Annotated in this window: 55 protein-coding genes and 1 pseudogene (1 of these 56 running past the window's edge); 18 read left to right on the top strand and 38 right to left on the bottom strand. The window is 35.5% G+C overall.

Going from position 1 to position 57,671, the window contains the following annotated elements:
• From COL05_RS10845 to COL05_RS10830, 4 genes are all read left to right on the top strand, one after another.
• Nucleotides 1–187 carry the final stretch of a TIGR01777 family oxidoreductase gene (locus tag COL05_RS10845; protein WP_098668612.1) on the top strand. It extends 719 nt beyond the left edge of the window, so only the last 187 of its 906 coding nucleotides appear in the window; the start codon falls outside the window, past its left edge; its stop codon occupies nt 185–187.
• A gap of 139 nt (nt 188–326) precedes the next feature.
• Nucleotides 327–1,457 (top strand): amidohydrolase, encoded by a 1,131-nt coding sequence (locus tag COL05_RS10840; protein WP_098668611.1) that lies wholly within the window; start codon nt 327–329, stop codon nt 1,455–1,457.
• Nucleotides 1,458–1,698: 241 nt separating this feature from the next.
• Complete coding sequence (locus COL05_RS10835; protein ID WP_000914736.1) at nt 1,699–2,256, top strand: GNAT family N-acetyltransferase; 558 nt, start codon at nt 1,699–1,701, stop codon at nt 2,254–2,256.
• A gap of 110 nt (nt 2,257–2,366) precedes the next feature.
• Entirely contained in the window at nt 2,367–2,486 is a 120-nt protein-coding gene (locus COL05_RS10830; protein WP_098668610.1) for a YfhE family protein, read from the top strand.
• 362 nt (nt 2,487–2,848) lie between these two features.
• Here the strand turns inward: COL05_RS10830 and COL05_RS10825 are convergent, their stop codons facing one another.
• From COL05_RS10825 to nagE, 11 genes are all read right to left on the bottom strand, one after another.
• Nucleotides 2,849–4,015, bottom strand: coding sequence for a diglucosyl diacylglycerol synthase (locus COL05_RS10825; RefSeq protein ID WP_098668609.1), 1,167 nt, complete (start codon nt 4,013–4,015; stop codon nt 2,849–2,851).
• A gap of 412 nt (nt 4,016–4,427) precedes the next feature.
• The gene (gene pflA, locus COL05_RS10820) at nt 4,428–5,159 is read right to left on the bottom strand and encodes a pyruvate formate-lyase-activating protein (protein ID WP_098668608.1); all 732 of its coding nucleotides are present in this window, start codon (nt 5,157–5,159) and stop codon (nt 4,428–4,430) included.
• Nucleotides 5,160–5,230: 71 nt separating this feature from the next.
• Nucleotides 5,231–7,480: a formate C-acetyltransferase gene (gene pflB, locus COL05_RS10815; RefSeq protein ID WP_098668607.1), complete on the bottom strand. Its 2,250-nt coding sequence runs from the start codon at nt 7,478–7,480 to the stop codon at nt 5,231–5,233.
• A 338-nt stretch (nt 7,481–7,818) separates the two neighbouring features.
• Nucleotides 7,819–9,366, bottom strand: a complete 1,548-nt coding sequence (locus COL05_RS10810; RefSeq protein WP_142337427.1) for a glycosyltransferase family 2 protein — start codon at nt 9,364–9,366, stop codon at nt 7,819–7,821.
• Nucleotides 9,359–10,324 carry an NAD-dependent epimerase/dehydratase family protein gene (locus tag COL05_RS10805; protein ID WP_098668605.1) on the bottom strand — a complete coding sequence of 322 codons (966 nt, stop codon included), beginning with the start codon at nt 10,322–10,324 and terminating at the stop codon, nt 9,359–9,361. Before COL05_RS10805 ends, COL05_RS10810 begins: the two co-directional genes overlap by 8 nt.
• A complete protein-coding gene (locus COL05_RS10800; protein ID WP_098668604.1) occupies nt 10,321–11,562 on the bottom strand; it encodes a nucleotide sugar dehydrogenase in 1,242 nt (413 codons plus the stop codon). The genes COL05_RS10805 and COL05_RS10800 overlap by 4 nt, the downstream gene beginning before the upstream one ends.
• A complete protein-coding gene (locus COL05_RS10795) occupies nt 11,555–13,099 on the bottom strand; it encodes a glycosyltransferase family 2 protein (protein WP_098668603.1) in 1,545 nt (514 codons plus the stop codon). Before COL05_RS10795 ends, COL05_RS10800 begins: the two co-directional genes overlap by 8 nt.
• A 13-nt stretch (nt 13,100–13,112) precedes the next feature.
• Entirely contained in the window at nt 13,113–13,307 is a 195-nt protein-coding gene (locus tag COL05_RS10790; protein WP_000899469.1) for an LSm family protein, read from the bottom strand.
• 16 nt (nt 13,308–13,323) lie between these two features.
• The gene (locus COL05_RS10785; RefSeq protein WP_046953685.1) at nt 13,324–13,725 is read right to left on the bottom strand and encodes an LSm family protein; all 402 of its coding nucleotides are present in this window, start codon (nt 13,723–13,725) and stop codon (nt 13,324–13,326) included.
• Between the two features lie 155 nt (nt 13,726–13,880).
• The gene (locus COL05_RS10780; RefSeq protein WP_098668602.1) at nt 13,881–15,125 is read right to left on the bottom strand and encodes a serine hydrolase domain-containing protein; all 1,245 of its coding nucleotides are present in this window, start codon (nt 15,123–15,125) and stop codon (nt 13,881–13,883) included.
• 253 nt (nt 15,126–15,378) lie between these two features.
• Nucleotides 15,379–16,881, bottom strand: a complete 1,503-nt coding sequence (nagE, locus tag COL05_RS10775; protein ID WP_098668601.1) for an N-acetylglucosamine-specific PTS transporter subunit IIBC — start codon at nt 16,879–16,881, stop codon at nt 15,379–15,381.
• A gap of 326 nt (nt 16,882–17,207) precedes the next feature.
• Here nagE and glsA point away from each other — a divergent pair, with 326 nt between their 5' ends.
• On the top strand, nt 17,208–18,137 hold the full coding sequence (glsA, locus tag COL05_RS10770) for a glutaminase A (RefSeq protein ID WP_001149853.1): 930 nt from the start codon (nt 17,208–17,210) through the stop codon (nt 18,135–18,137).
• Between the two features lie 174 nt (nt 18,138–18,311).
• Complete coding sequence (locus COL05_RS10760; protein WP_000766602.1) at nt 18,312–18,653, top strand: DUF3969 family protein; 342 nt, start codon at nt 18,312–18,314, stop codon at nt 18,651–18,653.
• Nucleotides 18,654–18,675: 22 nt separating this feature from the next.
• Here COL05_RS10760 and COL05_RS31285 read toward each other — a convergent pair whose 3' ends face one another.
• Both COL05_RS31285 and COL05_RS10750 read right to left on the bottom strand, forming a co-directional pair.
• Nucleotides 18,676–18,834: a hypothetical protein gene (locus COL05_RS31285; RefSeq protein WP_000532411.1), complete on the bottom strand. Its 159-nt coding sequence runs from the start codon at nt 18,832–18,834 to the stop codon at nt 18,676–18,678.
• Between the two features lie 115 nt (nt 18,835–18,949).
• Nucleotides 18,950–19,561 (bottom strand): manganese efflux pump, encoded by a 612-nt coding sequence (locus COL05_RS10750; protein WP_098668600.1) that lies wholly within the window; start codon nt 19,559–19,561, stop codon nt 18,950–18,952.
• Nucleotides 19,562–19,690: 129 nt separating this feature from the next.
• Between COL05_RS10750 and COL05_RS10745 the strand changes: the two genes are divergently transcribed.
• Nucleotides 19,691–20,344 carry a helix-turn-helix domain-containing protein gene (locus COL05_RS10745; protein ID WP_098668599.1) on the top strand — a complete coding sequence of 218 codons (654 nt, stop codon included), beginning with the start codon at nt 19,691–19,693 and terminating at the stop codon, nt 20,342–20,344.
• A gap of 99 nt (nt 20,345–20,443) precedes the next feature.
• On the opposite strand, the gene COL05_RS10740 is transcribed toward COL05_RS10745, so the two are convergent.
• The 3 genes from COL05_RS10740 to COL05_RS10730 all read right to left on the bottom strand — a co-directional run bounded on the left by COL05_RS10740 (nt 20,444) and on the right by COL05_RS10730 (nt 23,589).
• The gene (locus COL05_RS10740) at nt 20,444–21,718 is read right to left on the bottom strand and encodes an acetylornithine deacetylase (RefSeq protein WP_098668598.1); all 1,275 of its coding nucleotides are present in this window, start codon (nt 21,716–21,718) and stop codon (nt 20,444–20,446) included.
• 95 nt (nt 21,719–21,813) lie between these two features.
• Nucleotides 21,814–23,235 carry an amino acid permease gene (locus COL05_RS10735; protein WP_098668597.1) on the bottom strand — a complete coding sequence of 474 codons (1,422 nt, stop codon included), beginning with the start codon at nt 23,233–23,235 and terminating at the stop codon, nt 21,814–21,816.
• Between the two features lie 99 nt (nt 23,236–23,334).
• Nucleotides 23,335–23,589 (bottom strand): biotin/lipoyl attachment domain-containing protein, encoded by a 255-nt coding sequence (locus COL05_RS10730; protein WP_000859494.1) that lies wholly within the window; start codon nt 23,587–23,589, stop codon nt 23,335–23,337.
• 274 nt (nt 23,590–23,863) lie between these two features.
• On the opposite strand from COL05_RS10730, the gene COL05_RS10725 reads away from it, so the two are divergent.
• The gene (locus COL05_RS10725) at nt 23,864–25,267 is read left to right on the top strand and encodes a sigma-54 interaction domain-containing protein (protein ID WP_098668596.1); all 1,404 of its coding nucleotides are present in this window, start codon (nt 23,864–23,866) and stop codon (nt 25,265–25,267) included.
• Between the two features lie 149 nt (nt 25,268–25,416).
• Nucleotides 25,417–25,623, top strand: coding sequence for a hypothetical protein (locus COL05_RS10720; RefSeq protein WP_098668595.1), 207 nt, complete (start codon nt 25,417–25,419; stop codon nt 25,621–25,623).
• 39 nt (nt 25,624–25,662) lie between these two features.
• On the opposite strand, the gene truA is transcribed toward COL05_RS10720, so the two are convergent.
• From truA to COL05_RS10690, 6 genes are all read right to left on the bottom strand, one after another.
• A complete protein-coding gene (gene truA / locus COL05_RS10715) occupies nt 25,663–26,400 on the bottom strand; it encodes a tRNA pseudouridine(38-40) synthase TruA (protein ID WP_098668620.1) in 738 nt (245 codons plus the stop codon).
• 56 nt (nt 26,401–26,456) lie between these two features.
• Nucleotides 26,457–27,836: a 23S rRNA (uracil(1939)-C(5))-methyltransferase RlmD gene (gene rlmD / locus COL05_RS10710; protein ID WP_042513296.1), complete on the bottom strand. Its 1,380-nt coding sequence runs from the start codon at nt 27,834–27,836 to the stop codon at nt 26,457–26,459.
• 10 nt (nt 27,837–27,846) lie between these two features.
• Nucleotides 27,847–28,710, bottom strand: coding sequence for a DNA-3-methyladenine glycosylase family protein (locus tag COL05_RS10705; protein WP_098668594.1), 864 nt, complete (start codon nt 28,708–28,710; stop codon nt 27,847–27,849).
• A 59-nt stretch (nt 28,711–28,769) separates the two neighbouring features.
• Nucleotides 28,770–29,552, bottom strand: coding sequence for a delta-lactam-biosynthetic de-N-acetylase (pdaA, locus tag COL05_RS10700; RefSeq protein ID WP_098320112.1), 783 nt, complete (start codon nt 29,550–29,552; stop codon nt 28,770–28,772).
• Nucleotides 29,553–29,678: 126 nt separating this feature from the next.
• Entirely contained in the window at nt 29,679–31,199 is a 1,521-nt protein-coding gene (gene fumA, locus COL05_RS10695) for a class I fumarate hydratase (protein ID WP_098668593.1), read from the bottom strand.
• 206 nt (nt 31,200–31,405) lie between these two features.
• A complete protein-coding gene (locus COL05_RS10690) occupies nt 31,406–31,588 on the bottom strand; it encodes an SE1561 family protein (protein ID WP_000513558.1) in 183 nt (60 codons plus the stop codon).
• Between the two features lie 212 nt (nt 31,589–31,800).
• On the opposite strand from COL05_RS10690, the gene yfkAB reads away from it, so the two are divergent.
• Complete coding sequence (gene yfkAB, locus COL05_RS10685; protein WP_098668592.1) at nt 31,801–32,928, top strand: radical SAM/CxCxxxxC motif protein YfkAB; 1,128 nt, start codon at nt 31,801–31,803, stop codon at nt 32,926–32,928.
• A 34-nt stretch (nt 32,929–32,962) separates the two neighbouring features.
• Here yfkAB and COL05_RS10680 read toward each other — a convergent pair whose 3' ends face one another.
• A complete protein-coding gene (locus tag COL05_RS10680) occupies nt 32,963–33,760 on the bottom strand; it encodes a YfkD famly protein (RefSeq protein WP_001992424.1) in 798 nt (265 codons plus the stop codon).
• Nucleotides 33,761–33,841: 81 nt separating this feature from the next.
• The gene (cax, locus tag COL05_RS10675; RefSeq protein WP_000482144.1) at nt 33,842–34,897 is read right to left on the bottom strand and encodes a calcium/proton exchanger; all 1,056 of its coding nucleotides are present in this window, start codon (nt 34,895–34,897) and stop codon (nt 33,842–33,844) included.
• Nucleotides 34,898–35,072: 175 nt separating this feature from the next.
• Here cax and COL05_RS10670 point away from each other — a divergent pair, with 175 nt between their 5' ends.
• The 3 genes from COL05_RS10670 (at nt 35,073) to COL05_RS10660 (ending at nt 36,325) form a co-directional block, all read left to right on the top strand.
• Nucleotides 35,073–35,489 (top strand): pyridoxamine 5'-phosphate oxidase family protein, encoded by a 417-nt coding sequence (locus COL05_RS10670; RefSeq protein WP_098668591.1) that lies wholly within the window; start codon nt 35,073–35,075, stop codon nt 35,487–35,489.
• 154 nt (nt 35,490–35,643) lie between these two features.
• On the top strand, nt 35,644–35,790 hold the full coding sequence (locus COL05_RS10665) for a BH0509 family protein (protein WP_000817786.1): 147 nt from the start codon (nt 35,644–35,646) through the stop codon (nt 35,788–35,790).
• 106 nt (nt 35,791–35,896) lie between these two features.
• Complete coding sequence (locus COL05_RS10660) at nt 35,897–36,325, top strand: EamA family transporter (protein ID WP_000100306.1); 429 nt, start codon at nt 35,897–35,899, stop codon at nt 36,323–36,325.
• Between the two features lie 8 nt (nt 36,326–36,333).
• On the opposite strand, the gene COL05_RS10655 is transcribed toward COL05_RS10660, so the two are convergent.
• On the bottom strand, nt 36,334–36,930 hold the full coding sequence (locus tag COL05_RS10655) for a DedA family protein (RefSeq protein ID WP_098668590.1): 597 nt from the start codon (nt 36,928–36,930) through the stop codon (nt 36,334–36,336).
• A gap of 474 nt (nt 36,931–37,404) precedes the next feature.
• On the opposite strand from COL05_RS10655, the gene COL05_RS10650 reads away from it, so the two are divergent.
• Nucleotides 37,405–40,167, top strand: a complete 2,763-nt coding sequence (locus tag COL05_RS10650) for a tetratricopeptide repeat protein (RefSeq protein WP_098668589.1) — start codon at nt 37,405–37,407, stop codon at nt 40,165–40,167.
• Between the two features lie 37 nt (nt 40,168–40,204).
• Here the strand turns inward: COL05_RS10650 and lepB are convergent, their stop codons facing one another.
• The 3 genes from lepB to COL05_RS10635 form a co-directional block, all read right to left on the bottom strand.
• Nucleotides 40,205–40,741 carry a signal peptidase I gene (gene lepB / locus COL05_RS10645; RefSeq protein ID WP_098668588.1) on the bottom strand — a complete coding sequence of 179 codons (537 nt, stop codon included), beginning with the start codon at nt 40,739–40,741 and terminating at the stop codon, nt 40,205–40,207.
• A gap of 255 nt (nt 40,742–40,996) precedes the next feature.
• Entirely contained in the window at nt 40,997–41,677 is a 681-nt protein-coding gene (locus COL05_RS10640) for a lysoplasmalogenase (RefSeq protein ID WP_098668587.1), read from the bottom strand.
• A gap of 150 nt (nt 41,678–41,827) precedes the next feature.
• A complete protein-coding gene (locus COL05_RS10635; protein ID WP_098668586.1) occupies nt 41,828–42,748 on the bottom strand; it encodes a DMT family transporter in 921 nt (306 codons plus the stop codon).
• A gap of 270 nt (nt 42,749–43,018) precedes the next feature.
• On the opposite strand from COL05_RS10635, the gene COL05_RS10630 reads away from it, so the two are divergent.
• Nucleotides 43,019–44,944, top strand: coding sequence for a heavy metal translocating P-type ATPase (locus COL05_RS10630; RefSeq protein ID WP_098668585.1), 1,926 nt, complete (start codon nt 43,019–43,021; stop codon nt 44,942–44,944).
• Between the two features lie 184 nt (nt 44,945–45,128).
• Here the strand turns inward: COL05_RS10630 and COL05_RS10620 are convergent, their stop codons facing one another.
• Genes COL05_RS10620 through COL05_RS10610 form a run of 3 tightly spaced genes read right to left on the bottom strand, consistent with a single transcriptional unit; the run spans nt 45,129 to nt 47,038 of the window.
• Nucleotides 45,129–45,998, bottom strand: a complete 870-nt coding sequence (locus COL05_RS10620; RefSeq protein ID WP_098668584.1) for a YihY/virulence factor BrkB family protein — start codon at nt 45,996–45,998, stop codon at nt 45,129–45,131.
• Nucleotides 45,999–46,004: 6 nt separating this feature from the next.
• Nucleotides 46,005–46,520: a DUF4075 domain-containing protein gene (locus COL05_RS10615; RefSeq protein ID WP_001085393.1), complete on the bottom strand. Its 516-nt coding sequence runs from the start codon at nt 46,518–46,520 to the stop codon at nt 46,005–46,007.
• A gap of 53 nt (nt 46,521–46,573) precedes the next feature.
• A complete protein-coding gene (locus tag COL05_RS10610) occupies nt 46,574–47,038 on the bottom strand; it encodes a low molecular weight protein-tyrosine-phosphatase (RefSeq protein ID WP_000250910.1) in 465 nt (154 codons plus the stop codon).
• A 174-nt stretch (nt 47,039–47,212) separates the two neighbouring features.
• Between COL05_RS10610 and COL05_RS10605 the strand changes: the two genes are divergently transcribed.
• Nucleotides 47,213–47,437: a DUF1128 domain-containing protein gene (locus tag COL05_RS10605; RefSeq protein WP_000366197.1), complete on the top strand. Its 225-nt coding sequence runs from the start codon at nt 47,213–47,215 to the stop codon at nt 47,435–47,437.
• 189 nt (nt 47,438–47,626) lie between these two features.
• On the top strand, nt 47,627–50,293 hold the full coding sequence (locus tag COL05_RS10600) for a cation-translocating P-type ATPase (protein WP_098668583.1): 2,667 nt from the start codon (nt 47,627–47,629) through the stop codon (nt 50,291–50,293).
• A gap of 35 nt (nt 50,294–50,328) precedes the next feature.
• Here COL05_RS10600 and COL05_RS10595 read toward each other — a convergent pair whose 3' ends face one another.
• From COL05_RS10595 to COL05_RS10565, 7 genes are all read right to left on the bottom strand, one after another.
• On the bottom strand, nt 50,329–51,411 hold the full coding sequence (locus COL05_RS10595) for a toxic anion resistance protein (protein ID WP_001064413.1): 1,083 nt from the start codon (nt 51,409–51,411) through the stop codon (nt 50,329–50,331).
• 18 nt (nt 51,412–51,429) lie between these two features.
• Nucleotides 51,430–53,061, bottom strand: coding sequence for a YceG family protein (locus COL05_RS10590; RefSeq protein WP_098668582.1), 1,632 nt, complete (start codon nt 53,059–53,061; stop codon nt 51,430–51,432).
• A 107-nt stretch (nt 53,062–53,168) separates the two neighbouring features.
• Nucleotides 53,169–53,960: a TerC family protein gene (locus tag COL05_RS10585; RefSeq protein ID WP_000025694.1), complete on the bottom strand. Its 792-nt coding sequence runs from the start codon at nt 53,958–53,960 to the stop codon at nt 53,169–53,171.
• A 72-nt stretch (nt 53,961–54,032) separates the two neighbouring features.
• Entirely contained in the window at nt 54,033–54,611 is a 579-nt protein-coding gene (locus COL05_RS10580; RefSeq protein ID WP_001007533.1) for a TerD family protein, read from the bottom strand.
• A gap of 79 nt (nt 54,612–54,690) precedes the next feature.
• On the bottom strand, nt 54,691–55,275 hold the full coding sequence (locus COL05_RS10575; protein ID WP_000146726.1) for a TerD family protein: 585 nt from the start codon (nt 55,273–55,275) through the stop codon (nt 54,691–54,693).
• A 23-nt stretch (nt 55,276–55,298) separates the two neighbouring features.
• Nucleotides 55,299–55,895, bottom strand: a complete 597-nt coding sequence (locus COL05_RS10570) for a TerD family protein (protein ID WP_001121592.1) — start codon at nt 55,893–55,895, stop codon at nt 55,299–55,301.
• Nucleotides 55,896–56,023: 128 nt separating this feature from the next.
• Nucleotides 56,024–56,902 (bottom strand): ROK family protein, encoded by an 879-nt coding sequence (locus COL05_RS10565; protein WP_098668580.1) that lies wholly within the window; start codon nt 56,900–56,902, stop codon nt 56,024–56,026.
• A 201-nt stretch (nt 56,903–57,103) separates the two neighbouring features.
• Between COL05_RS10565 and COL05_RS31820 the strand changes: the two are divergent.
• Nucleotides 57,104–57,671, top strand: a pseudogene (locus tag COL05_RS31820) (cell wall anchor protein); the annotation flags it as partial.

The raw sequence follows: 57,671 nt of genomic DNA, 5'->3' as shown, positions 1-57,671 counted from the left end.
TATAATGAAAAAACCTCATTGGTTACCTGTCCCTTCCTTTATGCTTCACGCTTTACTTGGTGAGATGAGCATACTTGTATTAGAAGGACAACATGTATTACCTAGTAAAGCAATTGAGCATGGGTATCAATACACATTTCCGGCAGTAGACCATGCATTACAAAATATACTTTCGCATACAATGTAGTACTTCTAAAACACAGTTTTACAGGGGCCCTTTCAAAACTTTTATTTTCTAGAATCCGGAGCATTATTACACAAATAATCTTTCAGTTACTTTCCCCTAAATTCCATTAACATTATAAAGTAACAGAAATGAGGTACCTATGAAAATATTGCTCAAACAAGCCATTGTCTATCCTATTACATCCCAAAAATTTCAAGGGGATGTACTCGTTATAGGAGAACGAATTGCCGAGGTCAAGCCTACCATTCAATCTACTCAAGATATGACAGTTATAGACGCGCGTGCTCTTCATCTTTTACCCGGATTTATTGATGTCCATACTCATCTTGGTCTCTATGATGAAGGCACTGGTTGGGCTGGCAATGATGCAAATGAAACATCTGAAGTTTCAACACCACATATCCGTTCTTTGGACGGAATCCACCCTTTTGATATTGCATTTCAAGATGCTGTACAAAATGGCATCACAACTGTTCACGTTATGCCAGGAAGTCAAAACATTATTGGTGGTACGACTTGTGTAATAAAAACAGCTGGAACTTGTATTGATCATATGATTATTCAAGAACCTGCAGGCTTAAAGATTGCCTTTGGAGAAAATCCTAAAAAGGTCCATAGTAATGGAACAAAAGAATCCATAACACGTATGGGAATTATGGGATTACTTCGGGAATCATTCTATGAAGCACAGCACTACGGGCATGAAGCTGATTTTCGAATGCTTCCTATCTTAAAAGCATTACGTCGCGAAATACCCGTACGTATCCACGCTCACCGAGCAGATGATATTAGTTCTGCTCTACGCTTTGCAACAGAATTTAATCTCGATTTACGTATTGAACATTGTACAGAAGGACACTTTATTGTTGAAGAACTTTCGAAACACAATTTGAAGGTTTCAGTTGGCCCCACGCTTACACGCCGTTCTAAAATAGAACTCAAAAACAAAACATGGGATACTTACCATATATTATCCAAAAATGGAGTGGAAGTTTCCATCACAACAGATCACCCTTATACACCCATTCAATATTTAAATGTTTGTGCTGCTGTCGCGGTAAGGGAAGGATTAGACGAAAAAACTGCACTAGAAGGAATCACTATTTTTCCAGCACGAAATTTACGTTTAGAGGATAGAATTGGAAGCATTGAGGTTGGAAAAGACGCTGATCTCGTGTTATGGACCCATCATCCTTTCCATTATTTAGCCAAGCCTGTACTAACCATGATTGATGGAAAAATAATTTACAAAAAAAATAAAAAAAACTAGTTTATTTTTTTGACTAGATAAAGTATTATACGATTATAAACTGAATGAAACCATAATCAATTTGTGTCGTGATTATCATTTTCAAATTGATGAATGGGGAAGGCAAATGGTGCGCCACCAGCGTTAGAAACTGGTTCTAGTGGGTTCGATTCCCACCCCGAAATTTTTTAAAGATTGATATAAAAATTTCGAGGGTGGGGTGTTTTTTCGTCATGCTACCCTCGTGTGAGGAGGAGTTAGTATGTTAAAAAAACGCGACTTACACGACAGCCACGTTCTATACGAGTTAATGGTGGATCCAGCTGTCTTCCCTTTTGTGCGTCAAAAGGCTTATTCTTATGAGGAATATTTATTTTTAACGAAACAAACGATTGAAGCTGAAGAGCGTGGGGAATTAATTTCACGCACAATTTTAGATGAATGGGGTAACCCTATCGGAACAATTACTTTATTTGATGTGCAAGAAAAAGCCGGATTCCTTGGAACATGGCTTGGCAAACCATATCATGGAAAAGGTTATAATAAATTGGCAAAAGATTCATTTTTTAGTGAACTTTTCTATGAATTAGATATTGAAACGATCTTTATGCGTATTCGCAAAATAAATATTCGTTCTATTAAAGCTGCAGAAAAATTACAATACGTAAATCTAGCAAACGAAACAAGAAAAGCCGTTTATGATGAAATTAACGCGAATGAAGAAGTATATAACTTATATGAAATTCCAAAAGATCAATATACACTTGCTACAATGCGAGATACAACGTTCCAAGATGCTCATCACTTAAAAGAAGCATAATCTAAATTTTTAGAAAAGATAATTAACCATTAACATTTTGACCTATACGTATATCACCCGATGTCTTTGGAAACGATAGATAGTGACTTTAGGACACGAGGTGATTTGTAATGGATAGAAAGAAACGTGACAAAGTAAAAAATGCTTTATCTAGTACACAAGAAGTTCTCTACCAACGAGAGTTTCGTAAAGCAGATCGCGCAGCGGGTTATCGCTCGAAAAGTATTTAAAGTGAGAATGAATAATTAGAAGTTCTCCCCCCTAATTATTCATTCTCATTACATATTTTTCTACGTGATAGAGTAGAAAAAAGGTTCCTTATAAATAAGGAACCTTTTTTATGTGGATAACGTTATCCACATAATTGATAGAATTGTGAATAAATTACACAAACCCTTCACAAGTTTGTATGTTGTAACGCATAGAAAATGTTAGAATTGTGGATATTTTTCTAAAAATTGTGGACAATGTGGATATAGTTGTTAATATTCCGACTTTACTGTTTAATGAAAGCGCAATCTCCATGTGGATAAGTCTTTCTCTCAGAACACAATAAAAAACCCTCTTTAAATATTCCAAAGAGGGTTTCATATTAAGTAAATGATTGTGCAAGAGCAGGTGATTTAATAGGTATATGATTCGGCTTTACATGATTTTCTGCCAAAATTGTATCCACAATATGGCCAGCTGGCTCCGGACGATAAATGCTTTTCATCGCTTCTTTCATTTGAAGAAGCTTCATATCATCTTGTAATAACGCCTCTGTCTTTGCAAAAACCTCACTATCATCACGAATGACAACTGCCGCTCCTTTTCTTTCAAAGTACATCGCATTTTCATTTTCTTGCCCTGGAACAGGTTTATATAAAATGACAGGTACTTGCAATGCTGCCGCTTCACTTAGCGTGATACCGCCTGGCTTCGTAATCATACAAGAAGTAACACGGAATAATTCATCAATATTTTCAACATAACCGAATACTTTTAATGCATCAGGATTGTTTTCCTGTAATCCTAATAAATCCTGTTTTAATGCTTCATTTTTCCCACAAACAACAACTACTTGTAAATCAGGTACTGACATAAATGATTGGCATAGTTCTTTTACACTCCCTAATACCCCATGAGCACCTGCTACAATTAGTAAAATCTTTTTATTCTTACATAACTGATATTTATTATATATAATGTCTGGATTGATCTTTAACTCAAAACTATTACGAATCGGAATTCCAGTTTCAACAATTTGCTCCGCAGGCACACCAATATCAACCATAACTTTTTTCACATGATCAGTTGCTACAAAATAACGATCTACTTCCCGATGAATCCATATTTTGTGCACACAAAAATCTGTTAATACGTTATACACAGGAATTGAAATACCTGTTTGCTTTTTCAATTCTGGTACAGCTATAATCGGAAAGGTATTAATAACAATATCCGGTTTCTCTGCTTGTAAAAGTAATTTCAAACGTTTTCTTCCAAAATTCGCATACCAAGATGCTATTTTTTTATCATAAATTTTTTCTACACCATAATAAAACAAGCGGTATAATTCTTTTCCTATTGTATAACTTTTTAAATATAAATATTTTGTAATATCAGTTATAACTGGATGTGATTCTCCGAACAAATCGCATACAATTACATCTTTAATTCCTTTTTGGCGAAATGTTTGTTCTAATGTTTTCGCTACTTGCACATGACCGTTACCGTAATGTGCAGTTAATATTAAAACCTTGGGGTTTTTTATCAAACAAATCCACTCCTAGCTTATTGTTTCTCCATATTGCATATACGACAATAGGAAAAACATTTTCCTTAAAAATTACATAAACAGACTCTAATATTTCTCTTTCAGCTATGTACCTGTCGTGGATATGCAAAGCATATAAGATTGACCCCTTAATCCTATCTGTGCTCATATCTTTACATTATACTTTCCTATAAGAGCTTTCGCAATAACTTACAAATGTTCTCTATTTCATGATACTCACTCTTTTACTTCTTAATTCTTTTTACTATTTTGATTTCCCTTTACAATTATGTAAATTTCTCCACTTATTCCTTACAAAAATATGGATATTCTATTTTCAGTATACTCTTTTCTTTATATATACTCTAGGTTTTATTGTACAGAAAGAAAAAAGTCTAATCCAATATTTGGATTAGACTGCTTGTAAAATATGTCTTGCTTCTTCTACATTTTTTTCAGTAGGTGGTTCTACATTCGCTAGTGGATACTTATGCCCAAGTGCTTCCCATTTATATACACCAAGCTTATGGTATGGTAACACTTCAACTTTCTGAACATTAGACAGGCTTTGAATAAAACTAGATAGTTTTTGTAGATCCTCTTCATTATCAGTAATACCAGGAACTAATACGTGTCGTACCCAAATCGGTTTATTTTTATCCGATAAGTAACGAGCAAATTGTAAAATATGTTCATTTGGTTTTCCTGTTAATTTACGATGTTTCTTTGAATCAATATGTTTCAAATCTAATAAAACTAAATCTGTGTACTCCATTAAAATATCTAGCTTATTTTGGAATTCTGGTTCTTCAGAATAACAACCACCCGAAGAGTCAATTGTTGTATGAATTCCAACTTCCTTACATTTCTTAAATAATTCAATTAAAAAATCTAGCTGTAATAATGGTTCCCCACCACTAACTGTTATACCGCCTCCGGAAGCTTCAATAAAAGGAAGGTAACATGTCACATCCTGCATTACTTCTTCGACTGTTATTTCTTTTCCTTTACCAATCTCCCACGTATCAGCATTATGACAATATTGACAACGTAATAAACACCCTTGTGTAAATATGACATAACGAATTCCTGGGCCATCAACAGTACCACAAGACTCTACAGAATGAATTCTTCCTTTTACCATGTTATACTTCCTCCTTTATTGAAACAGCCTCCCTCTGCTATTTATAAAATACAGAGGGACACTTTTTTCACTTACATGCTTTCATGCATTGTACGGTTAATTACATCGATTTGTTGTTCACGAGTTAATTTAATAAAGTTTACAGCGTAACCAGATACGCGAATTGTTAATTGTGGATATTTTTCAGGATGTTCCATTGCATCCATTAATGTTTCACGGTTAAATACGTTAATATTTAAGTGATGTCCTTCTTTTACTGCATAACCATCAAGCATTGATACTAAGTTACGTACTTGTACATCATCTTCTTTACCAAGTGCTTTTGGAATAATAGAGAATGTATTAGAAATACCATCTTGCGCATCTTCATATGGTAATTTAGCTACAGATAATAATGAAGCTAATGCACCTTTTGTATCACGTCCATGCATTGGGTTCGCACCTGGTGCAAATGGTTCTCCAGTACGGCGACCATCTGGAGTGTTACCAGTTTTCTTACCGTATACAACGTTAGATGTGATTGTTAAGATTGACATTGTATGAACAGAATTTCTATATGTTTTATGTTTACGAAGTTTATTCATAAATGTTTTTACAAGATTTACAGCGATTTCATCTACACGATCATCATTGTTACCGTATTTAGGGAAATCTCCTTCGATTTCAAAGTCAACTGCGATTCCGTTTTCATCGCGAATTGGTTTTACTTTTGCGTGTTTAATTGCACTTAAAGAGTCTGCTACTACAGATAGACCCGCGATACCTGTTGCCATTGTACGAAGAACATTTGTATCATGAAGTGCCATTTCAATACGTTCGTAGCTATATTTATCATGCATGTAATGAATAACATTTAATGTGTTTAAATACAGGCCTGCTAACCATTCCATTGTCATATCAAACTTATGCATAACTTCTTCATAATCTAATACTTCAGAAGTAATCGGTGCGTACTCAGGACCAACTTGTGCTTTAGATTTTTCATCTTTACCACCGTTAATCGCATATAGTAATGCTTTTGCTAAGTTTGCACGTGCGCCGAAGAATTGCATTTGTTTACCAATTCTCATTGCAGATACACAGCAAGCAATTCCGTAGTCATCGCCGTAGTCAGCACGCATAATGTCATCATTTTCATATTGAATTGCTGATGTTTTAATAGACATTTTCGCACAGTAGTTTTTAAAGTTTTGTGGTAATTGTTTAGACCAAAGAACTGTTAAGTTTGGTTCTGGAGCTGGTCCTAAATTATCTAATGTATGCAAGAAACGGAATGAGTTCTTTGTTACTAATGGACGACCATCTAATGCCATACCACCGATAGACTCAGTTACCCAAGTTGGGTCACCAGAGAATAATTCATTATAATCAGGTGTTCTTGCAAATTTCACAAGACGTAATTTCATAATGAAGTGATCCACAATTTCTTGTACTTCTTCTTCTGTTAAAGTACCATTTGCTAAATCTCTTTCAATATAAATATCTAAGAATGTAGAAGTACGTCCAAGACTCATTGCAGCTCCGTTTTGCTCTTTAATTGCTGCAAGATATGCAAAGTATAACCATTGGAATGCTTCTTGCGTGTTTGTTGCTGGCTTAGAAATATCAAAACCATGAGAAGCAGCCATTTGTTTTAACTCTTGAAGTGCACGCATTTGCTCAGATAACTCTTCGCGTAAACGCATTGTCTCTTCGCTCATTACACCGCCAGTTAAATTTAAATCAGATTTTTTCGCTTCAATTAAATGATCTACCCCATATAACGCTACACGACGGTAGTCACCGATAATACGTCCACGTCCGTATGCATCTGGAAGGCCAGTAATAACACCTGATTTACGAGCAGCTCTCATTTCTGGTGTATAAGCATCGAACACACCTTGGTTATGAGTTTTTCTCCAATCTCTAAAAATACGACTAAGTTCTTTATCCATTTCATATCCGTAAGATTCACAAGCTTGTTCCGCCATACGAATACCACCATATGGTTGTAAAGAACGTTTAAATGGTTTATCAGTTTGGAAACCGACTACTTTTTCAATATCTTTATTTAAATATCCTGGTTCATGTGATGTAATAGAAGAAACGATTTTTGTATCCATATCAAGAACGCCACCGTTTTCACGTTCTTTTGTTGTTAAATCCATTACTTGATCCCAAAGTTGTTTCGTTGCTTCAGTTGCTCCCGCTAAGAAAGATTCATCTCCTTCGTAAACGTTTACATTATTTAAAATGAAATCGCGAACATCAATCTCTGCTTTCCATTTTTCACCTTTAAAGTTTTCCCATGCGTTTTTAACATTTTCTAATACTTGAGTCATCCTAATCTCCTCCATTTTTGATTAGTACAGGACTAAGATTTTTTATATAACAGCTTACACACTTAGAATACTACTTTTTTACGAAAGTGAACGAAACAGTTGTGACATGTTTGTGAAATGTTGAGCAAACTACTATATGTATAGTGTTAACTTCACTTAAAAGTCTTTATAATTAACCCTTTCCTTAATTGTATTTTTTTGGTATTATTATATACGAGTCCTATTTTGTAATATAAGAACAATACCCATTGTAGAGCTGTAATACTCTTATCTCCTAATCTGTTATAGTTTTTATAACAGAACAAAAAAGTGTACATATGTTGTACACTTTTTTGTTACTACTCTAAAACATCTCTTTTTCTATTCCCATCATAGAATCCGCCACGATTACCTTCTAATACAATTAATTGCTCTAATCCTTCTATATGATCACCTATAATTCGCAAAACAGCTGGGGGATGACCTATTTTTGCAAAATGTTCACTGGGACGAATACGGTTCATCTGATCGACCTCTACACGACTTACACATGCAATTTCGAAGCCTAACAGAATCGCTTTCACTTGAGCTACACAAGGTGATAGTAAAGATCTATAACCGATTTCTTTCAAGCATTTACGGCTAAACGCATTCGGTACAGCAATAAGAGAACCTACCCCTAAATCTTTTCTATCACAAGCTAAATTTAACGCATATTTAAACGCAGTTACAAGATGAAGCGGTACTCTTAAATCTAAATAATGATTTAAATCATTTAATGCGACATCCATTCCATCTGCAATAGCTTTTGCGAAAGGATATAGTTCCCTAGCCGGGATAACAAAATCACCGTCTATAAACAACACAATTTCCCCTTTTGCAAAGTAAGTTCCAAGTGAACGCCCTACATCGTTTCCAAGTGCTTCTTTATATATAATTGTTGTTGCTCCCTTTTCTTTTGCAATCGTTGCGGTTTGATCAGACGAGCCATTTACTACAACGATAATTTCAACAGGTTCAATTTTTCGAAGTTCATCTATAACATTTCCAATTGTTTTCTCTTCATCTTGTACAGGAATAATGACTGATAATTGCTTTCCTTTATACAATTTAGATGTAACGCCCCATCCTTGATAAAGATCTTCGAAATCTAAAGTATGATAGACACTATCTCTTTTCCTATTTCCATCATAATATCCGCCGCGTTCATCGCTACCTACTATTCGCTCCGCTACAGCTTCTATATGATCACCTATCATCCGTTTTTCAGATTGCGAAAGACCTGTGCCATACGAAGCATGCTCGGTCGGCCGAAATTTATTCGGTGTAATAACGTCAATTGCACAATGCCGACTAATTCTCCATTCGCTTTGAACTAGGCGTAAATGAGCGACAATAGGATTAACAAAGCTTTCATATCCAATACTTTGAACGACTTCTTTCGTCAATGCATGAGGTACATCTAATAAGGAATCAATTTTTAATTCTTCACGCTCTAACATTGCATTTAATATTTGGCGCCATACTGTAATAGAATTGGGTTTTTGCCTTTTTAAAAATAGTGCATCCAAATTATTTAAAACGACGTCGGCCTGACCATGTAAAATCGGATTCAGGAATAATTGTAATTTTGAAGTTTGAATAGCAAAATCACCATCTATAAATAGTAATACATCACCTATCGCGTGTTTTGCGCCAACCGCACGGCCAACATCGTTCCCTAGTAGCTCCGTATGCTTGATTACTTTACACCCTAAACGATCAGCAACCTCTTCTGTACCATCGTTACAACCGTTTGCTACTACAATAATCTCTAATGGATTTAATCCTTTTGCCGATTGGATAACATCTGAAATCGTTTCAGCTTCATTACATACAGGTATAATAACCGATAGTGATTTAGCCATTATTTTCTTCACGGAACCACTTAATAGTTTCTTTCAATCCTTCTTCCCACGTTACTTCTGCTTGAAACTGAACAAGTTCTCTTAATTTCGCAACATCCGGTCTTCTATTTGGAATTTCTTCAAAGCCATGTGGGTATACCTCTTCGAAAGGAACTTGGACAATTTTCGAAGAAGATTTCGTTAGTTTTTTAATTACTTCTGCTACTTCTTTTATACTCTTTTCATTCTCAGAACCTATGTTAATAATTTCACCATTTACCTTTTCATCCATCGCTCGAATCGTTGCCTCTACCGCATCACTTACATACGTAAAACAACGTGTCTGCTCTCCATCTCCATATACGAGAATGTCTTCTCCTTGCAAAGCCGCACTAATAAATCGCGGGATTACCCCTGCATACGGACCATCTTTCGCTCTTGGACCATAAATATTAAAATAACGAACAATCGTTACCGGTAAACCTTCTAATGCGTATCCTAAACATAATGTTTCTTCTAATGTTTTGCACACTGCATAACTCCAGCGTATTTTAGAAGTTGCCCCGTATAATCGATCTCCCTCTTCAGAGAAGGGTGGCTTTGCCTTACCATATACTTCTGAAGTAGAAGCAAAGACTACTTTTTTCTTTTCTTTTAGCGCTGCTTGTAAAATGTTTCTCGTTCCATCAAAATTTGTTTCAATAAGCTCGATACTCTTTTCCATTGTCGTTTTCACGCCTAAAATTGCTGCTAAATGAAACACTACATCATGTTGGTTTACTAATTCATAAATAGAATTTTTATCTAAAACACTTATTGGAATAACTCGAATTTCTTTCATTAACTCATCATGATATTTATTTTTCCCTTTATAGAAGTTATCAACGATCGTAACTCCATACCCTCTTTTCACCAACTCTTCAGCTAAATGTGAACCAATAAACCCTGCTCCACCTGTAATTAAACATTTCTTACTCATACACTCACCTTCTTTATAATTCCACGTGTATCTATTACTCGCTTCATTCCTTTAAAAAGCTTCCAATCGATATTAGAGTGATCCGTTAAAATTAAAATACAACCCGCTTGTTTAACGACTTGTTCATCCAAAGAAACAGATTGGTACACCTTATCTTCAAACTTTGCAGAAGAAATATATGGATCGTGATATTCGATTTCATATCCTTCTTTTAGTAACAATTCAATAATTGGTAAAGCCGGTGATTCTCTCAAATCATTTACATCTTTCTTATACGCAATTCCTACAATTAAAACTGATGCAGGTGATTGCACCATGCCTTTTACTTTCCGGACTATTTTCTTTGGCATTTCTTCATTAATTACATGTGCCGCTTCAATTAATTGACTAATTTCCCCATTCCTTTTTATTCTCCATTGGAAATATAAAGGATCGACTGGAATACAATGTCCTCCTATTCCTGGTCCTGGCCAATATGGGGTAAATCCAAACGGTTTTGTAGATGCGGCTTCAAGCGCCTCATAAAAATCAATTCCTAAACTTTCACATAGTGTGTTTAACTCATTTACTAAGGAAATATTGACTAGGCGCTGAATATTTTCAAATAACTTACACATTTCCGCTACTTTCGGAGAACTAACTGGAACCACTACATCAAATGTAGTGCTATACAACTCCTGAACTTTTTGTTTACACTTTTCTGTTTGTCCACTAATAACTTTTGGAATCGTTTGAACAGAATAGTGACTATTAGCCGGATCAATTCTCTCAGGGGAATATCCGATATAGAAATCTTCTCCTACCTTTTTCCCTGTTTGAGAAATAATAGGAATGATAACTTCCTCGAGTGTACCTGGATATGTGGAGCTTTCAAAAATGAAGGTTTGTCCTTTTTGAAGGTTTTGTTGTATATAATGTGAGGCTGAAATGAGGGCACTTAAGTCTGGTTCTCTTTGTTCATTAATTGGAGTCGGGACAGTAACAATAACATAATCACTATTTTGAAAATCAGCAATGCCTTGATCCGGTGTGTTCACCATTAATTTTTTTTTCATCAATAAACTTTGTAACTCTTTAGAAGAAACATCCGGAATATAACTTTCTCCTTTTATAATTGATTCTATTTTTCTAATATCTTTATCTAACCCAAGTACTGTATGCCCTCTCTCTGCAAAATGGACTGCTAAAGGAAGGCCAACATACCCTAAGCCAATAATAGCTACTTTACTACTATTCATTTGTATTCTCTTCTTCCCTTCTCAATTGTTGAATGATATCTCTATCTCTATCTCCATCCGTAAAGCCACCGCGTTCGTCCGTACATTGTAATAAATACGCAATCGCCTCAATTTGATCACCGAAAATACGATCAAATGCTGAAATACGCCCATTTACAAATTCGTGTTGCTCTGGACGTACTCGATTTGTTTTTATAACATCTACTAACTCTACTGGTGTAATAGAGAATCCTTCTAAAATAGCTTTCATCTGAGCTAATGGAGGAATCACAAGAGAATCATAACCAATTTTCTCTATTACTTTTTTATGGATAGCGTGTGGTACTGCTGTTAATGAGTTATTCCATAAATCTGGTCGCTTCGCTATCAAATTCACAAAATATTTTCCCATGCTAATTGGATCTGCTGGATGAAACATATCTAATAAACACTGTAAATCATTTAATGCCACATCACTTCCATCTTCAATAGCGCGCAAAAATAGAATTAAATTTGTTGCCGGAATAACAAAATCACTATCAACAAATAAACAAATATCTGCCGTAGCATACATGGCCCCTATCGCCCGTGCTACATTATGCCCAAGCGCTTCCTCCAACTCAACAACAATAACATTCTCTAGCTTTACTTGTTTAATGGTCTTTACGGCAGCTCCATTCGCAACAACTATAATTTCATCTACACCTGCTTTTTTCACTTCTTGTATAACAGACCTTATAGTTGTTTTCTCTTCTGATACTGGGATAATGGCACTATATTTCGCTTTTTTCTTTTGTAATACAACTGGTTTATACTTTCCTACAAACTCCCTATCTTTATTGCCCTCTGAAAAACCACCGCGATTACCGTATGTTTCGATTACGTATTGTAAAGCTCGCAAATGATCACCCATAATACGACTAGTCGCTTTCGGATAAGGAGAGCCAGGTGATGTACCCGTATGGACAGGACGAACTTTATTTGTGTAAATGACATCAACTGAAGCCATATCAGAAATATCTACTCCTCTAGACATCGCCATCGCTTGAAATAGTGCTGGGTCCGCTAAATTCCACCACCCTAGTTTTTCAATCACTTCACGACTTATCGCATGTGGTATCGCAATTAAAGATCCTACAACAAACTCTTTTTTGTTCAAATAACGGTTTAACATATATTTTCCAACCGTCGTATAATGCGGTCTCATCTTCAAATAAACGGACCATGTTAAATTATTTAAAACAATCTCATGTCCTTGCTCTATTCCTTTAATAAAATTGTATAATTCTTCACTTTTCATGACGATATCGCCATCTAAAAATAAAACAATTTCACCTTTTGCTTCTCTAGCACCAATTGCCCGTCCCACATCATTACCAAGAGAATATCTATAATAAATCACACGACAATTATGCTGTAGCGCTATTTCTTTCGTACCATCTGTCGATCCATTATCTACTATGATAATTTCATATGGTTCCAACTTCCTTACTTCTACTAAAACTTTTGATAAAGTACTTGCTTCATTATGCACTGGAATCACAACTGACACTCTCATACTTGTATCACTCTTACCCTTCCAAGCGAACATAAGCAATAATAGGAATACGTACAACTACATCTTCTGGTGGTCCATAAGAAGGAGAAGTACGAACAATTACTGCCCCATCCGTCACAGATAAAAGAACGCCTGCAATGATTTCTACAGCTGTCACAACTTGTACTAGTTCACCAACATGGTTACGTAATTCATCAGTAAATAACATATATAACTCTCCTTTCTTACGCTTCTTTAATTGATATAATACTTGTAAATGGTAATAAAACTTCTGTTCCTATTCCTTCTTGCAATGTTAAGAAATCATCACCAACTGCTACAATCACACCTGTTAACTGTCCAACTGTCACAGTAATTTCTACGTTTTTACCCAAATACTGCTCTGCAATTTCTTTAAAAGGTGATGTATTACATTCTTTTAAAATGTTACAAATAATAGATTGAAATCTACTTGATTCAATAACTTCTTCCGTAGCTTGCTTAGAGTTTCTTTGAATAAATCTCGCGAAGTTTTGTGAAAATAAAAGTCTTTCCACAGCAGGTAATAACTTATTATCTAAAAAATAATCTAATTGCCTATTAAACAATCTCGATAACTTTTTCCAATACTTACCGAACAGACACATATATTTCTCCTCCTATTATTTTAAGATTATAAAAATACATCCATACATCTTAATGTATACAAAGCAGGCTTTTTTTGTGATAGGTAAGACATACATTTTTCAAGGAAACAATGTTTTCTAATCAAACAAAAAAGACTATCCAATAGGATAGTCTCTTACACTTCAATATTTCGCAACATCGTATAAATGTCGTTATTCACTTTACCAAATGATTTAATGTTATTTTGAATGTTAGATAATAAAACGACATACACACTTCCGTTTTTACTAAATCCATTTAAACAATTCCATCCTGGCATGACACCGTGATTCGAATAACTTCCCGGGTCTACATACCAACCAAATCCGTAATCTTTTTTTCCACCTGTAAACATTTGATCATAACTCTCTTTTGAAATTAACTTTCCAGAGAAAAGTGCTTCATTAAATAAATATAAATCATGTGCGCTTGTATATATATCACCACAACCATATAATTGTGACATACTTGGAATATTAGGTGTTGTCATATTGTTATTTACTATTTTATAACCCGTTGATGGGAATCTTGTTTGTTCTAACTCTCTACCAAAACCAGAATGTTTCATACCAGCAGGTGCAAAAATATGCTGCTTAATATATTCTTCTAACGGTTGGCCACTTACTTTCTCGGCAATGTAAGCAAGTATAGAGTAGTTCGAATCCGAATACTTCCATTTCTCCCCTGGACCCCCAACACGCTTTTGGTTTCCTATTCGTTTTATCAGTTCTTCATGCGAAATATCCTCTGTTCCCTGCTCATACTCTGGAATTCCTGATGTATGTGTTAGTAAATGTTTTAACTGGACCCCATTACCTTGAGGGAAATCTGGAATATACTTTGCAATCGTATCCTCTACGTTTAATTTATTTTGATCTTTTAATTGCATAATAGCAGTCGCTACAAATGCCTTTGAAATAGAACCAATATAAAAAGTTGTCTCTGAATTATTCGGTACTTGTTTCTCTTTGTTCGCCATACCGTACCCTTTATTCAAAAGAACTTTTCCATTCTTCACAATAACAGCTGTCCCGCTAAATCCTGCGTTTTGTAAATATTGATCTAATTGAGCGTTTTCATTAATTTCTTGAGGTGGTCCCTCAGCAGGCTTTTCCAAAGCTTGTGCTTGCTTCACTTGTTCTTCCTGCTCTTTTTGTTTTTGTGCTTCTTGCTTCTTTCTTTCTTCTTCTTTCTTTTTTAGCTCTTCTTGTTTCTTCATTTCTGCCGCTGCTTTTAAAGTTTCTTCTTTCTTATTATGCGCAACAATTTTTGTATACATGAAATATACAAGTGAAAATAGTAGGACGAGAATGATTGTTCTTTTTATGTATACAATCGGCCGACGTGATTTCCCATTCGCATTATTTTTTTCCTGATCCATGATTGCTTTTTCCCCTTATTCACCAATAATTTACTTCCTCTACTAAAGATTTATTTTAGCAGATTATGGATAATCTATTCTATGTCATCCCTACTTTATCACGCACTGCACATATTACCAACCTATATGCATAAAAAAGAAAAAGAAAATTTACAAAGGTAAGATTGCTGTTAAATTTTTAACATAAAAAAAAGAGGATATCCCCTAAAAACTGATATTATCAATCTTTTTGGATATCCACTTATCTAATTATTTATACGTGTTTTTTCATATCATCGGCAACAGATTCAACATTTGTACCTACGATAACTTGAACACTCGTGTTACTTAATTTCATAACACCCTTCGCACCAGCACGTTTTAATGCTGCTTCGTTTACTTGACCAGCATCTTTCACTTGTAAGCGTAGACGTGTTGCACAGTTATCAATAACTGTTAAGTTTTCTTTTCCACCTAAAGCTGCTACGTAAGTTTCACCAATTGAACCTGCAACTGGAGCTTCTTCGCCTTCAGCTACTTCCTCTTCATCTTCACGACCAGGAGTTTTTAGGTTGAACTTCTTAATTAAGAAGTAGAATACTACAAAGTAAATTGCTGCGTAAATTAAACCGATCCCTGCTAGTAACAATGGTTTTGTTGCAATACCGAAGTTTAAAGCATAATCGATTGCACCGGCACTAAATGAGAAACCATCGTGTATACCAAGTGATGTTGTAATAAATAAAGAAAGACCTGTTAATACAGCATGAATACCATATAATACTGGTGATAAAAACATGAATGAGAATTCAATTGGTTCTGTAATACCAGTTAAGAATGAAGTTAATGCTAGACCACCTAACATACCTGTAACCATCTTACGTTTTTCTGGTTTAGCAGCCGCAATCATTGCGAAACATGCTGCTGGTAAACCGAACATCATAACTGGGAAGAAACCTGTCATGAACATACCTGCTGTTTTATCACCCGCAAGGAAACGAGCAATATCACCATTCACAACATTACCTGCTGCATTTGTAAAGTCCCCAAATACGAACCAGAAATATGTGTTCATTACGTGGTGTAAACCAATTGGGATTAATAGACGGTTTAATAAACCAAACAATCCTGAACCAATTGCACCTAAATTAACAATTCCATGAGCTAATGCATCAATGCCATTTTGAATTGTTGGCCAAATTTGCGCAAATAGAATTCCTAATATTAGCATCACAACCGATGTAACAATCGGAACGAAGCGTTTTCCAGCAAAGAACCCTAACCATTCTGGAAGTTTAATTTTATGGAATTTATTATAAAGAAGTCCTGCTATAACGCCGACAATAATACCACCTAAAACTTTCATATCCACTTTAGTCGATAATTCGGCTGCCTTAGATACTTGTGTCATTGTATCTGCAAGCTTAGATGGATCTACATTAGCGCTATTGCCTATTAAATCTTGGACTTTGCCTAATTTATCTTGTAATTCAGCAGTAGAATACCCTTTGCTAAGTGCATCAATACTATTTTTCATAACAAGATAGCCAATTGCACCTGCAAGACCTGCTGCACCACTACCATCAACTGAAAGACCGATTGCAATACCAATTGCAAAAATAAGTGCTAAATTATCAAAAACTGCTGCACCGGCCTGTGCCATAACAGGAATATCAAATACATCTGGTTGCCCTAAACGAAGCAATAATCCTGCTGCTGGTAGTACGGCAATTGGAAGCATTAACGCTTTACCAATACGTTGTAAAAACTGCAACATTTTAATTCCCCCTATCAAATTTATGAAATCGTTATCATTATAAGTACGCCTTAGAAAACGCTTTCTATTTACATAACCATAATAACATATAGTTGTATAGATGTGTAGTTTTTATTTTTGAATTTTTTATGGATAAATCTCCTATTTCCAAACTGTTATATAAAAGGAAATTTCTCCTTTTTAAAATACAGAATACTTGAAACGAAAGACCTTATTATAGCACATATAACTTTCGTTTTATCATTCCACTTTTTCATGTTATTATTTATTTCCGAGCATATCGGGAAAAGTAAACTTAGTTAATTCGAAATAGGAGCGTTGGTACTATGCAGTGCATTGAAACAAACAACTTACAACAGTTGTTAGAACAAGTAAAACCATATACAAAAAAAGGAAAACTTGCTACTTATATCCCCGAACTAGGAAATGCGAATCCAGATGATTTAGGGATTGCCATTTTCCATAAAGAAACAGAATACATCCATGCTGGCAACTCACAAACACTATTTACTCTTCAAAGTATTTCAAAAGTAATTACACTTGCACTTGCACTTTTAGATCGTGGTGAAGAATATGTATTTTCTAAAGTTGGAATGGAACCAACTGGTGATCCATTTAATTCTATTATTAAGTTAGAAACGACAAGTCCTTCTAAACCACTTAATCCAATGATTAATGCAGGGGCACTAGCTATTACAAGCATGTTAGCAGGAAAAGATAATGAAGAAAAAATGGAGCGCATCCTTCATTTCGTACGTGAAATAACAGATAATCCTACTATTAATTATTCTTCTAAAGTTGCCAATTCAGAATTAGAGACAGCTTACTTAAACCGTTCACTTTGCTACTATATGAAACAAAACGGCATTATCGATTGTGACATCGAAGAACTTATGGATTTATACACTCGTCAATGTGCAGTTGAAGTAAACTGTATCGATTTAGCACGTATCGGCTTAATTTTTGCGATGGATGGCTATGATCCATATAAGAAAAAACAAATTATCCCTAAACATATTACAAAAATCTGTAAAACATTTATGGTCACATGCGGTATGTATAACGAGTCTGGCGAATTTGCGATTCGCGTTGGTATTCCTGCAAAAAGTGGTGTAGCTGGTGGTATTTTCGGCTGCGTAAAAGGCGAAATGGGAATCGGTATTTTCGGCCCAGCTTTAGATGCAAACGGAAATAGTATCGCTGGTTTTAAAATTCTTGAACTTCTTTCTGCTCAAGAAGGTTGGAGCATTTTTTAATTGAGAGTTATCCTGCTATACTAGCAGGATTTTTTCATTCCATAAAAACCTTAACTTTATCAGCTACCAATCCCCTACAAAAACAGTGCTGAAAGTTTCTCTATATCATGCATATTTGCTCCCCCACCCTGAATAGTATAGTACAACCTAGCGCTATATGTGGAGGTGTGAAGGATGAAACTAATATTTCAGATGGAAAAACAGCCTGTTCTTGAAAAAACAATTCTTCTCTTTATATTGAGTATTGTAGAAAGCTTAAAGTTAAAAGTGGTTTCACTCGATGAAGCTCACCGATACATATTCAATTTAGAAGTACTTGAACTATTAATGGATCGGAACATCGATGATCAAGTACTTGAACTTATTCATTTCGGAATGGGACTTGAAGACATTCATCATGTACTTCCGGAAGAACTTGAACATACGATTGAAGAATTAAAGTGGCTTTGCATTCAAGTGTTAAGTGAATACAGCATGCACGAAGAATCTGAACAACTAATTGAAGATATACGGTAAAAAAGCACCTATGTAGGTGCTTTTAATGTTTTTTCAAACTATTTTTATACGTCTCAATATTTACTGGTAGTTCTTCCTCTTCTAAAGTATGTTCATTTACATCTTTATGAATGAACGCACCTTTAGGCGGTTGATGGTCATGCCCTTTTTTCTTATGATCAAATGCTTTTCCGCGTCCCATACGGATCCCCCTTTCGTTAAAAGAAATCCGTATTAGTATGGGGAAAAGTACGTCGACATATGCAATCCTTTGCCGTATTTCCAAGGAAATACTCGAACATTGTTTTCTGTTCTCCTTACAACAACTGATCAATCCCGATAAGAATTAATAAAACTCCCGCAATAACAGTAGCCCATTTCCCTAAGTATGCTGCTAAAAATCGTTTCCCTACATACGCAAAACCACTAATACAAATAAAACTAAACACCCCAGAAATAGTTGCTGTAAGCCACAGATTCAAGTTTGTTACCCCAGCATCAAATCCACCCGCAATATTATTAATAGATAATGCAATCCCTAAAACAATTGCTTCTGAAAAACTAATTGTTTTAGAACCATCAAAATCTGCTTTTTCTGGATCACGTAAAATTCCCATAAGTACACTACCATCGTTAGAGCTTACGGTATTTCTTTGCCCCAAGAAAGGCTGGCACAAAATAAAAACCCCGATTACCCCTAAAACGATTGCTCCAATCAAGTTTGCAGTAAACTCTGATATAAATAACGCAATCCAGTTTCCAAAAAAGCCAGCTAATAAAGTAAATAAAAAACCAAAAAATGCGATGATAAAATTGTTAAGCCATGAAATTCGAATTTTACGAATGCCATATGCAATCCCGACACCTGCATTATCTAAATTAGAAGCAATCCCGATTAAAAAAATTGAAAATAGACCTGCCGTACTCATAAACAGCCACCCCTTTTTCACACTTTTCCATGCATCTTATGAAAATGTTGAGCAACTGTGCCTGTCTGTTTCATATACATGTAATAAATGCTCAACATTTTTTCAACAATAAAAAGGAGTGCCTTCACTATGCCTAAAGAAAATCCAAATGAGCGGCTTAGTAGATTAATAAAAAAACTTTTAAAAGAACGTGCCTTATCTATGCGCCAACTCGGAATGCTGACGAATATTGATCCCGCAACAATTTCAAGAATTATGAATGGTAAACAACCGCCAAAGCAAAAGCATCTACAAAAATTTGCAGAATGTCTGCAAGTTCCACCTCAATTGTTTTTTGATGAAATGTATCCTGATTCTCCTCACATTAATAAGGAAAAGACGGATATGTACACATCTCTTGATACAATTCAACAAACGCTGCAATCCTCTAACTTATTCGATTTCGACTACACAACAACTCGCGTAAAACAAGAACTTGAAAGCTATGAACGATATGCTCAAACAGCAGAAGGTGAAAAACGTATCCATGAAAGTTTCGCGAGCAAATTAGAACAAATTGATAGTGCTGGTCCTTTCATTGAACAATTAACGGATATGTATCAACAATTTTGCAATGAAACTAATCCAAGAGAAGAGCGTGCAGTTCTTGGAGGTGCATTACTGTATTTCATTTTATCGACAGATATTATTCCCGATTACCTCTTTCCAATTGGCTATTTAGATGATGCAATTGCTGTTGAATTAGCAAAAGAGAAATTAATCGAACTCAAACGAAAGACATAGAAAAATAAAGAACTATTTCAGTTGTTTTTATTCAACTCTGAAATAGTTCACTAAAAAATCGTACAAGTATACATACCTGTACGATTTCAACATACTAATCTATTTTTTCGTATGACACCATTCATATATAAATGCTGTTATTACTTTTGTAAATTCAATTAACTGTTCTACTTCAACTTTCTCATTTATTGAATGAGCTTCTTCTAATGTACCTGGTCCGTAAATAACAGCCGGAATATGAAATTCACTAAACCAACCACCGTCCGTTACCGTTGCAGACATATCTAAAATTGCATTTTTAGATAAAATTGACTCGTGTACTGAGCTAAGCGTTTTTACAGCTGCGTGTTCACTATCTATTTCTAAAGAAGGAAAAATTTCGCCACGATCCACAATCATTGATTCTCCACCCCACTTAAATTGTGGTGGATTTTCACTTAACCACGGATCGGCAGCCGCTACTTTCCCAATATACTCTTCAATTTCTTTTATTATTTGTTCATGTGTTTCATTTGGATAAAAGTGCACCGTGATCCATAATCGGCACTCATCCGCAATAAACGCTGCATGTCGTCCGCCCTCAATAACAGCTGGATTAATTGTTGTTGTTCCAGATGGATAACCTTCATATGTTTTCATAACCGCCCAATGACGCTCTAATTCTTGTAAACTTTGTACAATTTTCATCATTTTTTCAATCGCACTCGCTCCGAATAAACGTCCTCCAGCATGAATCATTTGTCTGCGTGTTGCATCATGGAACGTTTGGGGGCTTTTCACAGTAATCCATCCAGTAATTACGCCGCCCTGTCCTTGCATATGTAAATCACTCGTATCCACTACGACTGCAAAATCAGCATCATAACCTCTTTTGCAACATTGAAGCGTACCTGCCTCTCCAACTTCTTCCCCGATTACGGATTGAAAGATTAAATCTCCAGGCAATTCAATGCCTGCTTCTTGTAAAAGCTGAATAGCAAATAATGCCCCAGCTAGTCCCCCTTTCATATCTGCCGCACCACGTCCAACTAACCAACCATCTCTTATAAATGGCTCAAACGGATTCGTTTCCCACGCCCCATCTGCTGATATTTCCGCTACATCCATATGCCCATTAATAATAAGACTTTTATGTGTGTCACTTTCTATCCCTTTTTTTATCCCAACAACGTTCGGGTCATTTGGATATACATCCCATTTATCAACACTAAAATTTCGTTTTCTTAGAAACTGTGCAACAAATTCTTGCGCCTCATTTGTATTTCTCGCCGGCGGTGCTGGTGTGTCAAAACGAATTAATGTTTTTGTAAGGTCTAGTAACTCATCTTTTCGTAGATCAATCTGTTCTAATAGCTGTGAAACTTCTTCATTCATCGCTAATTCCCCTTTGCATACGTAGTATGTTCCCAGCTTTATTTTCACAAAAAAAGAGACTGTTTACAATTTTACAGTCTCCAAACTAATCACTATTATAAACTCTCTATTTCTGTTGTATTTGTCTTTTCAATATGCTCTAAGTTACTCCCCTTATTTCTTGTCGCACGGTAAAACAGTAAACAAACAATCATAAAGGGAATACCACAATACAATGCCATTCTTTGTTCTGGAATAAAGGCCATACCAACAATTACCGTTACATTTAATACTAACGCAAGCAGTGGTACGAACGGATACAGCGGTGTTTTAAATTTCAAGTCTTTCACATCTCCGCCCTGCTTCACATATGACCTTCTAGCTAATAAGTTAGATAGAGCAATAGATGCCCAAACTAATATCGCTCCGAACCCGGCAATAGAAAGTAGCCATAAATAAACTGTATCTTCCGCATAAATACCTGATAGTAATGAAAGACAACCTACAATTGTACTTACAATCAACGCATAAATAGGAACACCATTTTTAGATAACTTACCAAAAATCGGACTAATCATTCCTTGATTAGACATAGACCATAGCATACGAGAAGTTGCATATAATCCTGAATTCGCAACGGATAATACTGCTGTAATAATAACGAAATTGATAATATCGGCTGCATAAGGAATACCAATTTTATCAAATACAACTACGAATGGACTTTCTATCACTCCTGCTTGTTGCCATGGGAATAATCCTGCAAGAATGAAAATAGATAATACAAAGAACACAAGTATACGCCAAACTGTATTATTAATTGCCTTCGGGATTGTTTTTTCTGGATTTTCACTCTCCCCAGCTGCAATACCAACCAGCTCTGTTCCTTGGAAGGAAAAATTAACAGCAATCATCGTAATTAAAATAGCGGATAATCCATTTGGAAACAACCCACCATAATCAGTAAAGCTAGAAAACATTGGTGCTGGTTCATTTCCTTTCATATCTAGAAAACCAAACATTGCTGCCCCGCCCAAAATAATAAATGCAATGATTGTAATGACTTTAATACTTGCAAACCAAAATTCAACTTCTGCAAAACTTCTTGAAGATAACGCATTAATAGCAAAAAGTAATGCCGCAAACACTACGCACCAAATCCAAGACGGTACATCAGGAAACCATCGTTTCATTAAAATACTAACTGCAATTAGTTCAATACCTATTGTAGCCGACCAGTTTAGCCACGACATCCATCCGACTACATAACCCGCTGCAGGGGAAATATGCTTCGTAGCATACGTTTGATAAGATCCTGCATCAGGCATCGCAACAGCTAATTCTCCGAGACAGAGCATCGTTAAATACATAACAAATCCTCCAACAAGATAAGCTACAATCGCTCCTCCAGGCCCAGCTTCATGAATTGTATACCCCGATCCTAAAAAAAGTCCGGTACCAATAACTCCTCCAAGTGCAATCATAAATATGTGTCTGCTTTTCAATTCCCTTTTTAATCCTTGGTTTTGATCCATCATACAAATCCCCCCTTTTCCCTTTGGAAACCCATTTCATGTAAGCGTTTTTAAAATTATTTATACGAAAAATAATTATTGAAAAGAGCAAAATACATAGTATTAATCACTACCTGTTATTAAAAGATCATCCCTCACTGTTATTAATAGCTTTTGATCAGCGATGGCTTGTCCTTCTACTACTTCTAATGATTCGATATACCCACTGATTCCTACCTTAATTTCTACTTTCTGTTTATCTATTGTTTCAATTAACGCTAATTTCTCCCATTCGTATACGTAGGAACTTTCCGTAACAAATAACTTCTCTACTTTCCCGTAACAAGGACTATACACGCCTTCTATAACCGTCTTCACTTTATAAACTCCTCCTTCTTATTAATTGGTACTGAAACGTTGCATATCCCTCCTTTAGAGATTTCAACTCTTATTTATGCAAAATGCGTACCAATCTTCAATTCCTACTTAAAATGAAGGTTCCTAACAAAAAAATCTTCATAACCGCAAAATTTTTCTATCATGTAAGAAGTTTTAAAAGAAAAATAGCAAAAAAATTTTGCGATTTTATAAGAATTTTAATAAAATTATAAAAAGTCAGTCTTCATAGGGTGAAATGAGGAGAAGGTAATCTATGCGTACAGAAGAAATTAATTTAAAACAGATCATTGAAATGAATATGCTATATGAAACTTTACTCAATGAGCTCGATATCGGGATTCATATTATTAATGAGGAAAGTAAAACGATTATCTACAACCGCAAAATGATGGAAATTGAATCAATGGAACGCTCAGATGTATTATATAAAAGTCCTTTAGAAGTATTTGCATTTGAAGAAAATAAAAATAGTACTCTTATAGAGGCATTAAAATTAGGAAAAACAAACAAAAATATAAAACAAACGTATTTTAACAATAAAGGGCAAGAAATTACAACGATTAATAATACTTTTCCTATAATAGAAAACGGAAAAATTAAAGGCGCTATTGAAATTTCAACAGAGATTAACCATTCCAAACAAACAATGAAAACAAGCCTTTCTCGAAAACAAAATAATAAGTTTACCTTTGATCACATAATCGGTGATTCTAGTGCTATTCAATCCATCATTACAGAAGCTAAAAGAGTCATTCGTACATCCTCCTCCATACTTATCGTAGGGGAAACAGGGACCGGTAAAGAACTATTTGCACAAAGTATCCATAACGAAAGTCAGCGTTCAGGCAAACCATTTATTTCACAAAACTGTGCCGCTATACCTGATACACTCATGGAAAGCTTATTATTTGGTACGAACCGAGGTGCATTTACAGGAGCTATCGATAAAGCTGGTTTATTTGAAGAAGCGAACGGAGGAACTTTGTTATTAGATGAGATCAACTCATTAAGTACAGCACTTCAAGCGAAGTTACTGCGAGCTATACAAGAAAAAACAATACGAAGAATCGGAGGCACACAAGAAAAAGAAATTGATGTTCGTATTATAGCAACTATTAATGAAGACCCTCTTGAAGCTATTACACACAATCGATTACGAGAAGACTTATATTATCGATTAAGCGTCGTTACTTTATATCTTCCGCCTTTACGTGAACGAAAAGAGGATATTCCGGCTCTTGTTCAGCACTTTATCGAAAAATACAACATTCAATTTGGACTTAGTGTAACAGATGTAGATGTGCATGTAAGAGAATTTTTGTATGTATATGATTGGCCTGGAAACGTAAGAGAATTGGAACATATCATTGAAGGTTCAATGAATTTAGTTGAAGATGAAAACATCATTACAGCGTTTCATCTTCCCACTCGCTTTCGCGAACGAATAAAAAAGGAATTCAATATGCAACCTCTCCTAACTAATAACGATACTGATACACCTAAAACGTTAAAACACACAATAGAAGAAATGGAAAAAAACTATATCACTCAAATTCTGAAAGAGTATCACGGTAATATTTCACAAGCTGCAAAGTTTTTGGGGTTAAGTAGGCAAAACTTACAATATCGAATTAAAAAACTGCATTTACACATATGAAATGAAACTTGAATGAGTCGATTACTAACTCTCACCTATTCGACTTTTATTGCTTATTCATATAGCAGAAATCTGCTTTAAAGTACAAATAAACATTTGGTAAAATATGCTATAATAAACATATAACATACTAGAAAGGAACGATATATATGAGTAATGATAACAAATTAAAATTATTACAATACTTAGCCTTCTTCCCTACCATTGTATGTATGATGTTACTAGTTGATATAAACGCCTATCCTTATGCAAAACTATTAGCAACAATTAGCGGCTCTTTTGCAGCTATTATGCTTGCTGGTTTTTGGAATTTGAAGATACGTATGAAGAAAGATCTTCTTAACTCCAAACCATAAAAAAAATCGAGCCTACACAGCTCGATTTTTTTATTACTATTAAAACTCAACATTCTCCAAATACAAACCACTCGCCTCAGCAAGGCAATTAATTTGATTGCGTTGTTTCGCCTCTAAAATGTGTGGAATTGCTTCTGCATCTAATTGTCCTAATCCAACTTCAATTAATGCTCCAACAATTTTTCGGACCATGTTATGAAGGAATCCGTTACCACTTACTCTAATTTGTACAAATCCTGCTTCTCCCATCACTTCAAGTGTATATACTTCTCGCACCATAGACTTTTTCTTTGATTTTGCATTTGAAAAGGCAGTAAAGTCATGTGAACCAACTAAATGTTTCGCAGCTTCTTTCATGCTTTTCACATTTAATTTTTTATTCACATGCATGCTATATTTACGCATAAATGGATTTGTGTGCTCTTCATTCCAAATTTTATACAGATATGTTTTTGCTTTAGAATTGTAACGAGCATGGAAGCGATCATGTACTTCTTCTACATTCGTAATACTAATATCATTAGGTAAATATTGATTTAAATATTTTTTGACTTTATGTTCCACTAACTTCTCATCACTTTGAAAGTTAGCAACTTGATTCAATGCATGTACACCAGCGTCTGTTCTACTACAACCGATAATTTCAATTTCTTTTCCGACCATTTCAGAGATGACACTTTCAATTTTCCCTTGAATCGTATTATCGTTATTACCGAGACGTTGCCATCCTTTAAAACGTGCACCGTCATACTGAATCGTTAATTTATAATTGTACATTTCATTCTCCTTCATAGAAAATATTCCCTCGAACCGTGAGGGAATATGAATATACTTTACTTTCTAACAAGCTTCACTACATTTTCTACATGAGCTGTATGCGGGAACATATCAACTGGTTGTATATATTCCACTTCATAGCTCTTCATTAATGCTTGTACATCACGAGCTAATGAAGAAGGATTACAAGACACGTAAACAACTTGTTTTGGCTTCACTTTTAAAATTGTTTCCAGTAATTTATCATCGCAACCTGTACGTGGTGGATCGACAACAATTACATCTGGACGCCATCCTTCTTTTACCCATTTCGGTAACCATTGTTCAGCTTTACCTGCTTCATATTTCGTATTTGTAAATCCGTGACGCTTCGCATTTTTTCTTGCATCTGCAATCGCTTCTGGAATTACATCCATACCACGTACTTCCGCTGCATCATTTGCAAGCCAAAGTCCGATTGTACCAACGCCACAATACGCATCTACAATTTTCTCATTGCCTGTTAAAGCAGCAGCTTTTTTCGCTTCATTGTATAAAACAACCGTTTGTTCTGGATTCAACTGGAAGAATGCACGTGCTGATAATTCAAATGATAAATCACCAAGCGTTTCTTGAATTACTTCTTTTCCAGCTAATTTAAATGTTTTATCACCGAAAATAACAGATGTTTTACGCCAGTTTACATTTTGCATAATTGATTTAACAGCTGGCATCTGTTTTTGTACTTCTGCGATAAATTGCTCTTTATTTGGCAATTCTTCTTTTGTTGTAATAAGTGTAACTTGTACTTCCCCTGTTTGCACTGCAGTACGTGTCACAATTGTACGTACTAAACCTTTTTGCTTTTTCTCATTATAAATAGAAACATTTAACTTTTCTAATATACGTCTTACAACTTTTGTCGCTTCATTCGTTGCTTTATGTTGAATCATACAATGAGCAATATCAATTAACTGATGTGAGTTTTGTTTATACAGCCCTGTAATAACCTTTTCGTCTTTACGCCCCACTTGTAGTTGACTCTTATTACGATAATGCCATGGATTTTCCATGCCAAGCGTCGGACGAATTTTCTCTTCCAAACCGTTGTTCATATACTTCTGGAATGCTTGTACAACGATATCACGCTTTTGATTTAGTTGTTCTTTATAATCTAAATGTTGCAATTGGCAACCGCCGCACTCTTCATATACCGGACATGGTGCTTTCACACGATGTGGTGAAGCTTTACGAACTTTTTTCACTTTCGCTTCAGCGAAACCACGCTGAATTTTCGTTGTTTCAGCAACAACTTCTTCTCCTGGTAATGCCCCTGGAATGAAAACAACTTGTCTCTTAAAATAACCAACGCCTTCTCCGTTAATCCCAAGACGTTTAATTGTCACAGGAAACGTTTGACCAACTTCCAACTTACTCTCATGTTGCTTTTGTATCATTATTACACCTCTACTCTATACTTTTCCATAAATATAACGCTGCATAACTGCAGTATGGTTCACACTCTTGTTTCACTTTTTCTAAAAATGCATCATCAGGTTTATCATCTAATTGAAATACACCTTGTACTGCACGCTGAATCCCAATGTCCGCTTTCGGAAACATATTTTTCCGTCCAAGCCCAAACATTAAAAAATTTTGCACTGTCCATGTACCAATCCCCCTAATTGGTAACAGTTGTGCTGAAACCTCTTCTTCCGCCCTGGTTTCTATACTCGCTAAATTTAATGTACCGCTGACAATACTTCTACCTAATCCTACTATATATTCAGCTTTTCGCTGACTAAACTTCTGCTCTCTCAATTCCTCTATTGAAATGTTTGCTACTCTTTCTGGAGTTGGGAAAAAGAATACGCCGTTCTTTTCTGTCCCATATCGTTTCACAAACTGTTCTGTTAACACAGTAGCAAATTTCAAATTTATTTGTTGATGAATGATACAGCGAAGAAGGCAAGCAAAATAATCAAATTCTAAAATAATTGGAGTATAAGCATATGTTTCAAATAGTGGACGTAATGATGTGTTTAAAAAATGATTTTGTATATCTTGAAACGGTTCATTCCAATGAAAAATGGCCCTCATTCGTTTCATGACTTTCTCTGGATCTCCTGTCTGACTAGAAATCCAAAACTGTGGATTTTGAACAGTACCAATCCCTTGCAGGCGAACAACAATCTGTTCCTCGTCTATACAAATCGGGACATAAATAACTTTCTCATCTAATTGAATGACGTTAAGAGGATCAAAAGATAAACGTTTTAATACTTCTTCGAAATGATACGGATACTCTAACGTAACATGTTCGCTCCACATACGTTTCCCCATCCTTTTTACACATCATTATAGCATGAGAAAACCGCAAGCATACATGCTTACGGTTGATTGCTTTTTACTAAGTCATCTAGACTTTTAAAATGATACCCTTTCTCGCGCAAATCATCAATGATTTTCGCAAGTGCTTCTGCATTATCTTTTGATATTGCATGAAGTAATAAAATAGATCCTGGATGAATCATCGTCATAACATTATTATGGGCATATTGCCACCCTCTTTGCTCATCCACTTTCCAATCCAAAAATGCAAGTGACCAAAATACATTATAGTAGCCCATTTCTTTCGTAAGAGCTAACGTTCTTTCACTAAATACGCCGCGCGGAGGACGTACATATTTCACTTCTTTTTGCCCGGTTACTTTCTTAATTTCTTCCGTTACACTCGTTAATTCTTGACGAAGTTTCTCATCATTTACCGCTGTGAAATCAGGATGGCTCCACGAATGGTTTCCAATAATGTGTCCTTCATCTTTCATTCTTAACAATAAATCTTTTTGTGTTTTAATGTAATGCCCCGTTACAAAGAAAGTTGCTGGTACTTTTTTTTCTTTTAATACGTCTAAGATTTTTCCTGTGTATCCATTCTCATAACCATTATCAAATGTTAAATAAATATCCTTTTTCTTCGTATCCCCTAAATAAAAACCACCATTTTTCTGTAGCAAATCTGTATATAACTTTCCTGCATCTGGTACTGTTTCATTTTTAGGGCGCGGGATTCCCCAGTTATGTGGAGTATTTGTATAAGCTAGTGCCGAAACTGGAACAAGTGCCATCATAATTGAAAAAATGAGACCGATATATAACCATTTATGTTTCATAAATAGTCTCCTTTCCATATATAATCGTACTCGTAGTTTCTGTTGCTACGCATTCTTTCATGCTGAACATGTTTTTCTATATATACCAAAAAAATGCATCTCGAATCGCTCGAGATGCATTTTTGTTTACTTAAATACTGGCTCTTTAAAGCTAGCTAATTTTTCAAGTGATGTTTTATCAACATCTGCATGTAAGCTATTACCGTGAGAATCCATTGTTACAACTGCTTTAAATCCATCGATACGTAAATGCCACATTGCCTCTGGAATACCAAATTGTAAGAAATCAACATCTTTCACTTCTTTAATACATTCAGCATAATATTGCGCTGCACCACCGATTGCGTTTAAATATACACCACCGTGTTCTTCTAAAGCTGCTAATGTTTTCGCACCCATGCCGCCTTTTCCAATGACAGCTCTAATACCGAATTTCTTCATAATATCACCTTGGTACGGTTCTTCACGAATACTTGTCGTTGGACCTGCCGCTTTAATTTGCCAATTGTCATTTTCATCTTTCACAACAACTGGACCACAGTGGTAAATAATTTGTCCATTTAAATCTACTGGACAATCGTTATCCATTAAATGCTTATGAATTGCGTCACGACCTGTATACATCATGCCATTAATTGTTACAACATCACCAACGCGAAGTTCACGAATTTGCTCTTCTGTAATTGGCGCTTGTAATACAATTTCACGCTGCTCTGTTTTTTCTTGTACTTCTTGCTCCAGTGTATCTTCACCTTCTTGATATAACCAATCCATAATTTCACCTGTTTCAGGATGGATTGTTACACCAAGGCGACGGTATGCCCAGCAATTATACGCCACAGATACGTAGAAACTAGCTGGCAGACGGTTATACACGCCAATTTTACAGCCAAGTAAAGTTGTTTCTCCGCCAAATCCCATCGTACCAATACCAAGCTTATTCGCATTTTCTAATACGTACTCTTCAAGTTGTTGTAACTCTGGGATTGGATTGACATCATCCAATGTACGGAATAATTGATTTTTTGCTAATTCGTAACCTGATGTGCGGTCTCCCCCGATACCAACACCAATTACACCTGCACTACATCCTTGACCTTGTGCTTGATATACCGCATGAAGAAGACATTTACGAATCCCTTCTAAATCACGGCCAGCTCGTCCAAGTCCTTCTAGTTCACACGGTAAGCTATACTGAATATTTTTATTCTCACAGCCACCACCCTTTAGGATTAAACGTGCATCAATATAATTTTTTTCCCATTGTTCAAACTTAATAACCGGTGTACCTGGTCCTAAATTATTTCCACTGTTGTCTCCAAAAAGAGAATCAACAGAATTTGGACGAAGTTTACCATCTTTTGTCGCCCGCTCAAGCGCATTATAGATAGCTTCCTTCAACTTTAATTGATTCACACCAACTGGTGTATAAATTTTAAACGTTGGCATCCCTGTATCTTGGCAAATTGGCGAGATGTTATCATCAGCCATTTTAATATTATTTGTAATTGTGCCAAGTGCCATCGCAGAACGAGTCCCTGCATTTTCTCGCTCTTTCGCTTGTTGAATCGCACGACGAACATCTTTCGGTAAGTTCGTTGACGTTTCAACAATTAGTTGATACATGCTTTCTTGAAGCTTTTCCATTGTTACTTCCCCCTCAATTGTGAACGCTACCAAAACGTTATGAGCTGAAATTTCCACTATTATGCTCTGCAGCTTTTTATTTGTTTCACGCTATTCAAGCATACATGAAATTTTTCACAACTTGATTATACCTCTTTTTCTATCGTCCTTCTATTATCCGCACAGAAAAAGGCTACCAAATTGGAATTGGCAGCCTTTTTAATATATTATTCGTCTTTTTTAAATTGCTCACATTTTAATTCTAATTCATCTAGCATTGCAAGAAGACGATCTACATCTTCTAATTCTACTTCTTCAGGTTCAATTGTATCAATTACTTCAATGAACATATTTAAACGTTCTTTTAAATATACTAATTGTGTGTCTTTATCTTGAATTGCTTTTCCCATGAAGGCACTCTCCTTTTAATTCGAGTTGCTTTTATTATACCGCAAAAATGATTGCTATGGGTATGTAAATTCATCAATATTGTCACAGTCATCCATTTAAATGTAAGCCCTCTCTCTTTTTTCAAAAAAAGTTTCACTTTATAAAAAGCGCATATTCTTCTATTATAGAGGATGGACAAATTGTTATTTCAATAGTCAAAGGAGTATTTCATATGACGATATCACAAAAAATGAAGCCGATTACTCCTTCTTACGATCCATGGGAAGCGTATATGGACCTTGAAGAGTACGGCAAACTACTATTAACAAATGTTGAGTTTACAACAACGACGTTATGCAATATGCGCTGTGAGCATTGCGCTGTTGGTTACACGTTACAGCCGAAAGACCCGAATCCGCTTCCGATGGATCTTTTATTAAAACGATTAGATGAGATTCCTCATTTACGTTCTTTAAGTATTACTGGCGGAGAACCTATGCTTTCAAAAAAATCCGTCGACAACTATGTAACACCACTCTTAAAATACGCCCACGAACGAGGTGTTCGCACTCAAATCAACTCAAACTTAACTATAGATTTAGCACGTTACGAACAAATTATTCCCTATTTAGACGTATTGCATATATCTCATAACTGGGGAACAATTGACGACTTCGTTGAAGGCGGATTTGCAATGATGGAGCGTAAACCTACGTATGAACAGCGTGCAAAATTATTTGAACGTATGATCACAAATAGTAAAGCTCTATCAGATGCAGGTGTACTCGTATCAGCCGAAACGATGTTGAATAAACGAACTCTACCACACATTGAGCATATTCATCGTCAAATCGTTGATGAAATGGGATGTAAACGTCATGAGGTTCACCCAATGTATCCAAGTGACTTCGCGAGTAATCTAGAGATTTTAACAAAAGCTGAGATTCGTGATGCAATTGAGCATTTACTAGAAATTCGCGATGAAAATGTATGGATGTTATTTGGAACTTTACCTTTCTATGCTTGTAGCGATGATGAGCGAGACATTGCCACATTTAAAAAATTACAAGAGAGTAAAAATGTAACTGTTCGTAACGATCCAGATGGCCGTTCTCGTTTAAATGTAAATATTTTTGATGGAAATATTATTGTAACGGACTTTGGTGATGTTCCACTTCTAGGTAACATTCAAACAAATACGTTACAAGAAGCGTATGAAAAATGGAGCGCTTCAAAAACAGCAAAATCATTAAGCTGTCATTGTCCTGCAGTAAAATGTCTTGGACCGAATATTCTTGTAAAAAACAGCTACTATCCAACCGAAGATTTCTTATCAAAAACAGCAAATATTACATTATAAAAAAACGTCAGCTTATAAGCTGACGTTTTTTATCTTATTGTGAATGAGAAGAAGAAATGAATTTAAAATATAAATGATCATGAATTGGGATAGCGGCTCCAATTCCTTGAGAAGTAATATTTTTTACAACAAGCCTTTTTTGATTTCCTTTTAATACGAGGTATACTTCTCCAAATGTTACTTTTCCTTTTTCATTTACTGCTGGTGTATAAGCATATAAATATCCAAGTTGACTCGGACTAATATTATACACACGCTCATGCCCTGTACCATAACCAATAGTCGTTTTAAATGAAAGCGGCAATTGTACTTTTTCAAGTGCTTTGAGAAGCATCATTTTCTTCACATCTGCAGCATCTTTCATATCTGCTGTTAAATCGCCTTCAACCGTCTTTTGTGTTTCTTGCTTATAGCGTAGTGGATATAGGCGATCTCCTCCGCGATTATCGTACACATTGCGATTTACTTGTTTATATTCCCAATTAACCGATGTATCAATCGATTCATAATGTAAAGCCCATTGCCCTAAATAAATCTTTGCTCGGTACCCTACCGCAAGTGGCGCATTCGAAATTGTTGTTTCATTAAACATTCGAATTAAGTCCGGATTTTCAATTTTAATATTTGCTGTTTTTAATAATTCTTGAGCAAACTTACTCGGCTGTAAACGCGGTAAATCTTGCGCATCATTTGGAAACGTATTGTCTTTAGAAATATTTAAAACAGATGAAGGCATTTTTGTTTCTACTGTTGTCTTTGCAAAGCCACTGTTAGGAAATAATAAAATAAACGAGACCATAGTTGAAAGACATATGCTGTATACTCGTTTCACCTGTCTGGCTCCTTCCTACATAAAGGTATATATACTACTTCGTTTATTGTTTTCTCTGAGCACAATTGTTATGCCTATTTTTCATAATAAATAAAAACCAATTCCCATAATGACATACGCAGCTAATAAAGTACCGCCTTCAAACCAGTTTGTATCTCCATCATTTGAAATCGCAATCGTTAAGAAAACAGCTGTAATCATAGAAACAAGTTCTGGTATTGTAAATACTAAAGGCATTCTTTGCGTGAAAAACATAGAAAGCAGTACTAATACAGGAGCAACAAACATGGCAATTTGTAATGTAGAACCTATCGCAATCTCAACTGCAATATTTACTTTATTTTTATACGCCATAATAATTGCAGATGCATGTTCTGCTGCATTCCCAACAATTGCAACGATAATAACACCTATAAACAATTCTGACCAACCAAATGATTTTGCAACTGTCTCAAATGTATGCACGAGCGCCTCTGACACATACGCTACCGCAATTGTCGCTATTGCTAAAATGAGTAGTGCTTTCCCTTTTGACCACTCTGGTTCTTCCTCATGAGCGACTTCATCACTTTTATGCTGATATACACCGCGGTGTGTAACTAACTTAAATAGCAATGCAGCAAGGTACATAATAATCATAATAATTGAAACACCAATACTTAATTGATACGTCTTTCCAGCATCCATCTTCATTGAAAAAATCTCTGGGATAACAAAAGCTACTACTACAGCAAAGATTAATAAAGCCGAATTATGCCTTGCATCATATACATTAAAACTTTGTCTTTTATATTTAAGCCCCCCTACAAAAAAGGAAAGCCCTCCTACTAATAATAAATTTCCAAGTACAGAACCCGTTAAAGAAGCTAACACAACTTCAATTAATCCTGCCTGAAGTGCAAAAATCGAAATGATTAGTTCAACAGCATTACCGAAAGTAGCATTTAATAATCCGCCTATTCTAGGCCCCGATACAATCGCCAAACTTTCTGTCGCTCTCCCCATAAAACCCGCTAGTGCGATAATCGTAATGCAATATACAGCGAACATAATTGTTTGAGGCCAATGAAGCGTTTTTCCAAGTACAGAAAGTGGTACCCCGATTAGCGCTACTATAAGAAAAATTTTATTAAACATGCTTTTCATCCTTCCATCGTATGTATTTCTCCTCGATATTATTATTATTCTTCTCCTAACTTGTCCAATTTCATCACAATTACGTTTAAAAAATCGTGTTGATGAAAAGAGTATGAAAGATACTTCATTTTATTTAGACGAGGAAAATTACAAATTATGAAAAGAGGTTAAAAACATGCATTTAAAAGAAAAAATCGCAACCATTATTCAAGGCCAACGCACTGGTGTATTATCTACAGTACGTAACGATAAGCCACATAGTGCCTTTATGATGTTTTTCCATGAGGATTTTGTACTATATGTTGCAACAGATCGAAAATCAAAAAAGATAACAGATATTGAAAACAATCCAAATGTACATGTACTACTTGGCCGTGAAGGAAAAAAATTAGATGAAGATTATATTGAAATGGAAGGCTTAGCCTCTATCGAGGAAGACTCCACATTAAAAAACAAGTTTTGGAATAATAGCTTAAAACGTTGGTTGCTCGGTCCTGAAGACCCTAATTACGTATTAATAAAAATCAATCCTGACACAATTTATTACATCGATGGTGCTGGTACGACGGAGCCCGAGTTTTTACGACTATAAAATAAAACAAGCCCCCTTTAGGTGGGCTTGTTTTGTCGAAAAGTTCTTCTGAAAAAAACAATAAAATAGGTAGAACTTTCTAAAGATTCTGTTATATAATAACAGTAACTTAAATAAACTGTATTAAAACAGATTGAGAGGAGAAATAAAATTGATGAAAAGAGAAGAACGCAAAAACATGATTGAGTTTATTGAAAAGAAAAAAGGGATTGAACGTGACGAATTATTGTTTATGACGGATGATGAAGTAGAACATATTTATAATGTAACGTACTTTCTATATGAAGAAATTGCAGAGTAGTATAATAATCCCCACCTTATTAAAAATATAAGGTGGGGATTATTTCGTTATTAATACATGAGAATGATTTTCATGTATAATAATGTAAGATTGGAGGAATTTTACTATGAGTTCGTGGCTCTTATTCGCACTATTATCAGCAATTGCTGCTGCCCTTGTATCTATTTTTGGAAAGATTGGTTTAGATGGAATCGATGCCAACGTCGCGACAACGGTTCGTTCTATTATTATGGCATTATTTATGGTAGGCGTTATCATTATACAAGGTAAATTTCAAAATATTGGTGACGTACTGCTAAATAAAAAAGCACTGCTCTTTATCACATTAAGTGGAGTTGCAGGTGCTTCGTCATGGCTATTTTACTTTCTTGCCCTCAAAACAGGGAAAGTTTCACAAGTGGCTCCTGTTGATAAATTAAGCGTCGTATTTTCTATCATTCTCGCGATGATCATACTCGGTGAGAAGTTAAACTTTATGACTGGCATTGGTGTTGTCTTTATTACAGCTGGTGTACTATTTATCGCTTTCAGCTAAAAAAACCGCTAGTAGCGGTTTTTCTTTTTCTTTATGTAAAACCATACGACACATGTAACAACTACCGAAATGGATAAAACCCATATTCCATAATGATGTAAACTATACTCAACGAAACGCCACTTCTCTCCTAACTTCCAGCCGAGTCCAATAAAAATACTTATCCAAATAAGTGCACCACCGTAAGCGTATAAACAAAAACGCCAAAGCGTTAAATTCGACATCCCTGCAAAATATGCTGTTAAATGACGTACTCCTGGGATAAAGTAACCAATCATTAAAAGAAATGGTCCATATTTTTCAAATAAAATATGTGTTTTTTCAATGTGATGTTCTTTAATTCTAATTTTTGGTCCATATTTCTTTAAAACAGGGAGTCCAAGTTTTAAACCTAGTATGTAACTTAATGTAATACCTAACATCGCACCAGCCATCCCACTTAAAAACGCAGCAGTTCCTGACATAACACCTTTTGAAATGTTATAACCAACGAAGGTCAATAAAAACTCGTCTGGTATTGGTAATCCAACAATCCCACCAGCTAAAGCTATAATAATTCCAAAATACCCATAATGCGCGATTAACTCGCCAATATGTTGTTCCATTCGGAAGACACATCCTATGCACAATCGTTATTCCACATTGTGCCCTTTCTATCTTTCAGACAAACATGGTATACGTATTCACTATACATTGTTTTTATAATGAACTCTACTTCTATCCATCCCTTTAGCGAGAAGAAAGTAAACAATTAATCAGTAGAGATTTATTCATTCTCACTAATCTTTAGCACACATCAATCATGCGCCCATACTTCACCCACTTCCCTTGTATTTACCGATTTTTAAAGTGCTAGTCTTACTATCCACAAATAGCAGGATTAAAAAATAAAAATTCATATGCTTGTTTTTTTGTTACAATAAAGGAAAGTTACTTTTCGCAACGGTTTAACTCTCAGGAAAAATGATATACCTAGCAAAAACATAGTTTGGTCGATATAATGCAACTTCTACCTATTAAAAGAACATGCACCCTTTACATACAACATCATTTTTCTAAATTATACAGGGGGAACGAACATGACCATTGAAAATCAATTTATCCAAAAAGTTTACTATAAAACATTTTTAACAGAAGAAACTTCTACTCCAGTATCAGAAGTACTCGGTGAAGCATATATAAATGAATCTACCAATGAATTCTCCAACATTTCTAATATCCGCTTTGCTCAAGGTGAATTGTATTACCAAAATAAAGACTTTGAAGCAGCAATATTTAAATGGGAGAAAGTAAATAACGAACTGGCACTTTGGGCAACCAAAAACATTGCAGATTCTTATTTTGAACTAGGATTCTTGCCAAAGGCAGAAGAAATATATCAATCTATCCAAACGGAAGATACAACTCTTACAATGGAAGTTTCCTTACAACTTCTTTCTCTTTACATCGAACAAGATCGTTTAGGTCTAGCATTTAAGACGATTAGTGAGGCTGTTGCATTCCAACCCGACTATCCAAATATTACTTCCATTGCTCGCTCATTCTATGAAAAACAAGCAGATTGGAATAATGCCATTGAACTTGCCGTTCAAGAAGGAATTCGAACAAAATCATTACACTGGTTCGACACTTTAATCAATTATGTGAATCAAGGATTTACGAAACAAATTAAACCAGAATATTTCTATGAATCTTTAAAAGCTCTATATACAATTGATCAAGTCCAATTTAAAGAACTTGTTATTGCTCTTTGGAACAGCTATCAAAATGAAACATTACATCTATCTTGGATTCAAACAATAAATCATTTATTCTTACATATTGAAACAGACAACAATGACGATTGGCATGAAATTGTTGAACGCTACCAAGATACGTACTTTGAATTAATTACTGGTGAACATTTCATGCATGAAATGCAAGGCCTTGTACCAGACTTATTAACAAATTGGTTTAGTTTAACGAAAGCAAAAGATGCCCTATTTGTCTCTGCTGCAGTATTAGCGTGGAATGAAGTCTCACCTACAACGTTAGAGTCATTACTCGTAAAAAGTGCAGGAGCCCTCCTCTCTAATTCAACAGCTGAAACAAATGTAAATATGGAAACCGTTTCTCATTTATTCCAAACAATTGCTGTATGGGCTGAAAAAAATGATGTAGATTTAAGTCATCAATTTACCTTACTCGTTCATGAACTATGTGATTTAAATGTTACACAATTGCTAATAGCAGGAACTAGTGACCATGATAAATCATCATTCGTCAATTCAATATTAGGAGAGAACATCTTAACTGAGACTGTAACAACTCCTATTCTATTTAAAGATGATAGCCACACTGAAATAACAGAATTCACTGCGTTAGATGTACACAATATACCGAATTTTGATGAATTCCATCAAATAATGGCTACACCTTCCGAGTCAGAACTTGAGAAAAAATGTATAGAAATTAAGTTACCAAGTAGATTTTTAAGAAAAAATAAGTTTGCATTCCTTGTTACGCCATCTGTTCAAGGGCAAGTGGATACAAATAGTGCATATTTTGAATACTTACAAGCAGCGGATAGCCTTATTTACGTATTAAATTCGGCTTCACCATTACACGGTGAAGAGCTTGATACATTGCTTTATTTACGTGAGCAAGTACCAAACTTACAAATTCATTTCGTATTACACACAAATAGTGCGAACAATAATGAAAAACTAATGAGTAAGATGAAAGTCCATTTCCCAAATGCACAGTTCTTCCCATACTCTCCTTCACAAGAGAGTAGTCAACAACTCGGAGATGTGACAGAGTCTATTCTTTCTAATCTAGCAGGGCGCGACATAGAGCAAGAACGTATAGAAAAACTAATATGGTTTACTCAAAAGACAATCGCATACCTTGTAAATGAACGTGTCGAATTAGAAAATACATTAGTGAAATCAGTACGCTGGAATAAACATATCTCAGTAAAACTAAACGGATTTATTAACAATCTTACTGCACTTGAAAAAGATAAAATTCGTTCTATTACAGAATCTTATCTTTTAACGAAAGAAGAAATCACACGAGACATCCACTCTCAAATCCCAGAATTATTACAGAGCTGTTCTGACCTTGTTCAAGAAGATAGTGATTTCAAATTAGTGCATGAAGAATTAAATGCTGCGATGAACGAACGAATCCAAAAACATGTACAGCAAGTGCTTCTTCCTAAATTTACTGGTTTTATTCAAGAGTGGATTGAAACAGCGCATAATGAATTTATTCAAGCTCAATCTTATTTAGATGAAATGAGCGAAACGTTTAATAAATTATATAAAGAAGAACGTATGAAACTTCCTTGCGATTTCAAATTACTAGATGATTGGAATCGAGATGTGGTACGTATGACAAATAGAATTACAGTATCGAACATCAATATTTTATTGCGCTTTACACCGACACAATTTTTCTTAAAGAGTGCGGGAAAACTATTTGGTAACATGCAAAAAAATCAATCTATGCTCGCAAACAAATATAAACAATATATTGAAACGGAAGATTATACGGAAATTGCTCAAACAATCTCAAAACAATTCTTCCTTCAATTTGAAGTATTTGAAGGTGCATTAGAACGAGATATCATGATGTTCTTTAAAGATCCACTTAGCATATTGAAACAAAATGTCGAAGCTGCCCAACTTGAAATACAAGAGGACGAGCAAACATTAGCAACGTTAAGAAGCAACCCAGAAACTTACCACGATCCGTTAGCATTCTTTAAACTACAACTATTGCAGCACAAATTCGTTTTAAGCACGAACAAAAACAATGAAAACGTCTATGAATTTAATGAGTCGCCAACGATTTAATATAAAAAACCAAGCAAATTTGCTTGGTTTTTTTACTTTAATTCATTATTTTCATGTGTTCAAATGGATAATAAATTGCCGCTAATTCTCCTAATACATCTGCTTTATCAATAAGTCCTAAACCATTTCTACTATCTCTACTTATTAAGCGATTATCTCCCATAACAAAAATTTTATTTTTAGGAACTGTAATCGGTCCAAAGTCCTCTGTTAAATTCATAAGTTTTTTTTCAGCTTGTTTTCTATTACTATACAAATACGCTTCCTCTATCACTTCATGATTCACATATAATTGATCGTTTCTGACCTCAATGACATCGCCAGGCAAACCAATAACCCTTTTCACATAAAAATTATCCGTCTTTACAACAATAATATCTTCTCTCCCATAACTTTCAAATTGCTTTGCCAACTTATTTACAATCACCTTATCCCCATCTTGTAACGTCGGCTTCATGGACGCTCCTTTTACAGTCGTAGGAAAAAATACGAATATTTTCGCCAAAAACACCAACAAACATGCAATTGCAATTGTTCCAAAGAATTCACGCAAACGTTTTTTCTTTTGCATCATTCCACCATCTCATCATCTTTTTACTTTTATTATAAAGACTTCAGTTGTATAATTTCCATAAAATTCTGAATCGCATAATTCTAATATTAAAAATTTCAAAATAAACTACTCCTAAATTTCTTATTTTATATACCATAATCTATATATTTTTTTACTATGTATGGATAGTAAAACTACCATCTCAAAATTCGGCTGAAGCAAAATAGTAAAAAGATACTCTTCGAATAGCCTATTCACTATTCAAAGAATATCTTTTTATATTCCCACATATACAATACACATTTGAGCCGCTACATATGTAAACCAAATCCAAAGTGGTTCATACTTTAATTTGCGCCCTCCAATATCTGTCACGCCAATAATAAAATCAGAAATCACAAATAGTAAACCACCAAAAGCCGGTATCCACCATATTCCTGTATTCTCATAGTATAAGGCGAATGCAAAGCAAGCCATTCCTCCAACCCACAATCCGTAAATTAGCGCTCCTGTCGTAAACAATTTATCTTGTTTATCATTTCGGATAAAGAAGAACCATCCTATAATGAGAAAGAGTCCGTATACGAGTAAACCAATCCAAAAACCATTCCATGAAATGCCTGTTTGCAAAAATGCTTTTACATAAAAACAATGAGCAAGAGCAAAAGTAATCATCCCTCCAATTAACCTGTGACCAATTGGAATTAAACCTGCCATAAATAAATCTCCTACAGTTGATAACGTCATACCTAGTGCAACCCACGTACTATACTCTACTGACGGATCTTGTAACCATATCCAAATTGCACTTGCTGTTAAAGAAAAACTAAGAATAAGACGCACCGCTAAAGGTAACGGCATGTTATTTCTTGTTTTTTTCGTCTGTCCTATTGCGTACATTGCACCAATTAAAAAAAGAATGATTTGTCCAATTAACACCATATAAAGTAGATTCATAACATGTTCTCCCCAATAAATGCTTTTTGTATCTTTTTTCGTTACACCTAGTCTATTATCCTTTTTCTCTGTAAAAAAAGAAGAACTGTACTGTTCTTCTTTTTTAATCGTCTTCTCTTTCTATGCTACTTGTTTTTCTTGCTCTATTTTTTACTTAGCTGGCGTCCGATTCACGACGATAATTCCCGCGGCTACACATGCTAAACCGAATAGTACAAATGAATGAATTGCTTCTCCTAAAATCATGCTCGATAATAACACACCAAATACAGGTATAAAGAACATATACATTGATACTTTTCCAACTTTGTTGTACTTCATAATTGTATTCCAAATGCAAAATCCTGCTGCGGATAAGAAAGATAAGTAGATAAGCATAAGTATTGCATGTACACTAAATGTAAATGGCATGACTCCAACTTGCAAAGCCCCTATACATAATAGCCCGATAGAACCAAAAATCATTTGGTATGCTGTCATATAGCCAACATCTAATGTTTTACTACCTTCTTTCGCCAATATATTCCCATATGAGTATAACATTGCTGCACTAAGAAGTAATAAGCTACCGATTCCGAAATGGAATGACAAACTGCCATCACTCGGTACATTTACTAAAATGACACCACAAAAACCGATAGATACTCCAATTACTTTTCTCATATTGAGCGCATCGTCTTTATATAAGAAGTGCGCGAGTAAAATTTGAAAGAATGATGATGTCCCTGAAATGATAGCTCCTTCAATACCAGAGCTATAACTCATCCCAATATAAAAACATATATATTGAAGAAATGTTTGAAATAAACCAATTTGTACTAACTGCTTCCCTGTTCCTTTTTTGAAGCTCATATCTTTTCCTAACGCTTTAAAGAAGAATAAAAGCATAACCCCAGATAAAAAGAAACGATAGCCAGCAAATAATATTTGCTCCCCAACTTCTTGTGGCTGAATTCCAAGTTCAGCATAACTTAATTTAATAAAAGGGAATGCACTTCCCCATAAAAAGGTCGCTACTATTGCAGCAATAAATACGCCAATCGGATGGGTAAAAAATTTCTCTGTCTTCACTTGTTGTCTTCCTTTCCGATCTTTTTATGAACAGTATTCATATATACCAAAGGAATTGAGAAAACACAAGTTTTCAGTTTATACGTAAACAAAAACATATCATCCAACGAAAACATATGCTATACTATAGAATAATTACAAAATAATAACTGTTAAAAACAGATTCAACAGAAATGCTGCTATCCATTATGGATGGCAGCTTTCGTCGTTTTATAGGGGTTTCGATTTTGATTATTTTTCTCAATAAGAATTTGGAAGGAGCGAGTAGTAATGAACTCAGAAGTAAAAACATTACAAGTGCAAAAGTCTATTTCTCATCCCTCTTTATGGGATATGTTAAAAAAACATTATGAACTTATATTTGCAATCGCATCTGGTATTTTCATTTTAGCTGGTTGGTTATTTACAAAGAACGATGCAATGAATGTAGGCATTACTTGCTATATCCTTGCTTATATAGTTGGTGGATATGCAAAAGCAAAAGAAGGTATTGAAGATACAATTGAAGAGAAAGAGCTAAATGTCGAAATGCTTATGCTCTTTGCTGCTATAGGTGCCGCACTCATTGGCTACTGGGCAGAAGGCGCGGTTTTAATCTTCATCTTCGCACTAAGCGGTGCGATGGAATCTTATACATTAAGTAAAAGTCAAAAAGAAATTTCAGCACTTCTTGATCTACAACCTGAAGAAGCATTACGTATTTCAAATGGAACTGAAGAACGTGTTCCTGTTGGACGATTACAAATTAACGACATTATTTTAATTAAGCCAGGTGAACGTGTTCCTGCTGACGGTACGATTTATAGCGGTGAAACAAATATCGATGAGGCAGCGATTACTGGTGAACCTATTCCAAATGAAAAAAAACATGGGGATGAAGTATTTGCTGGTACTGTAAATTTACGCGGTGCTATCGAAGTTAAAATTACGAAGCCAAGCGATCAAACATTATTCCAAAAGATTATTCGTCTCGTTCAAAGTGCACAAAGTGAAAAATCACCATCACAACTATTCATTGAAAAGTTTGAAGGAACATATGTAAAAGGTGTACTACTCGTTGTTGCACTTATGATGTTCGTCCCTCATTTCTTACTGGATTGGAGCTGGAATGAAACATTTTATCGCGCTATGATCTTACTTGTAGTCGCATCTCCTTGTGCACTCGTTGCTGCCATTACACCAGCAACATTATCTGCAATTTCTAATGGAGCAAGAAACGGTATTCTCTTTAAAGGTGGCATACATTTAGAACGCCTCGCTTCTGTAAAAGCGATTGCCTTTGATAAAACAGGAACATTAACAGAAGGAAAACCTACCGTAACAGATGTATATGTTCGAGAAAATATGAAAGAAAAAGAAGTACTTTCTATTACAGCAGCAATTGAAAGTCACTCTACACATCCTTTAGCGGAATCTATCGTTAAATATGCACAACATGCACATGACATTACATTACAAAAACCAGAAAATGTTGAAGATGTAACTGGTTTTGGTCTAAAAGGAATACTTGAAAACAAAGCTTATAAAATAGGTAAAGCTGACTTTATCGGTGAAGAAACAAAGACATTTCATAATGGCATTTCTGCCTCACTTGAAAAGGAAGGTAAAACTGTCGTTTATATTAGTGATGAGGAAGGCATTCTTGGGCTCATCGCTTTAAAAGATACACTTCGCCAAGAAACAATAGCTGCTATTCGTGAATTACAAAGCATCGGTGTCGAGGCAATTATGATTACTGGAGATAATGAAGAAACGGCAAAAGCTATTGCCTCTGAAAGTAATATAAAAGAATATTACGCATCATGCTTACCAGAAACAAAAGTTGAAACGATTAAAAAGCTAAAGAAAAAATACGGGACAGTAGCAATGGTCGGAGATGGTATAAATGATGCCCCTGCACTCGCTACCGCTAGCATTGGTGTAGCAATGGGGGAAGGAACAGACGTAGCTTTAGAAACTGCAGACGTTGTACTTATGAAAAACGAATTATCTCGACTTTCTCAAGCGATCCGCTTATCAAAACGAATGAATCGTATTGTAAAGCAAAACGTAATCTTTTCACTAGCTGTAATTGCAATGCTGATTTGTTCAAACTTCATGCAATTTTTAGCTCTTCCATTCGGTGTTATCGGGCATGAAGGAAGTACGATTCTAGTCATTTTAAATGGCTTACGATTATTAAAAGGAAACAAATAAAACGGGCCCCTCATAGAGGACCCGTCTTTTTTAATGGTAGCTATTATGCCCGTTCGCACTACCACTCGTTTTATGCTTTGGATGCGAACTGCTCTTTTGTTTATTGTTATTTTTGTTGTTGTGATTCTTTTTATTATTACTCATGACATATCCCCCCTGTTCCCTATTATTATGGAACAAGAGCTCACTTTTCATTACGGGAATTATTGTCACTCGTCCTATAATGATGGAGTAAACCATTAATTTCACCGCCAAGTAAAATTACCCATCCAGTCAAATAAAACCATAACATTAAAATAATGATACCACCGAGACCACCATATGTATTAGCGTAATTAGCAAACTTATCTACATAATAAGCAAATGAGTACGATACCACAATCCACCCTACAGTAGCAAATAACGCTCCTGAAATGACTTCTCTTCTTTTTAACTTTCGATCTGGTGCAAATGTATATAAGAAACTAAACAAGGCAAATAGTACAAAGAAACTCGCTACTAATCGTGTAATGCTCCATACGAAAGAAAAACTTTCTGATAAACCGAGTGCTTTAAACACCGCTGCTCCAATAACTTGTCCGAATACCGGGACAATTAACGCGAAGACAATCATAAAAATGATAGCTAATGTAAACACAATTGATAACGCTCTTGTTGTAATAAAAGAACGTGTTTCCTTCACGTCATAGGCGCGGTTAAAAGCATTCATAACCGCATTAACACCATTTGAGGCAAACCATAACATGGATAATAAACCAAATGATAATAAACCACCATTTTGCTGATTTACAACTTTATCTACATTTACCTCGATTAAGTTCATTGCATCATCTGGTACATAAACTTCTAATAAACTAAGCACATCCTCTGTTTGAATGGGAATAAATCCAAGAAGCGTAATTAAGAAAACAAGCCCAGGAAAAATCGCAAGCAAGAAGAAATAAGCGAGCTGTGCTGCCAAGCCCGCTACATCATCGCGCATCGTCCGGTCATACAAATCTTTACCAAACGAATAAGTACGATTTCTTCTCACCTTTTCTAAAATTTTTCTCATATATGTTTAAACGCTTTTCTTCTCTTCTTTATCTTGCTTCAACTCAATGTACGCTTCAGTTTTTTTTTCCTCTACATTAGAGTCTTTCATAAATAGTTCACGCGCTTCTTTCATACCGCCATCTTCAGCAACTACTGGCTCTTCTTCTGCTTTCAGTTCATCTACTTTTGGAGATACAGCTTGAATTTCAATCGTTTCTGGCTTCTCTGCTGGTTCAACTTTTTTCTTACTAAAAATTTCTTTCGTTTCTTTTAACGTCTCTACAACAGATGGCGTCAATTTTTTAATTTCTGCAACTTTCGCTTTCACTACATTTAAATCAGCAAGTTCGCGTCCTTTATCTGTAACAGTTTGCACTTTTTCTTTGATCTTTGCATTTTCACCAATTTCAATCATTTTTGTTTTTGCTTTTTCTGCAGTATTTTTTACTTTTTCACGGTTTTCTTTTTTCAACATAGATACAGCTACACCTGCAGCTACACCAATCGCAATGTTTCGAGCAATATTATTTTTCTTTGCCATATTCCTTCACCCTTTCATTTCTTATGTTAGAAAGTATTTCTTTCTAAGCTTCCTCATATTCCTTGTTCATTTCGAATGAAAGCTAATAGCTTTGCACACCCTTCTGTTACAAGGTCATATACTTCTTGGAAATTCCCTGTATAGTAAGGGTCGGGAACGTCTGTCCAGCCACCGTCTGGAACAAAATCGGACAGCCTACCAATATAGCCTCCAGTTTTACCTAAACTTTTTAAATCTGCTATATTCTTGTTGTCCATGGCAATAATATAATCAAACTTTGTTAAGTCTTCTTTTTCTACCTGCCTTGCTTTAATTCCTTCAAAAGTGACTGCATTTTCTTTTAAAATTTTTTGTGTTCCTTTATGTGGCGGATGGCCAACATGCCAATCTCCAGTTCCTGCAGAATCAATGACAATTTTCTCTTCGAGTCCCTCTTTTACGACAAGATCTCGAAAAATCGCTTCTGCCATTGGAGAACGGCAGATGTTCCCAAGACAGACAAACAATACTTGAACCATATTTTTGTTTCTTCCCTTCTTGGTGCATTTCTTAATATATACTTATAGTATAAACAACCAATTATTAAATATAAAGGAAATCCCTACTAATTTAATAGGATTGAAAAGATTCATTAACGAAAATGATAAAAAATGTTAAGATAGCCTTATGTTATTTTAAAGGGGGACACTTCGGTGGATTTATCCGTAAAGTCAGAAGAAAACGTTGAATATATGGTCGAAGCTATTAAAGAAAAATTACGTATGGTTAATGCTGGAGCGATGAGAGCTGCTAGCTTTAATGAAGAGATGTACGAAGACTTACGTGACATTTATGAGCATGTTATGAAACGTGAAACATTCAGTATTAGTGAAATGCAAGCTATTACAGAAGAATTAGGTACATTAATTAAAAAGTAAAAAGCCTCCTTATGAGGCTCTTTTTTATTTCCAACAAATTCATGACAACTCTTCTCTTTCTCTCAACCAACTGTAAAATATTGTACAATAGAAGTAGAACCTCACCTTAGATTTTTTTCTCCATACATACTACTCACAAATAATAGCAACACTACCATTGCTAACTGTTTTTACTGGAGGTGCTTACTTATGAGCAATTGGTACAGTAAGACGAAAGATCAAACATTAATCGACTTAGAAACAAATGAACAACACGGTTTAACAGATGAAATCGTAAATGAACGTTTAAAGCAATATGGTTTTAATGAATTAGCTACAAAACAAAAACGCACTTTATGGCAGCGTATTTTCGCCCAAATTAATGACGTCCTCGTATATGTCCTTATTATTGCTGCCCTTATTTCAGCCTTTGTAGGTGAATGGGCTGATGCAAGCATTATCGCGCTCGTTGTAGTCTTAAACGCTGTTATTGGCGTCGTCCAAGAATCAAAAGCGGAACAAGCTTTAGAGGCATTGAAAAAGATGGCGACACCTAAAGCTATCGTCAAGCGAAATGGTGAACTAAAAGAAATTCCATCTGAGCACGTCGTTCCAGGTGATATCGTTATGCTCGATGCCGGACGATATATCCCATGCGATTTACGCCTAATCGAAACCGCAAATTTAAAAGTTGAAGAATCTGCTCTAACTGGTGAATCTGTCCCTGTTGATAAAGATGCAATCTACCACCCTTCCATGCAAAGTGATGAACAAGTACCACTTGGCGATCAAAAAAATATGGCCTTTATGTCTACTCTTGTAACATACGGAAGAGGCGTCGGTGTTGCTGTTGAAACTGGTATGAAATCACAAATTGGTAAGATTGCAACCCTTTTACATGAAGCAGACGATGATATGACACCACTTCAAAAAAGCTTAGCACAAGTCGGAAAATATTTAGGATTTGTCGCTGTAGCGATTTGTATCGTTATGTTTCTCATCGGCTTTTTCCAAGGTCGGGATACGTTAGAAATGTTTATGACTGCTATTAGTTTAGCCGTTGCAGCTATTCCAGAAGGCTTGCCAGCTATCGTTTCCATCGTTCTTGCAATTGGTGTGCAGCGCATGATTAAACAAAACGTTATTATTCGAAAACTACCAGCTGTTGAAGCTCTCGGCTCTGTCACAATCATTTGTTCAGATAAAACAGGTACGTTAACGCAGAATAAAATGACCGTTACTCACTTTTATAGTGATAACACATATGATCATTTAGAAAATTTAAATGCAAATAATGATGCGCAACGTCTATTGTTAGAAAATATGGTGCTATGTAACGATGCGTCTTACAATAACGAATCACAAACCGGAGACCCGACTGAAATTGCTCTTCTCGTTGCTGGAAGCGCTTTTAACATGCAAAAAGATCATTTAGAAAAGATACATGAGCGCGTTAACGAGATGCCTTTCGATTCAGATCGTAAAATGATGTCAACCGTGCATACATACGATGACAGCTATTATAGCATGACGAAAGGTGCTATCGATAAGCTCTTACCTAGATGTACCCACATATTTAAAAACGGTAAAATAGAGGATCTAACAGAGGCTGATCAAAATCAAATATTAGAAGCTGCTGGGGCAATGTCTCGAGAAGCTTTAAGAGTGCTTTCATTTGCATTTAAACAATACAATTCAAGCAATGTGAATATAGATCATCTCGAAGAAAACCTCATCTTTATTGGTCTTGTCGGTATGATTGATCCACCGCGAACTGAAGTAAAAGATTCCATTACAGAATGTAAAAAAGCCGGTATTCGCACAGTTATGATTACTGGAGACCATAAAGATACCGCCTTTGCGATTGCCAAAGAACTTGGTATTGCTGAAGAATTATCTGAAATTATGATTGGAACTGAATTAGACAACATTTCAGATACAGAACTAGCAAGCAAAATTAATTACTTACATGTATTCGCCAGAGTCTCTCCAGAGCATAAAGTGAAAATTGTAAAGGCATTACGCGCGAAAGGAAATATCGTTTCTATGACTGGTGATGGCGTCAATGACGCTCCATCTTTAAAACAAGCAGATGTTGGCGTAGCGATGGGCATTACAGGAACAGACGTTGCAAAAGGGGCAGCGGATGTCGTGTTAACAGATGATAACTTCTCATCTATCGTGAAAGCTGTTGAGGAAGGTAGAAATATTTATCGTAACATAAAAAAATCAATCCTCTTCCTACTCTCTTGTAACTTCGGAGAAATTATCGCTTTATTTTTAGCCATTTTACTCGGCTGGGCAACACCACTACGCCCTATTCACATTTTGTGGGTAAATTTAATTACGGATACACTGCCTGCATTATCACTTGGGGTTGATCCTGAAGATCCAGATGTGATGAAGGAAAAACCACGGGATGCGAAAGAAAGTTTATTTAGTGGTAGCGTTCCTTTTCTTATTTTCAATGGGGCTGTCATTGGACTGTTAACACTAATAGCCTTTATCGCCGGAGCAAAATTCTATACCGGAGATACAAATTTATTCCCTCTTTTCCCAGAACGAATTGATGAAGATGCTCTATTACACGCTCAAACGATGGCATTTGTCGTTCTTAGTTTTTCTCAGCTCGTTCATTCATTTAACTTGCGTTCAAGAACGAAATCCATTTTTTCAATTGGGGTATTTACAAATAAATATTTAGTCTTCTCTCTTCTTATCGGTATTTTAATGCAAGTTTGTATCATCTCTATCCCACCTCTTGCAAATATATTCGGTGTGCATGCATTAACGATGCGAGATTGGGGATTTGTTCTCTTATTAAGTATCATTCCGCTTGTTGTGAATGAGATTATTAAATTAGTGAAGAGAAACTAAAAGGCAATGAGGACTCTTCCTCATTGCCTTTTCATTTACCCTTGTAATTCTTTTTTAATGTTCTCAGTTAATGTAGCCATACGTTTGCGGCTTTCTTCACGCTCACGTTTATTTTGTTCTTCAATTTGTTGTGTTTCTTGCATACCTCTTGAAATAATGTTCCAAGTTTCCTCAAGCGTTTCCATCTTAATACTAGAAGAACCTGATAATCTCGCCACTTCCACACTTTGCGTTGCGATATTTTGTGCATTTTTCTTAAGTAATTCATTTGTACGGCGATCCAGTTCAGCCATAGAATCTGCAACAAGCTTTTGACGCTTCGCATTTACAGCTTGAATGATACCATTTTTAAAGATAGGAATTGTTGTAATAAATGCTGTATTGATTTTACCGATTAATTTATTGTTACCACGTTGAATCATACGAATTTGTGGTGCTGTAAGTAACGCAACCATACGTGCTTTTTCTAAATCATCAATACGCTGTTCTAAAATTTCAACAGAGTTTTTAAGAGACTCTAATTCAATACCTGCTAATTGGTCATTGTTACGTACACGCTCTTCATACATTGGAACTAGCTCTGTATTTAAACGCTCTAATAACATTTCCCCTGCTACTACATATTTTTCTAAGTCTAAGTAATATTTTAAGTTTTGCTCATATAAACCGTCTAACGTACCAATTGATTTCTTCATTTCATCTTGATACTTCGTAATTTCCACATATACTTTATCAATTTCGCGGCCCATCGTTTGATACTTGCTAAAGATTTGTTCAATCATTTTATCCGCTTTTTTGAACATACGTGAGAAGAAACCACTTTTCTCTTCCGCAAAGTCTTTGCTATCAAATCGGTCCATAATTTTACCAAGTTGTTTTAATAATTCACCCGAATCTTCTATTTTTGATAATGACATTGTATGTAAAATTTGATCAGCAAAACGTGAAATTTCCATAGAAGGTTCTTTTCCAAGTTCAATTAATTCTAATTGATCTTTAATATCTACCGCATTATAAATACGTTGTACATCCGCATCTTGTCTAAGCTGCAAGCGAACATCTTGTGCTGTTTGCTCATTTAATTCTGTTTTCGAATCTAGTACGACTGGGTTATTCATATGGTATTCTCCCTTTCCTTATAAAAATGGACGAAATAGTCCTTTTATTGTTTGTGATAAATTTTTATAGGCTGATGAACCATGAAACTCAAGATCGAAATTAACTTCTTCAAGCCAATGTGAATCAAATGCCTCCGCTTCAATATACGGTTCAATATCGTTTCTTCCTGTTGGATTGAAGTGGAATACATCTACTCCTATTTGATTTAAAAATAGTAATAAAACAGCATCAGAACGAGTCAATTCTCCACTCTTCTCATTATTAAATATAACAATTTTTGGTACATCTTGTGAATAATCAAATTTCTCAAGCTGCTCTAAAATATTCGGTGGTATTTGAGAAAGTTGTGCGAAAACATATAGCGCTACATCTTGTTTCGTCTCTTTTGCAATTGGTTTACACATTTCACTTTCACACGTATGGATGATTGCCTCTGCAATACCATGTTGTAATCCTTCTGGCAATCGTTTATGCGGCCACCAATGACTGTTCATAATTAAATCTGGATGTAATTTCCCCCCGCGGTCTAACGCGTCTCGATAATGATATTGGAAATTTGCTTTTTGTTCTTTCGTAAACGGGAATGTATTAATTAATAAACTGTTATCAAATGATGTAACAGCCTTTAATCGTTGAAAATATTCTTTATCATTTTTTGAAACACCTGATATTTTCGCAAATAAAGAAGGAATATAAATGTGTTTATTTTCAACAAAGAATGTCGGGCGTACGAACGCCTTTTCCTTCGTAATTAAAAAGAGTTCATCGTATGTTGTTTTTAATGTACGAGCTACAGGCGTATAGGAACGGAATTGCCACGGCTTGTACAGCAGTGAATTATCGTGGTGAAGTACTTGCTCAATTTCTTTTGAAGCTTGATACGCTACTGTTGCCACACGCTCGCGACGGCGATCTGGAAATGGTTCAAGAGAAATGCGACCTGGATGAGACACAATAAAAGTTCTTCCTTCTTCATCAACATTCTCAAATCCATCTTTTCCTTCTGGATGATAATAAAGTACATCGCAGCCGAGCATAATAAGAAAGTATAAGAAATATATACGGCTTTCCTGTGCATCACCGTACCAAACGATACGCGGCATTTGTTTCTTATAGTTAATCGTAGAGAACCACTTCGCTACGTAATTTTCGCTTAATTTAATCATGTCAATTAAGAAACGACGGAAGCCTTCTGTCTTTAAAGATTGATTATGTTGTTTCTCATATAATTTCAATACAGAAATAAATGTCGTATGTATATAATGTTGTAAATCAGGATTATCTACTTTCGGCAAAAGTTGTTTCCCAGATAAGTGCGCCACTAGCCTATTTACTGTCAGACCATTTGGTGCTTCTTGATGTAATCCGAACACTTCTTGAATGTGACGAAGTTTTTCTGAATCAATCACTTTGTTTAAATTTTGTTCGTGTAAAACTTCGATTCCTTTCGCTTCACTATAATCAAACAGCTCATTAAAATATTCATCTACATCATTAGGAACGCCAAGGATTCGACATGCTATATAACTAAATTTCATCTCATTCTCTGTCAGCTCATAGTTTGGACGTTTTTCTAAAATTGTTTCAAATTGCTTTAAATCTGATTCATCTTTTAATGCATATGGTTGAAGTGTAAAACGTGAAAACACAACAGTTCACCTCCAAAAACATTTACTTTTTCTAAGTCTTTCTTCTATTATAAACTATTTTTGGTTATAAAAAATGGGCGCTCGTAAAACGAGCAAACCCATTTCAATTATTTATTGTCTTCTTTAGTAGCTGCAACTTCTTCTTTAGCTTGTCCAGAATTCTTCATGTAGTGAAGTATAAATGTTGCTCCAAATGCTACAACTAAAATAATGAAGAACACTGTATGGCTTATTTCAATATGAATAACAGACAATAACATTTTTGCTGCGATAATTAAGATTAAAATATATGCTGTCGTTTCAAGTTCTGGAATACGTTCTAACAACTTTAAGAATACACCAGCGATACCGCGCATCATTAAAATACCGAGCATTCCACCTAATAATAGAATCCAAACTTCGTTTGATACACCAAATGCAGCAAGTACGCTATCTACAGAGAATGCGATATCCATTAATTCAACCATCGCAACTGTTCCCCAGAAGACACCAAACATTCTGAAGAGAATACTGTTTTGGTTCATACCATGAGCTTCCTCTTCTTCTGCATTACCTTTTCGTTTATCAATAAAGTATTTAACTGAAAGCCATGCTAAGTAAAGTGCACCTAACACTTTTACCCATGCTAATTTAATTAAGAACATTCCAATTCCAATTGCGATAAATCGAAATACATAAGCTCCAATAAGTCCATAGAATAATGCTTTTTTACGTTTTTCTTCCGGAAGGTGTTTTACCATTACCGCTAATACAAGTGCGTTATCAGCAGATAACAACCCTTCAAGTACAACAAGTGTACCTATTAATCCCCAAGATACTGGATCCTGCAACACTTTAATCCACATGTCCAAGTCGAAAAACTGAGCATACGTATCAAGGATTCCTTGCAAAATACTCATCTTACCTTTATCCCCTATTCTTTGCTAGATTTATAGAAAGGTCAAAAAAAGGAAACGAATATCGTTTCCTTCCTATGCATCCAAGCCATACGCTCTTACAAGCGCACCTAAACCACCTTGGAATCCGCTTCCTACTGCATTAAACTTCCACTGTCCATTATGACGGTATAATTCACAAAAGACAACTGCTGTTTCGATGGAGAAATCTTCCCCTAAATCAAAACGAAGAACTTCTTCATTCGTTTCTTCATTCGCTAAACGAACGAACGCATTTCCTACTTGTCCAAAGTTTTGACTACGGCCTTCTGCATCATAAATTGTAACTGTAATAGCAATTTTGTGCACATCTGCTGGAACTTTCTTTAAGTCCACAACAAGTTGCTCATCGTCACCTTCCCCTTCACCTGTGCGGTTATCTCCTGTATGTAGAACAGATCCACAAGGAGACTGTAAATTATTATAGAAGATAAAATCAGTTTCCTTTGTACATTTTCCGTTCGCATCTAATAGGAATGCTGATGCATCTAAATCGAAATCTGATCCACCGTCGTAAGATTTAATATCCCAGCCAAGACCAATTACCGCTTTTGTTAAACCAGGACTCGTCTTACCTAAATCAATCTTTTGTCCTTTTTGTAACTGAATAGCCATTTATATTCACCTCTATATTTTAATCTTAAAGAATATATCCATCCGTAAATATATATTTACGGATGGATATATAACTCTATTACTCTACGTCTAAACCAAAGTTATTACATAGAGACGCTAATCCACCTTGGAATCCACTTCCAATTGCATTGAACTTCCAGTCACCTGCATGGCGGTATAGTTCACCTACTACAACAGCTGTTTCAATAGAGAAATCTTCTCCTAAATCGTAACGAATTAACTCTGCATTCTTTTCTTCATCTAAAATACGTACGAAGGAGTTAGAAACTTGTCCAAAGTTTTGGCTACGACCTTCTCCATCGTAAATTGTAATTGTGAAACAAATACGTTCGATATGTGCAGGTACATTTTTCAAATCTACTTTAATCGCTTCGTCATCGCCTTCACCTTCACCAGTTCGATTATCTCCTAGATGCTCTACCGCACCATTCGCACCTTTTGGATTATTATAGAAGACGAAATCCTCTGCACCTGAAACTTTACCGTTAGCACCTACTAAGAAAATACTAACATCTAAATCGAAATCGTTTTGTCCGTCATAACGATTCGTATCCCAACCAAGTCCTACAAGAACTTTTGAAAGACCTGGATTCGTTTTTGTTAAGTCTACCTTTTGTCCTTTTTTCAATGAAATTGATGCCATACACAATTCCTCCTCGGTTTATTTTATTGATAACGTGATACAATCTCACTTAAGTTTTTATCTTGTGTGCCTTCTCCAACAGCTGAAAACTTCCATTCACTTCCGTGGCGATACATTTCACCTGCAATTAGAGTCGTTTTGCCAGCATAATTATCCGATAAATTATAGCGTGCTAATTCTTCACCAGTTTGCGGGTTTTGAATACGAATATATGCATTACGAATCATCCCGAAATCTTGACGACGATTTACACAGTCATAAATATTTACAACGAATACTAAACGATTAATACGGCTCGGAACTTTATGTAATTCTACGAAAATTGTTTCGTCATCACCAGCGCCTTCACCCGTTAAATTATCTCCTGAATGAATCATACTACCACAAGTAGAAAGCTTGTTTCCGAAGTAAACTAAATCGTTTTTGTTTAAAAAACGATCCCCTTCTAACATAACAACAGATGCATCACAATCTACATTTGGTTTACTTCCAAATAATGAAGACAGAAACCCACCTGATTGCCCAATTGGATCCCAGCCTAAGCCAACCTGTAGTTTTGCTACTTTTGGTTGTCCTTTCGTTAAATCGATCTTTTGACCTTTTTCTAAAATAATAGGCATGAAGTTTCTTCCTTTCTACAAAGCATTTTCCAAGGCGGAAAATATTGTATTCTTCCCTTATATTGTAGCATTATTTACCTAGTGATAAAAAGGATAAATTCTCAGTTATATGAAAACATTCATATAATTTACTTATGATGATGTAAGAAGTGGTAAATAGAACCAATCATTCCTGCACAATTACCGTTTTGTGCAAGTTCAATCTCACAATTACTATAAATCTCCTTATCTAAATATTTTTCTACCTCTTCTTTTACTTCTTTTAAGAACTGATTTCCCCTATCAGTGATTCCTCCACCTATAACAATCACTTCTGGATTAAAAATATAAGCAAGGTTACTAATTCTAATCGCTAAATGTTTAAAGAAAACCTCAACTGCTTGCGTAACTTCTCTATCACCTTTATCATACAGTTCGAAAATCTTTTTTCCATTCCAATCGCTTTCACCTTTATATTTTCGCACAAGACGAATTACCCCTGAAATGGAAGCGACCTCTTCAAACGGCTTTCCTTCTATTAACATATTTCCCCATTCACCAGCACTAAACGAATGCCCTCTATATAACTCTCCATCTATAAAAATTGCTCCTCCAATACCAGTTCCAAGAGTAAGCATAATAAAGTTTCTTTTTCGGTTTCCAATACCTTTCCATTTCTCTCCCAAAGCTGCACAATTCACATCATTTTCAATGGACACAGGAACTTGTAATACTTCTTGCAATCTATCAATAATAGGAATAGTCGCGTAGTTCCGAATATGCTCCACTCCTCCCGTTACAACCCCTTTATGAATATTAACAATTCCCGCAGTACTAATACCAATTCCCGAAACCGTATGTTCATTCATCAATTGTTTGGATAGAAGAATAAGTTTTTGAATGATTTGTTCCCCACCCAAATGAATTTCTGTTGAAACTGTTTTATGCTTTAATACCGTCCCTGTTTCTGAAACAATCCCATATTTAATTTGTGTACCACCAATATCAAATGCAATATATTCTTTCATCTGCTGTCACTTCCTCTACTGTAATGAGTGTAAAGTTCCCCCAATCTACTATTATAAAGAATTTACACTAACCCTTTTCTCTCTTCATAAATACACCACCTTTTTCTATATATAGTTTTTTTTGCATAAAACTCTTTTTCCTATGAAATATTACAAAGGGATGTATTTTACATGGAATATTAATTTCTTAGGAGGAAAACAATGACGAAAATCTTCATTTTAGCATCAACACTCTCTTTATCTTTTTTTAGTGGTTTAAATATCGGTAATGCAGCAACGGAAAACTTCTCTCCAGTAACAAACGCAATTGTACAAAATAACGATCATTTAGCAGAAGGTAACTCAAAAGATAATAATAAACCACCAGGAAACAATGGTTCTCAGGACGATAGTGGTTCTGACGGAAGTGGTTCTGGTGGCAATGACTCGAGCGGTAACGGTTCTGGCGGCAATAACTCTGGCGACAACGGCTCTGGTGGCAATAACTCTGGCGACAACGGTTCTGGCGACAACGGTTCTGGTGGTAACGGTTCTGATGGTAACGGTTCTGGTGGCAGCGGTTCTGGCGGCAATGGCTCTGGCGGCAGTGGTTCTGGCGACAATGGCTCTGGTGGCAATGGTTCTGGCGACAATGGCTCTGGTGGCAATGGCTCTGGCGGCAATGGCTCTGGTGGCAATGGTTCTGGCGACAATGGTTCTGGCGACAACGGTTCTGGTGGCAGTGGCTCTGGCGGCAATGGCTCTAGTGACAATGGTTCTGGCGGCAATG

Source organism: Bacillus sp. AFS059628 (assembly GCF_002571225.1).
Taxonomy (GTDB): Bacteria; Bacillota; Bacilli; order Bacillales; family Bacillaceae_G; genus Bacillus_A.
Note: the sequence above shows the minus strand (reverse complement) of the source record. Positions and strands in the feature narration are given on the sequence as shown.

Bases quoted from the DNA above. Each gene is read 5' to 3' on its own strand.
- COL05_RS10840 (WP_098668611.1), top strand. From the start codon at position 327: ATGAAAATATTGCTCAAACAAGCCATTGTCTATCCTATTACATCCCAA.
- COL05_RS10835 (WP_000914736.1), top strand. From the start codon at position 1,699: ATGTTAAAAAAACGCGACTTACACGACAGCCACGTTCTATACGAGTTA.
- COL05_RS10830 (WP_098668610.1), top strand. From the start codon at position 2,367: ATGGATAGAAAGAAACGTGACAAAGTAAAAAATGCTTTATCTAGTACA.
- pflA (WP_098668608.1), bottom strand. From the start codon at position 5,159: ATGGTAAAAGGAAGAATTCATTCTGTAGAGTCTTGTGGTACTGTTGAT.
- pflB (WP_098668607.1), bottom strand. From the start codon at position 7,480: ATGACTCAAGTATTAGAAAATGTTAAAAACGCATGGGAAAACTTTAAA.
- COL05_RS10810 (WP_142337427.1), bottom strand. From the start codon at position 9,366: ATGGCTAAATCACTATCGGTTATTATACCTGTATGTAATGAAGCTGAA.
- COL05_RS10805 (WP_098668605.1), bottom strand. From the start codon at position 10,324: ATGAGTAAGAAATGTTTAATTACAGGTGGAGCAGGGTTTATTGGTTCA.
- COL05_RS10800 (WP_098668604.1), bottom strand. From the start codon at position 11,562: ATGAATAGTAGTAAAGTAGCTATTATTGGCTTAGGGTATGTTGGCCTT.
- COL05_RS10795 (WP_098668603.1), bottom strand. From the start codon at position 13,099: ATGAGAGTGTCAGTTGTGATTCCAGTGCATAATGAAGCAAGTACTTTA.
- COL05_RS10790 (WP_000899469.1), bottom strand. From the start codon at position 13,307: ATGTTATTTACTGATGAATTACGTAACCATGTTGGTGAACTAGTACAA.
- COL05_RS10785 (WP_046953685.1), bottom strand. From the start codon at position 13,725: ATGTGTCTGTTCGGTAAGTATTGGAAAAAGTTATCGAGATTGTTTAAT.
- COL05_RS10780 (WP_098668602.1), bottom strand. From the start codon at position 15,125: ATGGATCAGGAAAAAAATAATGCGAATGGGAAATCACGTCGGCCGATT.
- nagE (WP_098668601.1), bottom strand. From the start codon at position 16,881: ATGTTGCAGTTTTTACAACGTATTGGTAAAGCGTTAATGCTTCCAATT.
- glsA (WP_001149853.1), top strand. From the start codon at position 17,208: ATGCAGTGCATTGAAACAAACAACTTACAACAGTTGTTAGAACAAGTA.
- COL05_RS10760 (WP_000766602.1), top strand. From the start codon at position 18,312: ATGAAACTAATATTTCAGATGGAAAAACAGCCTGTTCTTGAAAAAACA.
- COL05_RS31285 (WP_000532411.1), bottom strand. From the start codon at position 18,834: ATGGGACGCGGAAAAGCATTTGATCATAAGAAAAAAGGGCATGACCAT.
- COL05_RS10750 (WP_098668600.1), bottom strand. From the start codon at position 19,561: ATGAGTACGGCAGGTCTATTTTCAATTTTTTTAATCGGGATTGCTTCT.
- COL05_RS10745 (WP_098668599.1), top strand. From the start codon at position 19,691: ATGCCTAAAGAAAATCCAAATGAGCGGCTTAGTAGATTAATAAAAAAA.
- COL05_RS10740 (WP_098668598.1), bottom strand. From the start codon at position 21,718: ATGAATGAAGAAGTTTCACAGCTATTAGAACAGATTGATCTACGAAAA.
- COL05_RS10735 (WP_098668597.1), bottom strand. From the start codon at position 23,235: ATGATGGATCAAAACCAAGGATTAAAAAGGGAATTGAAAAGCAGACAC.
- COL05_RS10725 (WP_098668596.1), top strand. From the start codon at position 23,864: ATGCGTACAGAAGAAATTAATTTAAAACAGATCATTGAAATGAATATG.
- COL05_RS10720 (WP_098668595.1), top strand. From the start codon at position 25,417: ATGAGTAATGATAACAAATTAAAATTATTACAATACTTAGCCTTCTTC.
- truA (WP_098668620.1), bottom strand. From the start codon at position 26,400: ATGTACAATTATAAATTAACGATTCAGTATGACGGTGCACGTTTTAAA.
- rlmD (WP_042513296.1), bottom strand. From the start codon at position 27,836: ATGATACAAAAGCAACATGAGAGTAAGTTGGAAGTTGGTCAAACGTTT.
- COL05_RS10705 (WP_098668594.1), bottom strand. From the start codon at position 28,710: ATGTGGAGCGAACATGTTACGTTAGAGTATCCGTATCATTTCGAAGAA.
- pdaA (WP_098320112.1), bottom strand. From the start codon at position 29,552: ATGAAACATAAATGGTTATATATCGGTCTCATTTTTTCAATTATGATG.
- fumA (WP_098668593.1), bottom strand. From the start codon at position 31,199: ATGGAAAAGCTTCAAGAAAGCATGTATCAACTAATTGTTGAAACGTCA.
- COL05_RS10690 (WP_000513558.1), bottom strand. From the start codon at position 31,588: ATGGGAAAAGCAATTCAAGATAAAGACACACAATTAGTATATTTAAAA.
- yfkAB (WP_098668592.1), top strand. From the start codon at position 31,801: ATGACGATATCACAAAAAATGAAGCCGATTACTCCTTCTTACGATCCA.
- cax (WP_000482144.1), bottom strand. From the start codon at position 34,897: ATGTTTAATAAAATTTTTCTTATAGTAGCGCTAATCGGGGTACCACTT.
- COL05_RS10670 (WP_098668591.1), top strand. From the start codon at position 35,073: ATGCATTTAAAAGAAAAAATCGCAACCATTATTCAAGGCCAACGCACT.
- COL05_RS10665 (WP_000817786.1), top strand. From the start codon at position 35,644: ATGAAAAGAGAAGAACGCAAAAACATGATTGAGTTTATTGAAAAGAAA.
- COL05_RS10660 (WP_000100306.1), top strand. From the start codon at position 35,897: ATGAGTTCGTGGCTCTTATTCGCACTATTATCAGCAATTGCTGCTGCC.
- COL05_RS10655 (WP_098668590.1), bottom strand. From the start codon at position 36,930: ATGGAACAACATATTGGCGAGTTAATCGCGCATTATGGGTATTTTGGA.
- COL05_RS10650 (WP_098668589.1), top strand. From the start codon at position 37,405: ATGACCATTGAAAATCAATTTATCCAAAAAGTTTACTATAAAACATTT.
- lepB (WP_098668588.1), bottom strand. From the start codon at position 40,741: ATGATGCAAAAGAAAAAACGTTTGCGTGAATTCTTTGGAACAATTGCA.
- COL05_RS10640 (WP_098668587.1), bottom strand. From the start codon at position 41,677: ATGAATCTACTTTATATGGTGTTAATTGGACAAATCATTCTTTTTTTA.
- COL05_RS10630 (WP_098668585.1), top strand. From the start codon at position 43,019: ATGAACTCAGAAGTAAAAACATTACAAGTGCAAAAGTCTATTTCTCAT.
- COL05_RS10620 (WP_098668584.1), bottom strand. From the start codon at position 45,998: ATGAGAAAAATTTTAGAAAAGGTGAGAAGAAATCGTACTTATTCGTTT.
- COL05_RS10615 (WP_001085393.1), bottom strand. From the start codon at position 46,520: ATGGCAAAGAAAAATAATATTGCTCGAAACATTGCGATTGGTGTAGCT.
- COL05_RS10610 (WP_000250910.1), bottom strand. From the start codon at position 47,038: ATGGTTCAAGTATTGTTTGTCTGTCTTGGGAACATCTGCCGTTCTCCA.
- COL05_RS10600 (WP_098668583.1), top strand. From the start codon at position 47,627: ATGAGCAATTGGTACAGTAAGACGAAAGATCAAACATTAATCGACTTA.
- COL05_RS10595 (WP_001064413.1), bottom strand. From the start codon at position 51,411: ATGAATAACCCAGTCGTACTAGATTCGAAAACAGAATTAAATGAGCAA.
- COL05_RS10585 (WP_000025694.1), bottom strand. From the start codon at position 53,960: ATGAGTATTTTGCAAGGAATCCTTGATACGTATGCTCAGTTTTTCGAC.
- COL05_RS10580 (WP_001007533.1), bottom strand. From the start codon at position 54,611: ATGGCTATTCAGTTACAAAAAGGACAAAAGATTGATTTAGGTAAGACG.
- COL05_RS10575 (WP_000146726.1), bottom strand. From the start codon at position 55,275: ATGGCATCAATTTCATTGAAAAAAGGACAAAAGGTAGACTTAACAAAA.
- COL05_RS10570 (WP_001121592.1), bottom strand. From the start codon at position 55,895: ATGCCTATTATTTTAGAAAAAGGTCAAAAGATCGATTTAACGAAAGGA.
- COL05_RS10565 (WP_098668580.1), bottom strand. From the start codon at position 56,902: ATGAAAGAATATATTGCATTTGATATTGGTGGTACACAAATTAAATAT.